General features: G+C 38.7%; 55 protein-coding genes, 1 pseudogene and 1 other annotated feature (1 of these 57 cut by a window edge). Of the genes and pseudogenes, 50 read left to right on the top strand and 6 right to left on the bottom strand.

The window, feature by feature from the left end; translation table 11 throughout:
• The 28 genes from HMPREF2731_RS07345 to HMPREF2731_RS07210 form a co-directional block, all read left to right on the top strand.
• A protein-coding gene (locus HMPREF2731_RS07345; RefSeq protein WP_002314022.1) for an acyltransferase family protein crosses the window boundary here: on the top strand, positions 1-175 show its 3' portion. Its footprint begins 911 nt before the window's first position; 175 of the gene's 1,086 nt are visible here — the last part of the coding sequence; its start codon lies off the left edge, out of view; the stop codon is at positions 173-175.
• Between the two features lie 21 nt (positions 176-196).
• Positions 197-1,066 carry a triphosphoribosyl-dephospho-CoA synthase MdcB gene (gene mdcB / locus HMPREF2731_RS07340; protein ID WP_002314023.1) on the top strand — a complete coding sequence of 290 codons (870 nt, stop codon included), beginning with the start codon at positions 197-199 and terminating at the stop codon, positions 1,064-1,066.
• Between the two features lie 111 nt (positions 1,067-1,177).
• On the top strand, positions 1,178-1,942 hold the full coding sequence (locus tag HMPREF2731_RS07335) for a TIM44-like domain-containing protein (protein ID WP_002310667.1): 765 nt from the start codon (positions 1,178-1,180) through the stop codon (positions 1,940-1,942).
• Positions 1,943-2,430: 488 nt separating this feature from the next.
• Complete coding sequence (locus HMPREF2731_RS07330) at positions 2,431-4,512, top strand: BglG family transcription antiterminator (RefSeq protein WP_070872660.1); 2,082 nt, start codon at positions 2,431-2,433, stop codon at positions 4,510-4,512.
• A gap of 35 nt (positions 4,513-4,547) precedes the next feature.
• Positions 4,548-4,850, top strand: coding sequence for a PTS sugar transporter subunit IIB (locus HMPREF2731_RS07325; protein ID WP_002292534.1), 303 nt, complete (start codon positions 4,548-4,550; stop codon positions 4,848-4,850).
• A gap of 25 nt (positions 4,851-4,875) precedes the next feature.
• On the top strand, positions 4,876-6,165 hold the full coding sequence (locus tag HMPREF2731_RS07320) for a PTS sugar transporter subunit IIC (protein ID WP_002312716.1): 1,290 nt from the start codon (positions 4,876-4,878) through the stop codon (positions 6,163-6,165).
• A gap of 18 nt (positions 6,166-6,183) precedes the next feature.
• The gene (locus tag HMPREF2731_RS07315) at positions 6,184-6,591 is read left to right on the top strand and encodes a hypothetical protein (protein WP_002330731.1); all 408 of its coding nucleotides are present in this window, start codon (positions 6,184-6,186) and stop codon (positions 6,589-6,591) included.
• Between the two features lie 22 nt (positions 6,592-6,613).
• On the top strand, positions 6,614-7,483 hold the full coding sequence (locus HMPREF2731_RS07310) for a class II fructose-bisphosphate aldolase (RefSeq protein ID WP_002310673.1): 870 nt from the start codon (positions 6,614-6,616) through the stop codon (positions 7,481-7,483).
• 1 nt (position 7,484) lies between these two features.
• The gene (locus HMPREF2731_RS07305) at positions 7,485-8,105 is read left to right on the top strand and encodes a P-loop nucleotide/nucleoside kinase family protein (protein WP_002312719.1); all 621 of its coding nucleotides are present in this window, start codon (positions 7,485-7,487) and stop codon (positions 8,103-8,105) included.
• A 328-nt stretch (positions 8,106-8,433) separates the two neighbouring features.
• A complete protein-coding gene (locus HMPREF2731_RS07300) occupies positions 8,434-9,039 on the top strand; it encodes an NUDIX hydrolase (protein ID WP_002316635.1) in 606 nt (201 codons plus the stop codon).
• A 134-nt stretch (positions 9,040-9,173) separates the two neighbouring features.
• The gene (locus HMPREF2731_RS07295; protein ID WP_002310676.1) at positions 9,174-9,626 is read left to right on the top strand and encodes a MarR family winged helix-turn-helix transcriptional regulator; all 453 of its coding nucleotides are present in this window, start codon (positions 9,174-9,176) and stop codon (positions 9,624-9,626) included.
• A 36-nt stretch (positions 9,627-9,662) separates the two neighbouring features.
• The gene (locus HMPREF2731_RS07290) at positions 9,663-10,160 is read left to right on the top strand and encodes a GNAT family N-acetyltransferase (protein ID WP_002316636.1); all 498 of its coding nucleotides are present in this window, start codon (positions 9,663-9,665) and stop codon (positions 10,158-10,160) included.
• Positions 10,161-10,177: 17 nt separating this feature from the next.
• Positions 10,178-10,888 carry a B3/B4 domain-containing protein gene (locus tag HMPREF2731_RS07285; RefSeq protein WP_002310678.1) on the top strand — a complete coding sequence of 237 codons (711 nt, stop codon included), beginning with the start codon at positions 10,178-10,180 and terminating at the stop codon, positions 10,886-10,888.
• Positions 10,889-11,028: 140 nt separating this feature from the next.
• Positions 11,029-11,451 carry a VOC family protein gene (locus HMPREF2731_RS07280; RefSeq protein ID WP_002316637.1) on the top strand — a complete coding sequence of 141 codons (423 nt, stop codon included), beginning with the start codon at positions 11,029-11,031 and terminating at the stop codon, positions 11,449-11,451.
• Between the two features lie 19 nt (positions 11,452-11,470).
• On the top strand, positions 11,471-11,695 hold the full coding sequence (locus HMPREF2731_RS07275) for a hypothetical protein (RefSeq protein WP_070872659.1): 225 nt from the start codon (positions 11,471-11,473) through the stop codon (positions 11,693-11,695).
• Positions 11,696-11,835: 140 nt separating this feature from the next.
• The gene (locus HMPREF2731_RS07270; RefSeq protein WP_002314028.1) at positions 11,836-13,389 is read left to right on the top strand and encodes a glycosyltransferase family protein; all 1,554 of its coding nucleotides are present in this window, start codon (positions 11,836-11,838) and stop codon (positions 13,387-13,389) included.
• A 293-nt stretch (positions 13,390-13,682) separates the two neighbouring features.
• Positions 13,683-14,996, top strand: a complete 1,314-nt coding sequence (locus HMPREF2731_RS07265) for an NCS2 family permease (protein WP_002292548.1) — start codon at positions 13,683-13,685, stop codon at positions 14,994-14,996.
• A gap of 328 nt (positions 14,997-15,324) precedes the next feature.
• Entirely contained in the window at positions 15,325-16,947 is a 1,623-nt protein-coding gene (locus tag HMPREF2731_RS07260; RefSeq protein WP_002314029.1) for a glycoside hydrolase family 13 protein, read from the top strand.
• 163 nt (positions 16,948-17,110) lie between these two features.
• Entirely contained in the window at positions 17,111-17,545 is a 435-nt protein-coding gene (locus HMPREF2731_RS07255) for a MarR family winged helix-turn-helix transcriptional regulator (RefSeq protein ID WP_002310682.1), read from the top strand.
• 102 nt (positions 17,546-17,647) lie between these two features.
• Complete coding sequence (locus tag HMPREF2731_RS07250) at positions 17,648-18,739, top strand: NADH-dependent flavin oxidoreductase (protein WP_002320708.1); 1,092 nt, start codon at positions 17,648-17,650, stop codon at positions 18,737-18,739.
• 29 nt (positions 18,740-18,768) lie between these two features.
• Positions 18,769-19,446, top strand: a complete 678-nt coding sequence (locus HMPREF2731_RS07245) for a type 1 glutamine amidotransferase domain-containing protein (protein WP_002310684.1) — start codon at positions 18,769-18,771, stop codon at positions 19,444-19,446.
• Between the two features lie 344 nt (positions 19,447-19,790).
• The gene (locus tag HMPREF2731_RS07240) at positions 19,791-21,086 is read left to right on the top strand and encodes an NAD(P)/FAD-dependent oxidoreductase (RefSeq protein WP_002310685.1); all 1,296 of its coding nucleotides are present in this window, start codon (positions 19,791-19,793) and stop codon (positions 21,084-21,086) included.
• Entirely contained in the window at positions 21,076-22,536 is a 1,461-nt protein-coding gene (locus HMPREF2731_RS07235; protein WP_070872657.1) for an AcpB/EbpR/MafR family transcriptional regulator, read from the top strand. Before HMPREF2731_RS07240 ends, HMPREF2731_RS07235 begins: the two co-directional genes overlap by 11 nt.
• A 136-nt stretch (positions 22,537-22,672) precedes the next feature.
• Complete coding sequence (gene glpK / locus HMPREF2731_RS07230; protein WP_002314031.1) at positions 22,673-24,169, top strand: glycerol kinase GlpK; 1,497 nt, start codon at positions 22,673-22,675, stop codon at positions 24,167-24,169.
• A gap of 13 nt (positions 24,170-24,182) precedes the next feature.
• Positions 24,183-26,006, top strand: coding sequence for a type 1 glycerol-3-phosphate oxidase (gene glpO / locus HMPREF2731_RS07225; protein WP_002314032.1), 1,824 nt, complete (start codon positions 24,183-24,185; stop codon positions 26,004-26,006).
• A complete protein-coding gene (locus HMPREF2731_RS07220; RefSeq protein WP_070872655.1) occupies positions 26,007-26,723 on the top strand; it encodes an MIP/aquaporin family protein in 717 nt (238 codons plus the stop codon).
• Positions 26,724-27,028: 305 nt separating this feature from the next.
• Complete coding sequence (locus HMPREF2731_RS07215) at positions 27,029-28,957, top strand: endonuclease MutS2 (RefSeq protein ID WP_070872653.1); 1,929 nt, start codon at positions 27,029-27,031, stop codon at positions 28,955-28,957.
• A 119-nt stretch (positions 28,958-29,076) separates the two neighbouring features.
• On the top strand, positions 29,077-29,631 hold the full coding sequence (locus HMPREF2731_RS07210; protein WP_070872651.1) for a CDP-alcohol phosphatidyltransferase family protein: 555 nt from the start codon (positions 29,077-29,079) through the stop codon (positions 29,629-29,631).
• Positions 29,632-29,790: 159 nt separating this feature from the next.
• On the opposite strand, the gene HMPREF2731_RS07205 is transcribed toward HMPREF2731_RS07210, so the two are convergent.
• Positions 29,791-30,105, bottom strand: coding sequence for a DsrE family protein (locus HMPREF2731_RS07205; protein WP_070872649.1), 315 nt, complete (start codon positions 30,103-30,105; stop codon positions 29,791-29,793).
• A gap of 13 nt (positions 30,106-30,118) precedes the next feature.
• Positions 30,119-30,379 (bottom strand): metal-sensitive transcriptional regulator, encoded by a 261-nt coding sequence (locus HMPREF2731_RS07200; protein ID WP_002292566.1) that lies wholly within the window; start codon positions 30,377-30,379, stop codon positions 30,119-30,121.
• Positions 30,380-30,546: 167 nt separating this feature from the next.
• Here HMPREF2731_RS07200 and HMPREF2731_RS07195 point away from each other — a divergent pair, with 167 nt between their 5' ends.
• The 6 genes from HMPREF2731_RS07195 to HMPREF2731_RS07170 all read left to right on the top strand — a co-directional run bounded on the left by HMPREF2731_RS07195 (position 30,547) and on the right by HMPREF2731_RS07170 (position 37,685).
• Positions 30,547-30,861: a rhodanese-like domain-containing protein gene (locus HMPREF2731_RS07195; protein WP_002316644.1), complete on the top strand. Its 315-nt coding sequence runs from the start codon at positions 30,547-30,549 to the stop codon at positions 30,859-30,861.
• 1 nt (position 30,862) lies between these two features.
• Positions 30,863-32,518 (top strand): FAD-dependent oxidoreductase, encoded by a 1,656-nt coding sequence (locus HMPREF2731_RS07190; protein WP_002310698.1) that lies wholly within the window; start codon positions 30,863-30,865, stop codon positions 32,516-32,518.
• Between the two features lie 82 nt (positions 32,519-32,600).
• Entirely contained in the window at positions 32,601-34,736 is a 2,136-nt protein-coding gene (locus HMPREF2731_RS07185) for a HelD family protein (RefSeq protein WP_070872647.1), read from the top strand.
• A gap of 174 nt (positions 34,737-34,910) precedes the next feature.
• Positions 34,911-35,420 (top strand): hypothetical protein, encoded by a 510-nt coding sequence (locus HMPREF2731_RS07180; RefSeq protein ID WP_002310700.1) that lies wholly within the window; start codon positions 34,911-34,913, stop codon positions 35,418-35,420.
• Complete coding sequence (locus HMPREF2731_RS07175) at positions 35,417-36,721, top strand: glycosyltransferase family 2 protein (protein WP_002310701.1); 1,305 nt, start codon at positions 35,417-35,419, stop codon at positions 36,719-36,721. Before HMPREF2731_RS07180 ends, HMPREF2731_RS07175 begins: the two co-directional genes overlap by 4 nt.
• A gap of 106 nt (positions 36,722-36,827) precedes the next feature.
• Complete coding sequence (locus HMPREF2731_RS07170; RefSeq protein WP_070872645.1) at positions 36,828-37,685, top strand: LPXTG cell wall anchor domain-containing protein; 858 nt, start codon at positions 36,828-36,830, stop codon at positions 37,683-37,685.
• A gap of 110 nt (positions 37,686-37,795) precedes the next feature.
• On the opposite strand, the gene HMPREF2731_RS07165 is transcribed toward HMPREF2731_RS07170, so the two are convergent.
• Positions 37,796-38,116 (bottom strand): putative heavy metal-binding protein, encoded by a 321-nt coding sequence (locus tag HMPREF2731_RS07165; protein WP_070872643.1) that lies wholly within the window; start codon positions 38,114-38,116, stop codon positions 37,796-37,798.
• 101 nt (positions 38,117-38,217) lie between these two features.
• On the opposite strand from HMPREF2731_RS07165, the gene dhaM reads away from it, so the two are divergent.
• The 10 genes from dhaM to HMPREF2731_RS07115 all read left to right on the top strand — a co-directional run bounded on the left by dhaM (position 38,218) and on the right by HMPREF2731_RS07115 (position 45,059).
• Positions 38,218-38,664: a dihydroxyacetone kinase phosphoryl donor subunit DhaM gene (dhaM, locus tag HMPREF2731_RS07160; RefSeq protein WP_176747853.1), complete on the top strand. Its 447-nt coding sequence runs from the start codon at positions 38,218-38,220 to the stop codon at positions 38,662-38,664.
• Positions 38,639-39,649 (top strand): dihydroxyacetone kinase subunit DhaK, encoded by a 1,011-nt coding sequence (gene dhaK, locus HMPREF2731_RS07155; RefSeq protein ID WP_002316647.1) that lies wholly within the window; start codon positions 38,639-38,641, stop codon positions 39,647-39,649. The genes dhaM and dhaK overlap by 26 nt, the downstream gene beginning before the upstream one ends.
• Positions 39,650-39,677: 28 nt before the next feature.
• Positions 39,678-40,283: a dihydroxyacetone kinase subunit DhaL gene (dhaL, locus tag HMPREF2731_RS07150; protein ID WP_002314035.1), complete on the top strand. Its 606-nt coding sequence runs from the start codon at positions 39,678-39,680 to the stop codon at positions 40,281-40,283.
• 125 nt (positions 40,284-40,408) lie between these two features.
• Positions 40,409-41,068: an HI_0552 family protein gene (locus tag HMPREF2731_RS07145; protein WP_002314036.1), complete on the top strand. Its 660-nt coding sequence runs from the start codon at positions 40,409-40,411 to the stop codon at positions 41,066-41,068.
• Between the two features lie 380 nt (positions 41,069-41,448).
• Positions 41,449-41,970: a hypothetical protein gene (locus HMPREF2731_RS07140; protein ID WP_002314037.1), complete on the top strand. Its 522-nt coding sequence runs from the start codon at positions 41,449-41,451 to the stop codon at positions 41,968-41,970.
• Entirely contained in the window at positions 41,970-43,331 is a 1,362-nt protein-coding gene (locus HMPREF2731_RS07135) for a Tle-like phospholipase domain-containing protein (RefSeq protein ID WP_070872639.1), read from the top strand. Before HMPREF2731_RS07140 ends, HMPREF2731_RS07135 begins: the two co-directional genes overlap by 1 nt.
• 16 nt (positions 43,332-43,347) lie before the next feature.
• Entirely contained in the window at positions 43,348-43,659 is a 312-nt protein-coding gene (locus tag HMPREF2731_RS15075) for a hypothetical protein (protein ID WP_002310709.1), read from the top strand.
• Between the two features lie 18 nt (positions 43,660-43,677).
• Positions 43,678-43,941, top strand: coding sequence for a hypothetical protein (locus HMPREF2731_RS07125; protein ID WP_002312757.1), 264 nt, complete (start codon positions 43,678-43,680; stop codon positions 43,939-43,941).
• Positions 43,942-44,167: 226 nt separating this feature from the next.
• Positions 44,168-44,365 carry a hypothetical protein gene (locus tag HMPREF2731_RS07120; RefSeq protein WP_002310711.1) on the top strand — a complete coding sequence of 66 codons (198 nt, stop codon included), beginning with the start codon at positions 44,168-44,170 and terminating at the stop codon, positions 44,363-44,365.
• A 34-nt stretch (positions 44,366-44,399) separates the two neighbouring features.
• Positions 44,400-45,059, top strand: a complete 660-nt coding sequence (locus HMPREF2731_RS07115) for a Crp/Fnr family transcriptional regulator (protein WP_002314039.1) — start codon at positions 44,400-44,402, stop codon at positions 45,057-45,059.
• 79 nt (positions 45,060-45,138) lie between these two features.
• Here HMPREF2731_RS07115 and HMPREF2731_RS07110 read toward each other — a convergent pair.
• Both HMPREF2731_RS07110 and HMPREF2731_RS07105 read right to left on the bottom strand, forming a co-directional pair.
• Positions 45,139-46,749 (bottom strand): annotated as a pseudogene (locus tag HMPREF2731_RS07110) (ABC transporter permease).
• A 12-nt stretch (positions 46,750-46,761) separates the two neighbouring features.
• Positions 46,762-47,643, bottom strand: a complete 882-nt coding sequence (locus HMPREF2731_RS07105; protein WP_002314041.1) for an ABC transporter ATP-binding protein — start codon at positions 47,641-47,643, stop codon at positions 46,762-46,764.
• A gap of 253 nt (positions 47,644-47,896) precedes the next feature.
• On the opposite strand from HMPREF2731_RS07105, the gene HMPREF2731_RS07100 reads away from it, so the two are divergent.
• Entirely contained in the window at positions 47,897-48,496 is a 600-nt protein-coding gene (locus HMPREF2731_RS07100; protein WP_002292597.1) for a TetR/AcrR family transcriptional regulator, read from the top strand.
• Between the two features lie 69 nt (positions 48,497-48,565).
• Here HMPREF2731_RS07100 and HMPREF2731_RS07095 read toward each other — a convergent pair whose 3' ends face one another.
• Positions 48,566-49,867 carry a polysaccharide deacetylase family protein gene (locus tag HMPREF2731_RS07095; RefSeq protein ID WP_002316650.1) on the bottom strand — a complete coding sequence of 434 codons (1,302 nt, stop codon included), beginning with the start codon at positions 49,865-49,867 and terminating at the stop codon, positions 48,566-48,568.
• Between the two features lie 262 nt (positions 49,868-50,129).
• Positions 50,130-50,335: a binding site (T-box leader), on the top strand.
• A gap of 105 nt (positions 50,336-50,440) precedes the next feature.
• Between HMPREF2731_RS07095 and tyrS the strand changes: the two genes are divergently transcribed.
• The 5 genes from tyrS to HMPREF2731_RS07070 all read left to right on the top strand — a co-directional run.
• Positions 50,441-51,697, top strand: a complete 1,257-nt coding sequence (gene tyrS, locus HMPREF2731_RS07090; protein WP_002310719.1) for a tyrosine--tRNA ligase — start codon at positions 50,441-50,443, stop codon at positions 51,695-51,697.
• Positions 51,698-51,988: 291 nt separating this feature from the next.
• Positions 51,989-53,866: a tyrosine decarboxylase gene (gene tdc / locus HMPREF2731_RS07085; protein WP_002286400.1), complete on the top strand. Its 1,878-nt coding sequence runs from the start codon at positions 51,989-51,991 to the stop codon at positions 53,864-53,866.
• Between the two features lie 266 nt (positions 53,867-54,132).
• The gene (tyrP, locus tag HMPREF2731_RS07080; protein ID WP_002316652.1) at positions 54,133-55,530 is read left to right on the top strand and encodes a tyrosine-tyramine antiporter; all 1,398 of its coding nucleotides are present in this window, start codon (positions 54,133-54,135) and stop codon (positions 55,528-55,530) included.
• Between the two features lie 108 nt (positions 55,531-55,638).
• Positions 55,639-57,006, top strand: coding sequence for a Na+/H+ antiporter NhaC (nhaC, locus tag HMPREF2731_RS07075; RefSeq protein ID WP_070872637.1), 1,368 nt, complete (start codon positions 55,639-55,641; stop codon positions 57,004-57,006).
• 242 nt (positions 57,007-57,248) lie between these two features.
• Positions 57,249-57,671: hypothetical protein (locus tag HMPREF2731_RS07070; RefSeq protein ID WP_256337591.1), on the top strand; the 423-nt coding region annotated here is incomplete at its 3' end.

The following is a 57,671-nucleotide window of genomic DNA, read 5'->3' as shown; positions in this document are numbered from 1 at the left end:
AGCAAATGTCTTTGTTTTCCAAGTACTGTTGTTATTATTTAAAGATAGTTGGCTGCAGTTACCTTCAGGATTCATGATTCTTGTAGCGTATCTAATGACGGCAAGTTGTGCATTTGCTTTAAGCTGGTTGCTTCACATCATTTGGGTAGCCATCAAAAAAGGGTTCAACAAGTAATAGAAAGAAGGAGTGAGTGTCATGATAAATGACGAACGAAAAAAAGCAGTGACTCAGCAACTCGCTGCGTTGGTAGAGGAAGCATTGATCGCAGAAGTAACATTAAGCCCAAAACCTGGATTAGTGGATGCACTGGATGCGGGTGCACATTCCGATATGGACTATGCTTTATTTCTTAAGTCTGCGAAGACGCTGACTCCTTTTTTTGAAGAAATGGCTCAAATAGCATGGCAACATGCTATCGATCAAGAGTTAAGAGAAAAGATTGCTGAGATTGGACGGAAAGCGGAAAAGGCAATGTTGATTGCTACAGATGGCATCAATACCCATAAAGGAGCGATTTGGGCAATGGGGCTATTGACCAGTGTGACTGCACAAAAAATCAGTATGGAACAGCCTTTTTCTTTATCCAAAATACTTGATGATGTCAGTAAACTTGCTGCTTTTCCTGATACAAAATATCGTCATAAAAAAAACACTCATGGGCATACGGTGAAGCAAAAATACGGCGTAAATGGTGCATATGAAGAAGCAGTGTTGGGTTATCCGCATATCAGGCTTGCAATCCAAGCTGCTAAGGAGATAGATAATGATTCTGATGTACAGAAACAAATGCATATGTTGTTAGTTTTGATGAGTTCCTTAGATGACACCTGTGTCTTGCATCGCAGTGATCAGAAAACGTTAGTGGAAATGCAGAAACTTGCTCATGCTGCTAGTCAAAGTGCTTTACCAAATCATCCATTTATAGCACTGTTGCACTTTTGTCAGGAAAACCAAATCTCTCCTGGAGGAAGCGCAGATCTTTTGTCTGCCAGCTTGTTCATGCTGAAGATAGAGGAAATATGGACTGCCAACACCTATGCCTGTCCGATGTCACTTAATGATTAAATTAAGACAAAACTGCTAAAAAAACAGTTTATGCATCTGGTTATTGACTCTTCCTTTTAGCAAGGCTATGATAACAATAGTTTTTTGTAATAAAAGATAACGAGGAAGGCAATGAAAAAAATCAATTATTTAGCAATCATTTTGTTAGTGGGCCTATGTTTGTTTGCTCTGCCGACCCAAGGATTCGCTATCGCGGGTGGTCATGGTGGAGGTACATCTAGCGGTCGAAGTTCGGGCAGAGGTTCATTTGGCGGTCGTTCATATGGGGGCAGTTATTTTAGCAGTCGTTCTTACGGCAGAGATTCTTATGGGTATTATGGTCCAAGTACAGGTCCTTCTAGTTATGAGCAAACGGGATTTCTTGCATTAGCTGTTTTGTCAGTAGGAGGGGTTTCTGCTTTTTCTATCGTCAAGAATAAAAGACAAAAGAAAAGGCTGAAAGCGGAGATATTGTCCCGCATGTCAGGAACGGCTAAAGAAAAGAAAGCACAGTTTCTGGAAATCCAAAAGATATTCATGAAGATCCAATCTGCTTGGGAAGAAGAAACTCCTGAAAAAGCCAGAAGCTGTTATACAGACAAGCTGTTTGCCGAACATCAGAAAGTTCTGCAAAAAAACAAAGCAGACGGTGTAAGAAATCATACTAAAAAAATAACTATTCAGGAAGTAGGGAATTATCGACAGATCCACGAAAATAGTTTTGCCATCCGAATTGATTTCAGATGCTGTGATTATTCAGTCGATCGAAAAGATGGGCGAGTGATCTCAGGAAGTAAGACACAACGACAGTATTTTTCTCAGATATGGTATTTTGATTTTTCTGAGAAAGAAAAAAGATGGCAAGCAGATTTTATCCAGCCGATTATGCTGGATTGACAGAAAATACTTATGAACGGAACTGTGACAAAAATTTTGTCGTAGCTCCTTTTTCTGAATAAACGGTGTTCCAGAGATAGCCTATCGGCAATAAGGCACGATTTTGTAAAATATGGGAAGCTATTTTTCAAAATCGCTTCTTGTCGCTCAAGGCTGAACATCTCTGTCACAACCTCTCCACTAAATGGTATTCAAAAGCTTGCATCTACGATAATAAGCCCAACCAAATGAAAAATAGGAAGTACTATTTTTGTTTGGCTGTTCTCATTACTTGATGCAGGACAGCTTTTTCATGACCTCTTTTTTGTATAGATGGGCAAAATTTTTGTAATAATAGGCGTATGTCTTTTTCGTTGAGAAGTTGAAAAAGCATACGGCTTATTTTTTGTTTGCTATGCTTACTTTCTTTCCACTTCAAGTGGCAGAAATATCTACTTTTTATTATGTAAGCGGAATCATATACTTGGAATCAGAAGGAGATCATTTCTATGAAAACAAGAACAATTGAAATACTTCACAGAATCATGACAGCCCAATATCCAGTAAAAGCGGAACATCTAGCAGCTGATTTCCATGTCAGTCAGCGGACGATCCGACAGGAAGTTCTTGAAGCGAATATCTGGTTGAGCAGTAAAAAGCTTCCGGAAATCAGAACAATTCGCAACAAAGGTTTTTTGTTGAAACTGGAGAATGACAAGCAAGTTCGATTAGAAACTGAAATAAAAGAGGTGAAAGACGGCTTTTTGAATCGGCGGGAACGTATTTTTGATTTAGTTTTAGCCATTGCTTACAGCCGAAACCCGATCCATCTAAACAAAAAAGAAGAAGAATTTCAAATCTCTAAAAGTACGTTAGATGAAGATATGCGACGATTACGAGCAACACTGGTCAGTTATGGAATCGAGATCGTCAGTTATGGAAAGCAGGGACTGGTTTATAAAGGTTCAGAACGATCTATCCGTACGATGATCTATGATTTTATCAATCAGAATCTGGGGATGACCGACTTCTTTATGAATCAAGACGCGCAACTAACACCGGCTCAAAAAATCTTTTTCCATTATTTTCCTTTGGTGGAAATCAAAAAAATAGAGGAGATCTATTCCAATAAGTTGTTAAAACAAGAGGATGATATTTATAAAAAGCAAATTCTGCTTTTTACATTGATCTGGATCCAGCGAATCAGGAAACATGAATTCATCTCCTCCATTAATTGGAAAAATACAGAAATAAAAGACAGCAGCTTCTCTGCATTTATCGACTACATGATCACGGAATTTCAGTTGAACAATGTCCCACAAGTAGAAAGAAATTATCTTCGTTTCACTATCGAGACGTTCAATGCTAGAGATATCTCCAATTCGATTGAGTGGGTACAAGCTCAACTACTAACGATCCAATTGATCCAATTTGTAGAGAACGAGACACACATACCTTTTCATCTAAAAGAAGAAGCTTTATTCGAAAATCTCTATAAACACATGGCTGCACTGATCATAAGAATCAAGCATGCTATCCAAGTCATGAATCCATTGAAAGAAAACATCCGAACAAATTATTTTCCAATCCACCGCGCAGTCACTCATTTTGTTCCTACGATCGAAGAAGTAATTGGCGGCAAGATACTGGAGGACGAGATAGCTTTTCTTGTCATCCACTTTTCGACGATTGCCAGTGTGATCAAGCGAGACCTGAATTATGTTTATCAATCAGTTGTTGTCTGTAATCACGGCATGGCTACCGGGAATCTGTTAGCAGAAAATCTGAAAGAAAAATTTCCTCAGATTGAGATTACTGCAGTTTTAAGTTCAAAAGAAATCGAATTAGTGGATAAACTGGATGTCGATTTGGTTTTCAGCACCTTTCAATTGAATTATCGAAACAAGCCGCTTTTAGTTGTCGATCCAATTCTGACTGAGACGAATATTTTAGTTATAGAAGATTTTTTGAAAAGAAATGAAGAACTGCAGCGGTTAAAACCTAACAGTCATGAATCGACGCAGTTATTCACTCAAATAATCGGTGTCATGGAAGAAAGTGGTGGCCGAGTGGACCGCATCATCTATGGCAAGTTGGAAAAATTATTCGAAACAAACAATTTAGAAATCAACAAAAGGGAGGTCCAGCCTATGTTAAAAGATATTTTGACGGACAGCAATATCATAATTAAAGAAAAAGCCGTTACTTGGGAGGAATCGATTGAACGAGCTGCTAAACCATTGGTCAAAGAAAACATTGTTGAAGAACGCTATGTCGAAGCGATGATTCGTGCAGTGAATGAATACGGGCCATATATCGTGATTGGTAAACACATGGCGCTAGCCCATGCTCGACCAGAAGATGGGGTCAATAAGTTAGGAGTCAGCGTAGCTACGATTGAGCAACCAATCGATTTCGGTAATCCTGAAATGGATCCAGTAAAGATCATTTTTTGTTTAGCAGCAGTAGATTCCTACTCGCATCTGAACATCATGAAAGAACTGATCGAACTGATCAACAACGAAGAGAAGTTGGATCGATTGATCGAATGCACCAATGTGGAAGATTTCAAACAACTGCTTTTTCAGTAGTTGAGAAATAATAAATGATACGGGGGAGAACAAAGATGAACAAATTGAACATTTTATTCGTATGCGGCGCAGGTTTAGGAAGTAGTTTTGCAGCACAGATGTCTGCTGAGGATGTTTTGAACAAATTAGGAGTAGAAGCCAAACTGGACCATTGTGATATTTCTTCTGCAGTGTCCATGAAACCAGATGTGATCATCACAGCAGAAAATTTTCGCTCGCAGTTCGAAAAATTCTCAGTCGATCCTAAAACAGCGATGATCTATTTGAAAAATATTGTCTCGAAAAATGAAATTGAAGAAAAAATCACCCCAGTTTTACAAGATAAGGGAGTTATCTAAATAAAAAAGAAAAGAGGATAAAAACATGGGCGTTATCAATTTTATCATCGAAAATATTTTGACTCAGGCATCGATCACCATTGCATTGATTGCTATGTTGGGTCTACTGCTGCAGAAGAAATCAGCAGGACAAGTCATTTCTGGCACGTTAAAGACACTCCTAGGATTCCAAGTGTTGAGTGCTGGTTCGAGTATCATCGTTGGGAGTTTAACTTATTTCGGGAAAATTTTTACTGAAGGATTCCATATGCAAGGGATCATCCCTTCGATTGAATCTATCAATGGTCAAGCAATGAATGATTTAGGTTTAGGCAGAGATATTGCGCTGACGTTCTTAGCCATTTTTGTATTCAATATTCTTTTAGCTCGGTTCACAAAATGGAAGTACATTTTTCTAACTGGTCAAGCCATTTTATGGATGGCGACGATGACGACAGTCTTTGGTTATTTCGCCGGTCTGCGAGGAATCGTATTGATCTTAGTCGGTGGTTTTATCGGAGCTTGTTTCGCCATTGCTATGCCGGCAGTAGCACAACCAATCATTCGTAAAATCACAGGATCAAATGATATTGCTTTAGGGCATTTTTGTACGATTGGGTACTTATTTGAAGCCGGTGTGGCTAAACTTTTTGGTGAGAAAGGCGAAAATAAAAAATCGATCGAAGATATCAAGCTGCCTACACATTTCGAGTTTTTGCAAGATACTTATCTGTCTGTCATGGTCGTGATGGTTCCACTATATATCATCACTGTTTTATTTGCAGGTGAACCATTCGCTTCTGAATTATCAGGAGATCAAAACTATATCATGTTTGCCTTTTTACAAGCCATCCAATTCGTAGTGGGTGTGTATGTATTGCTAGCTGGTGTACGTCTACTGTTAGGTGAAATCGTGCCGGCATTTCGAGGGATAGCTATGAAATTAGTTCCTGATGCGATTCCTGCCTTAGATTGTCCAGTTTTCTTTCCCTACAGCCCAAATGCTGTTATTTTAGGTTTCATTACGACAACGATCGGTACGATTATTGCCATGTTCACTTTGCCGATGTTCGGCTTAGCGATGATTTTACCAGGTATGCTAACGAATTTCTTTGCCGGAGGAACAGCGGGGATATTTGGTAACGCAGTTGGCGGACGTCGAGGAGCGATCATTGGCGGTATTGCTCATGGCTTCTTTATTACATTATTGCCTGCTTTGCTAGTAACGATCTTTAATTCGATGGGGTTCATCAATGCTACAGCAACCGATGTAGATACAGTAGCCGCCGCACTCTTATATGCCTGGATTTTAAGCCCAATTTTGAAAGCATTTTAATTGAAAGTAGGGAAAATGATGTTCGGATTTTTTAAGAAAAAAGAAAATGAACCAAAAAAAAGATCGATAAAAGAGGAAAAAATCCTCTCGCCAGAAGCGATCGAAAAGATTCAATCAGAGATTACACAATTAAATCAAGAGATTTCAACGACCCAAGAGAAGCACGAATTAGCGGAACTTTATGAACAAATTGGTCTTAAATTTTCTGAATTGTATGAGAACGATCAAGCCATCCAATATTTAGAAAAGAGCTTGGAAAATAAACAGACGATCGGAGATGGGTATAAAAAACTGATGAGCCTCTATAACCAGAAGCGTGCAGATGCTGCTCGTGCTGGGGATGATCAAGGAATCGATTACTACATGGGCAAAATGGATGAGATGCGACAAATTGCAAAACAAGTAACGATCAAAGGAAATAAATAAAAAGATAAGGTGGCAATAAAAGATGTATACAACATTGAAAGAAGTAACAAAAACAGCAGAAGAATTGAATTTTACAGTTGGAGCTTTTAATACACATAACCTAGAAATGCTTCCTGCCATGCTAGGCGCAGCAAAAGAAATGGGCTCGCCGATCATTATTCAAACAAGTGTCGACACCGCAAAATATATCGGCATGCATGTGTTAGTCAATGTAATGACAGCTATTGCAGAAGAAGAAATGGTTGATGCAGTCTTGCACTTAGACCACGCCCGAGACTTTGATGATATCAAAGAAGCAATCGATAGCGGATATACTTCTGTCATGTATGACGGGTCCCATCTGCCTTTCAAAGAAAATATCTTGAAAACGAAAGCAGTAGTAGAATATGCCCATGCACACGGTGTTTCCGTAGAAGGAGAACTTGGAACGATCGGCGGTACAGAAGAAGGAATCCATGTCGCTGAAAATGACAAGGTATATACAAGACCGGAAGATGCAGTGAAATTTGTAGAAGCTACAGGTGTGGATGCATTAGCTATTGCTATTGGTACGAATCATGGACAATTCAAATCAAAAACAGAAGTGAACATTCCCTTGCTGAAAGAAATCGATGCAGTAGTCGATGTCCCCCTCGTTATCCATGGCGGAACAGGTGTGAAAGAAGAAGATTATCCTGAATTGATTAATAACGGGATCCGCAAATTCAATGTTGGAACGGAGCTTTTAGTCAACTGGACAAAAGTGGCTAAAGGAACCTTTAGTGAAACAGAAATCAACAAGTCTCTTCGCCATAATGTGATTCCAGCAAATGAAGCAGTAAAAGAAATCGTCAAGCATAAGATTGGACTGTTTATGAACTTGGAAAGTCCAATTAACTTAGGAAACAAATGAGATGAAAAAGTATTTCATTCTTCTAGCTGGTAGTCCTGGTACAGGAAAAACATATCTTATGAATAAACTACGGGAACGATTTCCAGATATGTATGCCATCACGCTCGATGAAATCAAGGAATATTATGCAGAATCCATCGGTTTTAACAACTTGGAAGAACGGGCGGAACAAGAAAGGACGAAAGTTTATCCTTTCTATTACAAAGCACTTGATCTGTATATGGAAGCAGGAAAGAAAGTGATTGTGTCCGAGTATCCTTTTAGTGATAAGCAAAAAACTCGACTCCAAGAATTAGCAGAAAGATACGGATATCAGGTGATCACGATTCGCCTGACAGCAGATTTTGAAGTGTTATGGCAACGTCGGTACAAACGTGATCGTGAACCAGATCGTCATTTGAGCTATATCATGGATCATTATCACTATGGCGACATATTGGAAGATCGATCGAAAGGGACGAACCATATTACGAAAGAAGCATTCAAAAAGATCATCACTGACCGAAAATATGATGAATTCCAGTTAGGAACACTATATGAATTTGATGTAACAGACTATACTCAAGTGGATTACACTCCATTATTGGATAAATTAGAAAAAGAAATCAATGACAATAAGTAACGAAGAAATGGTTTGATAGTGACAGGTAATAAAGACAGGCGGCTCTTCTCTTGAGGTTGTGAAAAAGCTGTCCTGCATCAAGTAATAAGAACAGCCAAACAAAAATAGCTCCTCCTATTTTTCGTTTGGTTGGGCTTATTACCGCAGATGCAAGCTTTTGAACATCGGTTATTCACAGCACAGAGGAGTCGAATGTCTTTTTGTTCTAAAATGTTTTTTTAATATTCTTTTATTTATTGCCGATTTCCTTGTGTTTATTTGCCGTAATTAGGTCAGTCTTCTATACTTGATTACATAGTCATACATTCGATGAAAAGAAGGGAAGAGAATGAATAACAAGTTGGCTCAATACAAAAGACTACTCGCACTTTCTCAAGCTGGTCTGTATTATGGAAAAGATGTATTCGATAAAGAACGATTTGAGGAGATTCGGACGATCTCATTGGAATTGATCAGTGAAATAGGAAAAGAAGCTTTCGAAGAAATAAAAGCACTTACAGTTATTGAAGAAGGTCATCCCACACCAAAAGTTGATGTTCGTGCCTATATCAAAAAAGACGGCAAGATCCTACTAATCGAAGATAAACGGACGAAAGAATGGTCACTGCCAGGCGGATTTGCCGAAATAGGTTTATCTCCTGAAGAAAACGTGCGGAAAGAAGTCTATGAAGAAACGGGTTTAACAGTAGAATCTACACAGCTGCGAGCGGTTTTTGATACGAATAAACAAAAAGATATTCCGCAGCTTTTTCAGTATTATAAGCTTGTTTTTGCTTGTACGATCCACGATGAAGATGCAAAATTTATTGAGAACAACGAAACTTCCGACATGGGTTTTTTTAGCATAGAAGAGTTGCCAAAGCTATCAGAAAAACGAACAACAAAGAAGCAGTTGCTCATTTTAGAAAACAAAAACCAGCTTTATTGCGATTGAGTTTTTTCGTAAAAGAAGAAAGCTATTTACTCTGCGAGTTCTCTAAAAAGAACTCGTTCTTTTATTAAAAAATAGTTGCATTTGCAACAAAAAGAGGTAAACTAGTCTTACAAACAAAATAAAGGTGGGGTGAAATGGCTGAAATTCTTCGAGACATCGGAATGATTGCCCGAGCGCTGGATTCTATCAGCAATATCGAATTCAAAGAAGTTGATTTAACAAGAGGGCAGTATCTTTATTTAGTACGTATTTGCGAAAATCCAGGAATCATCCAAGAAAAACTAGCAGAAATGATCAAAGTAGATCGTACAACGACTGCACGAGCAATCAAGAAATTAGAATCCAATGGGATGATCGAACGTTTGGAAGATAAAGAAAATAAAAAAATCAAGAAACTCTATCCGACTAAAAAAGGAGCAGAAATCTATCCTTTCATCATCCGAGAAAACAACTACTCTAATGCAGTCGCATTAAATGGTCTGTCTGACGAGGAAGCGAAACAATTGGAATATCTTTTAAAGAAAGTATGCAAGAATATTAGCGAAGATTGGAATTTTGTCAAAAAAGGTAATAAAAGGATCTATTGAAAGGAAGAAGCCGTGAATAAATACGAAATTCGAAAAATGACGCCTTCAGATGTAGACTTACTACAACAAATCAGTATCGAAACATTTACAGATACATTTGGAAAAGATAATTCGCCGGAGCATCTAGCTGCTTACTTGAGACAAGCTTATGCGCCAGAAAAACTTACAGAAGAGCTAAAAGAGAAAGAAACTGATTTTTTACTAGTAAGTATCGATCAAGAGCCTGCGGGTTACCTGAAACTAAATATAGGAACGAGTCAATCTGAGGAAATGGATGATCATTTTTTAGAAATCGAGCGAATCTATGTACGAAAAAAATTTAAACATCAAGGTATTGGTACATTTTTACTAGATACAGCTATCAAAAAAGCAAAAGAAAAGCAAAAAACAGCCATTTGGCTCGGTGTGTGGGAACACAACGATGTTGCGCTCGCTTTCTATCGCAAAAGAGGATTTACCAAGTACAGTGAACATATTTTTTATATGGGAGATGATCCCCAAACAGACGATCTATTCATCAAGGAATTATTCTAATCAAGAGGTGTAAACATATGAAAAAAGTAATAGTGGATGCCAATTTTTGGGAAGTATTTCCTGAAGCAACCATCGAAATCTTATCCGCGAGTGGTATCGATAATCACGTAACAGAAGAAACTGAAGAAACGTATCATCAATTATTGAATAGCGCGGCAAAAGAAGCAAGAAATTACCTTACAGAAGAAACATTCAGCCAAAACGAAGTCATTGCTCAGTGGCGTCAGGCTTTTACCACATTCAAGACTAAAAAAGGTGCACGTTCTTCTATTGAAGCTTTACTGAAACGTGCAAATCAAGAACGGGAATTTTTCCCAATCAACCCGCTTGTAGATATTTATAATAGTATTTCCTTGTCTTTTGGCGTACCTTGTGGCGGAGAAGATATCGAAAAGATTTCAGGAAATCTGCATCTAGGAAAAGCCCAAGGTGGCGAATCATTCCTGCCTTTAGGTGCAGATTCCGATGCTCCGGCACTTCCGGAAGAAATCATCTACTATGATGAACAAGGAGCAATCTGTCGCTGTCTCAACTGGCGTGAAGCCCAAAGAACGATGCTGACGGAAGAAACGCAAGCAGCGGTGCTGGTCATTGAATCCATCAATGCTGAACAAGCAGCACGTGGCGCACAGGCAATCGAAGCGTTGAAGGAAAAAATCGATCAAACATTTGGCGTGTCTAGTGTCAGACACACACTAACCAAAGCTGAATCAGAAGCAGAATTATAAAAAAATCGAAAAAAGAAGAGCGGCATTTATTGCCGTTCTTTTTTTGTAAAAAAATTAATGGAGTACATCAAGTCTAGAAACTATTGCTTTATTTTTCTTGAATAGGATCAAACACAAGGTGTTCGCGCTTTCGTGATATAATGGAATCAGTTTATAGACAGGTAAGAAAATCAACTAGAAAGAAGGGTCAAACGATGATACAAAAAACACGTGTGATGCTTTATGTCAATGACGTAGAGATGATTTGCCGATTCTTTGTAGAAAAAATTGGTGCAGAAATTTCAGAAACGATCGAATTGCCAGAAGAATTTAAGAGTATTGTACTGAGTATCTCAAAAGAATTAGAATTAGGTGTATTTCCAAAAGTATTTGTGCAGAAGTTTTCACCAGAAGTATTGGGACCGCCACCTTCTTTAGTCTTTTTTACGGATGAATTTGAAACTATCTACGAGAACATGGACGAACCTGGAGAAATCACAGACAACAATGGCGTCTTGACTTTCAATTTTTCGGACCCTGAAGGCAATTATTTTGTTATAGGAAAAGCTGAGTCGTCTGTTTGAATAAAAAGGAGGAAAAACAGTGGATCTAATGGGAAGGCTAGAAGGTTATTTGAAGTATCGGCGAGCAAAACATAGTGAGAAGCTTCGAGCAAGGAATTTCAAATCAGGTAAAAAGAAGACAAAAGGTTGGGGAAAAATGGTCGATACAGGTTTTGGCGGACTAAATAACCTAAATCCTGTTGATACAAAAGAATTCATCAAAGAAGAGCAGAAACGGATGAATAAAGGGTACGCAAAAAAATGAACGGAAATTTTTGGATAGAAGCTTCATTTCTATCAACCGGATAAATAAAATAAACAACAATAAAGTACTGCTACTTGTTAGTAAGTTTTATTTTTTATAAAATAACTATATGGTTATTGTAGTTATGAAAGGAGTAGCAGATGGAAAAGGGTATCAAAGGGATATATAGATTATTTGCAGTACTAGTTATTTTTTTTATGATTTGGGCGATGGCATCAACTATTTTTTCGCCAAGGATAGGCGCGATATTCTCTTTATTCAGAGATAGTTATTCACCAAAAGTTACTATAGTTGTTAATATATTTTGTCTGTTTTTTGCATTTCTTCTATTTTTTATTTTGAAAAATTTATTAAAGAAAATAAAAATAGATTGGGATTTAAGTGACAAACTGCTCTTTTATATATTTGGGTTAGAGTTAGTTATTTACGCAGTCAGCTTATTTCTTTTTATTAGATTTATTGGTTTTCATCAACCAGTCGATGATACTGCTATTACATTAAAATTTTTAGAGCAATTGAAGGCTGGAGAAAATTGGGGATATAATTATATGTATTCCAATCCTCAAAACCTATTGCTGATGTATAGTTTTAGGGGAATACAATTTTTCTTTGGTACGAATTACTATCCGATCATTGCAGTATTTTGTGGCATTCATCTAATAACGATCATCTTTCTTTTTCTTTCTCTGAGAAATTTAAAAGTTAGTAATTTTGCAACATTGATTACTATTCAAATCATGTTATTTGCCTTCCAGATAACATTACATGTTCCTGTAGCCTATACTGATATACTTTCATTGTTTTTTGGCTCAGCCACATTCTTTTTTATAACTAAATATGTAAATAAGAAGAAACAGTATGTGAATAGAAACATTATTTATGTACTGCTTGCAACAGCAACTAGCACGATTGGTTTTATAAGTAAAGGGACGGGTCTTATCTTGATCTTAGCGATGATCTTATTCTTTGCTTTTTATCATACTGGGAAATGGCGGTTGCTAGCATTCCTTCCTTTAGTTTTTTTAGTTTTAGGAAATTTTGGGTGGAAACAATTTATCGATGCACAAAAACTCTATCCGAATAGTCACTATGGACAGCCCAATACACATTATTTGATGATGGGATTGAATAATACGCCTATTCCTGATAATTTATCTGGGGATGACAAGTATCGTTGGGTAGTGGGTGCTTATTCTAGCGCCGATCAAAGATTTACATGGGATATGTTCTTGGATAAAAAAATGCCTAAAAAAGAAGTGGAAGAAAAGCACCTATCTATCATAAAAGAACGATTGAATGCGATGGATTTTAAGCAATTCTTAGCTGCAATCAATAATAAGGTTGCAGTTACTTGGAGCTCAGGTGATCTAAAATCATCATTTGAAATATTTTTGGGTACAGGAAAAAATGAAAAGAATATGTGGGTATTCAGAAGTAAAACAAGTGGATTAATTTTATACGCTGTAATGATGGTGATTCAATACTTGGTTTATCTTGGAATTATTTTTACCAGTATAAAATTTTTCAAGAATATAAATCCACTAGTTTTTTTGAGTAACATATATATTTCTGGTTATTTTGCATTCTTATTGATCTGGGAATCTAGTCCTAGATACGCTATGGGGATTTTTGTACCTGCGATAATAATGATAGGACTGTTGATTGAAAAAGAGAAGACAAAAAGAATCTCTTAGTTTGTAGTCATTCACTAAATGATGTAATGTAGATAAAAGAAGACAAGTCTAATAAATAAGTTAGATTTGTCTTCTTTATTTACAATAAAGAAATGTTTCTCTCTATAAAGAAGAATCTCAAATAGTGGAAATATGGATTTTTTAATCAAATAGAACGTTCGGATTTTGCTTGAAATCCGAATTTTTTGTTTACTTATGTTTTGTTTTAGTATATGATAAAACACGTTGTTTTATTAATAAATCGAAATTTTAACGGACTTTATTTATAATGTTCGGATTTAGGGGGATGGAAGATGAAGGAAAAAATACTTTCCTACTTCGAAATAGAAAAATTGAACACCACGGTAAAACGTGAGGTACTGGCAGGATTTACGACATTTATTTCAATGGCCTATATCTTATTTGTAAATCCAACTGTATTAGGCGCTTCTGGAATGGATGAAGGAGCGGTGTTCACTGCGACTGCATTAGCCAGTGCGATTGGCTGTATTTTGATGGGGGTATTAGCCCGTTATCCAATTGGAACGGCACCTGCTCTTGGGATCAATGCTTTCTTTGCTTATTCTGTTTGTTTAGGGATGGGGATCCCATGGGAAACAGCATTGTCCGGCGTATTCGTTGCTTCTTTGATCTTTATCTTGATTACAATCTTCAAACTGCGGGAAATGATCATTGATGCGATCCCAGCAGATTTGAAATATGCGATTTCTGGTGGTATCGGTCTATTTATTGCTTTCCTTGGTCTGAGCGAAGGTGGCATCATCGTTTCGAATGAATCTACATTAGTAGGATTAGGATCACTCAACGTTGGTTCTACTTGGTTGACGATTTTTGGATTAGTCGTCACGGCTATCTTGCTTGTTCGACGTGTACCAGGTGGCATTTTCATCGGGATGGCAGCTACAACGATTTTAGGTCTGGTCACAGGTTTGATTCCAATGCCTTCTGAAATTGTTGCCGCAGCACCAAGTTTGAAACCAACATTTTTAGTTGCGTTAAAACATGTAGGGGACATCAATTCTCTTCAAATGTGGGTCGTAGTACTAACATTCTTGCTTGTGACTTTCTTTGATACAGCAGGAACTTTAGTTGGATTAGCAAATCAAGCAGGCTTTATGAAAGACAACAAGATGCCTCGTGTAGGGAAAGCTTTAGCTTCTGATTCAACAGCTATGCTTGCGGGCTCCTTATTAGGTACTTCTCCTGTTGGTGCATTCGTAGAATCGTCAGCTGGAATCGCTGTTGGAGGACGCTCAGGAATCACAGCAATTACTACAGGAATCTTTTTCTTGTTAGGTTTGTTCTTTTCTCCATTACTATCAGTTGTTACTTCACAAGTAACTGCACCAGCATTGATCATGGTAGGTGTTTTGATGGCTCAATCATTACGTCAAATCGAATGGGGAAAATTAGAGATTGCGATCCCTTCCTTCTTGATCTTGATCGGCATGCCTTTAACTTATAGTATTTCAGATGGGATTGCATTAGGTTTTATTTTCTATCCAATTACGATGTTAGCGGCTAAAAGAGGAAAAGAAGTATCTCCAATCATGTATGGTCTGTTCTTTGTATTCGTGGGATTCATGTGGATATTGAATGTGAAATAAAGAGGTTGTGAAATCAGTGTTCTGGCCTGAGTATTAGCTCAAAAAAACGAAAAAATAGTTCCTCCTATTTTGCCGTTTTTTGAGCTAATACCGAGGGACAGCTGAGTGAACACCGTTTATAAAGAGGTTGTGAAATCAGCGTTCTTCCCTACATCAATCAATCCTTTCAAAAAACAGTTGAGGAAATTTCCTCAGCTGTTTTTTTGTTTTATTCTGTTACCGATAACAAGGTGCAATGACTGTTTGAAAGCGTTACAATTTTTGGTGGAAGAAACTAAACTAGATGATTAAGTGAAAAATAGAAACATCCATTTATAGGAGGGAAATCATGGAACGAAAATGGTGGCACCATTCAGTTGTTTATCAAATCTATCCAAGAAGTTTTCAAGATTCAAATCAAGATGGGATTGGAGACTTGCAAGGGATTATTTCTAGATTGGATTATCTGGCATATTTGGGCATTGATGTGATTTGGCTTTCGCCAGTGTACGAGTCTCCAAATGATGACAATGGCTATGATATCAGTGATTATCAAGCAATCATGGCAGAATTCGGTACGATGGAAGAATTGGAGGAACTGATTGAAGAAGCAAAGAAAAGAAGTATCCGTATCGTTATGGATCTGGTGGTGAATCATACTTCGGATGAACACCCGTGGTTCATTGAGGCACGTAAAAATAAAGAAAATCCTTATCGTGACTACTATATTTGGCGTGATCCAGTCAATGGAGAGGAACCTAATGGATTGCGCTCGATATTCAGTGGACCTGCTTGGCAGTTGGATGAGCAAACAGGGCAATATTTTCTGCACTTGTATAGCAAGCGTCAACCTGATTTGAATTGGAAAAACAAACAGGTTCGCCAAGCGATTTATCAAATGATGAATTTCTGGATCGACAAAGGTATTGGTGGCTTTCGTATGGACGTGATCGATATGATTGGCAAAGAACCGGATAAAGAAATCACAAGTAATGGACCTAAACTGCATGAGTATCTTCAGGAAATGAATCAAGCAACTTTTGGCGACAAAAATCTGATGACCGTTGGCGAAACATGGGGAGCAACTACCGAGATTGCTAAACTTTATTCCAATCCTAAAAGAAAGGAATTATCCATGATCTTCCAATTCGAACACATAGGATTAGATCAGCAAGAAGGCAAAGACAAATGGGATTTGAAACCTTTAAGTATCTCTGAACTGAAAAAAGTATTATCGAAATGGCAAACTTCTTTGGGGGATGAAGGATGGAATAGTTTATTTTGGAATAATCATGATCTCCCGCGAATTGTTTCTCGTTGGGGAAATGACGATATGTATCGAAAAGAAAGTGCCAAGATGTTTGCTATCTTGCTTCATATGATGAAAGGCACTCCTTATATCTATCAAGGAGAAGAATTAGGCATGACGAATTGCCCAATTGATGATATCGCGGAAGCAAAAGATATTGAGACAATCAATATGTATAACGAAAGGATTTCTTCTGGATTTACAAAAGAGGAAATCTTGGAATCAATCAATGCGAAAGGAAGAGACAATGCTAGGACGCCTATGCAATGGAACGCCAGTGAACATGCTGGGTTTACTATGGGAATTCCATGGCTTCGAGTCAACCCAAATTATAAAGAAATCAATGCAGAAGAAGCGTTAGCAGATCAAAAATCTGTTTTTTATATGTACAAAAAATTGATCGATTTGCGTAGAAAACACGACATCATCGTCTGGGGTGACTATGAATTAGTAGAAGAGACGCCAGAGCATATCTTTGCCTATTCTCGCACATATGAAGACCAGCGATGGCTCGTTGTTTGCAATATGTCCAGTGAAAAACAGGTGTTCACTGTTCCACGTGAAGCTTTAAGGGTTATTGTATCAAATTATCCTCTGAAACAGTTACCAGACGGCAAAGTTGAGTTACGACCATATGAAGCATTTGTGGTGGAAGTAAAATAAAGAAAAGCTTATTTGATTGAAACGTATTACCGAGAAGTTGTGACATATTTTTTGTCACAACTTCTTTTTCTCAAAACTAAACAGAGGAGGCGGTCATTACTCCGTGTTTTTTGACAAAAAATAAAAATCATACTATGATATGTACGCCAATGGAGGGGATGAAATGGAAAAGCCAATTGAAAAAGCGTTGGATGAATGTCTTTTCTTTAGTGTGAAAAAGCTTGATCGCATGTTGAATAAATTAGCTGATGAAGCATTTAGAAAAACAGGCCTGGCACCAACATATGGATTTATTTTATTGATATTAAAAGAAAAAGATGGTATACCGCAAAAAGATATTGCGCAAATGCTCTATTCTGCGCCTTCAACAATCGCTCGTTTTGTTGAAAAATTAGAATATAAAGGATACGTCAAAACAGTTAGCGAAGGACGCTTGTCATTGGTTTATCTTACAGAACAAGGACGCCAATTTACTAAGGAAGTCGATGGTAGCTGGGAAGAACTCCATCAGTCGTACAAAGCAGTCTTGGGAAATGAAGCAAGTAAAGAATTAGCCGAGATAATGAATGAAGCAACAGATAAGTTACAAAAAAAATAAAAATTTTTTTAAGCAAAATAGTTGCATGTACAACTAATCGAGTGGTTTAATGATAGATGATTCTCGATAGGTTAATTAGAGCAATTCATGGGAGGAATAACAATGTCACAATTTGATCAATCAATTACTTTACCTTCAGGAGTTCAATTGAAGAATCGATTGATGCTGTCGCCTATGACGACACAACTCAGCTTCTTCAATGGTGTGATCACCGAAGATGAGATTACTTATTATAAACAACGTTCTAAAGGACTTGGTGCTGTTATTACTGGTGCTGCAAATGTCCAAGATATCGGAAAAGGTTGGCCAGGTGAACTGAGCATCGCTCATGATGAAATGATTCCTCGGTTAAGTGAACTAGCTAAAGCAATCCAAGGAGACGGTGCAAAAGCGATTGTTCAGATTTTCCACGGTGGACGAATGACTAGTCGAGCTACTCTATCCGGAGAACAGCCTGTATCTGCAAGTGCAGTTGCAGCGGAACGACCTGATGCAGAAACACCGCGAGCATTAAGTGAAAATGAAATCAAAGAAACAATCCAAGCATTTGGCGAAGCCACACGCAGAGCGATTGAATCAGGATTTGATGGTATCGAGTTGCATGGAGCAAATACGTATTTGATTCAACAATTTTTCTCTCCACATTCGAATAGACGAGAGGATCAATGGGGCGGTAGCTTAGAAAATCGCTATCGTTTTATTGACGAATTATTAACAACGGTTTTCTCAACGGTTGAAAAATATGCAAAAAAACCATTCATCGTAGGGTATCGTTTCTCACCAGAAGAATATGAAACACCAGGTATTCGTTTTGAAGACACGATCTGGCTTCTTGAACGATTACGTGAGACAAAACTAGATTATCTGCATGTTTCATTAAATGCGTATGATCGAAGAGCCCGTTCTGATAAATACAGCGATCAGTCGATTCTTGAAGCTGTCCACGACACGATCCAAGGAAAGATCCCTTTAATTGGTGTTGGAGGCATCCGTACTCGCAAAGATGTAGAGCAAGTACTGAAATATGCAGAACTTGCAGCAATTGGACAGCAAATGATCGTCGATCCTGACTGGGCAGAGAAGTTATTGGAAAACCGTGAGGATGAATTTGTAACGAAACCTTTTGAAGAAGCATATAAAGAGCTTTATTTGCCAAGTCCATTATATAATTTCTTGAAAGCACGTTATCAATAACTCAATTTTTATAGAAAGAGGATGGAAAAATGAAAGTATTGATCGTATTAACAAATGTAGAAAAGTACGAAAAGATCGAGCGTCCTACAGGTTTGTGGTTAAGTGAACTAACTCATTTTTATGATGTATTAGTAAAAAATGGAATCGATGCAGATTTTGTCAGTCCTAAAGGTGGATATGTACCTTTAGAACCGCAAAGCGTTTTGAATATGGATGAAATCGATTGGGCCTATTATAAAGATGAAGATTTCAGAAATCGGGCCTTGGGAAATACCTTACGTCCTGATGATGTGGATGCAAAAGATTATGCAGCAGTTTATTATGCTGGTGGCCACGGAACAATGTGGGATTTTCCAGAAGCAACAGATCTTGGGAAAGTTGCTTCACAAATCTATCGAAATGAAGGACTGGTCTCAGCTGTTTGTCACGGTGTTGTCGGATTGTTGCCAGTTACAGATGAATCTGGAAAGTCTATTTTAGCTGGACGCACAGTGACTGGATTCAGTAATGAAGAAGAGGAAGCCAATGGTACAACGAATGAAGTACCATTCTTAGCAGAAGATGCTTTGAAAGAAAAAGGAGCTGACTATCAGTCAGGTCCAGCTTTTTCAGAAGTCGTTCAAATCGATGGACGTCTTCTTACAGGGCAAAACCCTCAATCTGCTCATCAATTGGGCGAAGTAGTGGTTGAAGCATTAAAGCATTAAAAATTGTCAACATAAAAATGATAGGTCTATTCTAACTATTACATTACACACGCTAAAACTCGTCTTTTCGTTCTTTTCTGTTTCCTATTTGGACAGAGGTACGCAAAAGGCGAGTTTTTTGCCTTTCTAAGAGTACATTTTTTGAAACATCTCTTCAGAAATGATACTCTTCAATTAGGTCAACTAATTTATTACTGAGAAGCAGACCTAGTCACACGGTAGGATGGAGAGAGTGTGTTCTGCTACGCTGCTATGGATCATAGGAATGAGTAAACATGGTTTAAGAACATTGTGATTTCAGCCCATGTTGGCAGTCGCACACTTAATAAGAAAGAGGAATGTAGATGAACATTGTAATTGTCGGCGGGTCGTTTGCAGGGATTCATGCGGCTATTTATCTTCGCCAATTGATACCAACAAGTGAAATATATTTGATTGAAAAGCAATCGAAGTTAGGGTGGATTCCCAGCGGATTCAATCTGATAGTAAAAGGAAAGGTCACCAGTGAAAAACAACTTTCTTGGATCACCAAAGAAGAGCTGATTGACCGCTATCGTATCCATGTTTACACAGAAAAGACGGTAATAGGATTGGAAGAAAAGAAAGTCATTTTAGCAGGCGGAGACAAACTGGATTTTGACCGTTTGATTTTGGCGACTGGTTCAAATCAAAATTTTCGAAATGTTACTGCAGAAGCAAGATTCATTCACTCAGTTAAAAAGATACAAAACATAGCTTCTCTTCAGCAAAAGATCATGGATGCAAAAAAAATTGCCATCATTGGAGCAGGTCAAGCAGGGATCGAAATAGCTGAAGGGTTAGCATCAGGAAAAACACAAATCCATCTTTATGAAAGTCGAAAGTCGATTCTTTTTCGTTACCTAGACCCTGAAATGACGGAACCGTTAGTAAAGGAAATGAAAAATCAAGGGATATCGCTTTTCTTAGAAGAGCAAGTCGTATCTTTATCCGAAAATGAAACCGCTGTAGTAGAGACGGAAAGAAGAAGGGAAAACTATGATCTTGTTTTGCTGGCTAACCATTCTCGCCCCGACAATCAGATGTGGGAAGAACAATTAACATTGAATGATGATGGAACGATCTGGGTAGATGACTATTTGCAAACGTCTCAAAAAGACGTCTATGCAATTGGCGATGCAATCCAAGTCACTTTTCGCCCAACAAATGAAAAAATGTACGTTTCTCTAGTAAACAACGCTGTCCGTACAGCGCGAAATGTCAGCAAGACAATTAGCGGCTCCGCGACAAAGGATCAGGGAACCTACCGACCAGTCGGCAATCAGTGGTTTGGCTATTTCTTAGGAAGCGTAGGTATGACAGAAGAAGAAAGCATTTTTTATCCCCAAAAAATTGAAACAGGGTACGCGGAATACAAGCTTGCAGCAATAAACCAAAGCAAAGTCAAAATCAAATTCCTATTTGATTCTGAAAAAAAGATTCTTGGAGCACAGCTCCAAAGCAGAAAAGAAATGTTCCATCTTCTTGACCAACTGACAATCGCAGTAGAAGAAGGCTGGACGTTCGAACAGTTAGAAGAACATGAGCTGTTTTTCCAGCCAGAATATCGTGTGCCTGATATGGTGTGGTCAAAGGTGGCGAATACTGCCTATGAAGATTGAAGCATTATTAGAAAGAAAAGAGCAATTACAGATCCTGATTTTGCGAAACCTTGTTCTGCAAGGGGGAACAGCCTCTATCAATGGATTGAGAGAGCATGTCCAACTGTCAAAAACTTCTTTTGATCAATATTTGGAAGATATTGAATTGATTGGCCGGATGATGGGAAAAAAAGTAGAAGTACAGCGAAACGAGTATCAGTCGCTGCTTGTGTTGGACGAAGATGTCAGTTTGGAAAAAATTCTTTTGTTTTTATTACAGGAAAGCTTGAAGTTTAAAATGCTTGTCTATTTATTAGAACACCAGCAAGTATCGATCGTTCGATTAGCGACAGCGTTTAATATCAGTGAGTCTTCTGTTTTTCGAAAAATCAAAGAATTGAACCAGCTCTTAGAGGAATTTGGATTACAAATCAAAAACGGTCAATTATACGGAGAAGAGCTACAGATCCGATATTTTTATTATGAATTATTCCAATATATCCCGGAAGACCAACGACCGTTTTTTTTGCAAAATACACCAGAAAAAAGACCATTCATTCTAGGATTGGGTCGCGTATTAGAAACGACGTTTACGGCATCAGCAGAAGCACAGATTGCTTGCTGGCTCGGGATCACGAAAAAAAGACTATTGAATGAAAAAAGTACGTACGCAACTTTGGAAGAAAAGAAATTACTCTATCAGTCGGATCGGCTTTATCAAGCAATCGATCCAATCATCGTGATGCATCTTAGTCGAACAGCAGCAGAACTGAATGTATACGAAACAATGATGTTTTACAGCTTTTTTGTTTCTTTTTCGATAGTAGACGAAGAAATATTTTATCAATATGATTTGACACGGAGCAAAAAGTTACCCACAGCTGTTTTGGATACTTATATTCGGGAAACGATGCTATGGCATTATCGTCCTCGTCGTTTGAAAATCAAAGAGGAAAAAGCAGTAGGCTACCAAATTTCACAAATCAACAATGAATGGTTTTTCTTTGTTGGAAAGATCGAAGTCTACGAGCGTGATCGGCTTTTGGAGCAGCAGCAAAAAATGCTTGGGCATTCCTTAACACAGTTATTGGAGAAACTGCAGGAAACAGCGATGCAGCAATTGCCAAGGAAAAGCGCCGAAGACAGTGCACTTAGTTATCTGATGATCCAGTATGCCAATGTTCTTTTGATGATCGATTTTTATATTGCGAAACCAGTAGTGATAGGGATCGATTTAGAAAGTTTGCCTATTTATCGTATTGCTTTCCAACAGTATCTGATCAGAGAACTGAGAGGAGTCAGCGGTATTGAGATTGAAAGTTATGAAGAAGGAAAAAACTATGATTTGGTCATAACGTTTTGTCAGAGAAACAAGCAACAGAGTGAATATTATCTATCAGAATTTGCGTCGCCTTATGACATTATCCGATTGAAAAGAAGAATAGAAATGTTGAAAAAAGAAAAGAATTAATCAAAAACTAGCATCATAATGAAAAACTGTCAAAAAAAAGAAAAAACGAATAAAATTTTGACAGTTTCTTTTTTTAAATGAGTAGTATGATAAAAGTAGTTAAAGAAAGCGTTTGCAGATAATGGAGGGAATCACAATGACAGAACCAACGTATATCATGGCGATTGACCAAGGTACAACTAGCTCACGAGCAATTATCTTTGACAAGAAAGGAAGACATATCGGCAGTTCTCAAAAAGAGTTCACGCAATATTTCCCGCAAGAAAGCTGGGTTGAACATGATGCAAATGAAATCTGGAATTCTGTACAGTCAGTTATTGCCGGAGCTTTCATCGAATCAGGGATCAAACCAAACCAGATTGCTGGGATTGGCATAACGAACCAGCGTGAAACAACAGTAATCTGGGAAAAAGATACAGGACGTCCAATCTATCATGCAGTTGTTTGGCAATCCAGACAATCAGCTGGAATTGCAGATAACTTAAAAAATGAAGGATATCAAGAATTTTTCCACGAAAAAACAGGACTAGTGATCGATGCCTATTTCTCAGCAACGAAGATTCGCTGGATTCTTGATCATGTAGAAGGTGCGCAAGAACGCGCTGAAAAAGGCGAGTTAATGTTTGGAACGATTGATTCGTGGTTAGTATGGAAACTGACCGATGGACAAGCACATGTTACTGATTACTCGAATGCCAGTCGGACGATGTTGTTCAATATCCATCAGCTAGATTGGGATCAGGAAATTTTGGATTTATTGAATATTCCTCGAGTGATGTTACCAAAAGTTACTTCTAACTCAGAAGTTTATGGTTATACGCAAGGTTATCATTTTTATGGAAGCGAAGCACCAATTTCAGGGATGGCAGGAGACCAGCAAGCTGCATTATTCGGACAAATGGCATTCGAACCAGGGATGGTCAAGAATACTTATGGTACAGGTTCATTTATTGTCATGAATACCGGTGAAAAACCGCAATTATCCAAAAATAATTTATTGACGACAATTGGTTACGGCATAAATGGAAAGGTGTACTATGCTTTAGAAGGAAGTATTTTTGTGGCTGGTTCTTCGATTCAATGGCTGAGAGATGGACTTCAAATGTTGCAAAAAGCTAGTGATTCGGAAGACGCGGCAAAACGCTCCACAAACGAAGATGAGGTCTATGTTGTTCCTGCATTTGTTGGACTGGGGGCTCCTTATTGGGATCAGTCAGCGCGAGGGGCTATGTTTGGTTTGACACGTGGAACGACAAAAGAGGATATCATTAAAGCTACTTTGCAGTCGATTGCCTATCAAGTGAGAGATATCATCGATACGATGCAAGATGACACTGGAATCAATATTCCTGTATTGAAAGTGGATGGCGGTGCAGCAAATAATGAATATCTGATGCAATTCCAAACAGATATCTTGAATGTACCGATCCAACGAGCAGAAAATTTGGAAACAACAGCACTAGGGGCAGCATTTTTAGCAGGATTAGCTGTCGGTTATTGGAAAGATACAGATGAGATCCGCGAATTTTATGAAGCTGGTAAGTTATTTGAAGTTCAAATGGAGGAAGAGCGCCGAGAAAAACTTTACAATGGCTGGAAAAAAGCAGTAAAAGCTACCCAAGCATTTGAATAAGGAGGAAATCCATATGTTTTCAAACAAGACAAGACAAGATAGCATTCAAAAAATGAAGCAAGAAGAATTGGATCTGTTGATCATCGGTGGCGGAATCACTGGTGCCGGTGTGGCAGTCCAAGCAGCAGCATCAGGAATCAAAACAGGATTGATCGAAATGCAAGATTTTGCAGAAGGGACGTCCTCTCGCTCGACCAAACTTGTGCATGGCGGTATTCGTTATCTGAAAACATTTGATGTGGAAGTAGTAGCTGACACAGTTGGTGAACGTGCAGTCGTACAAGGTATTGCCCCACACATCCCAAAACCAGATCCAATGCTTTTACCAATCTATGAAGATGAAGGAGCAACAACCTTCAATATGTTCTCCGTCAAAGTAGCAATGGACCTTTACGACAAACTGGCAAATGTGACAGGAACTAAATATGAGAACTATACCCTGACACCAGAAGAAGTATTGGAAAGAGAACCATTTTTGAAAAAAGAAGGACTAAAAGGTGCAGGTGTTTACCTTGATTTCCGCAACAATGATGCCCGTTTAGTGATCGATAATATCAAAAAAGCTGCAGAAGATGGGGCTTATCTAGTAAGTAAAATGAAAGCGGTTGGCTTCTTATATGAGGGCGATCAAATCGTTGGCGTCAAAGCTCGTGATCTGCTGACAGATGAAGTGATCGAGATCAAAGCAAAATTAGTGATCAATACGAGTGGTCCTTGGGTAGATAAAGTACGGAACTTGAATTTTACGCGTCCAGTCTCTCCTAAAATGCGTCCAACCAAAGGGATCCATTTAGTCGTAGATGCGAAAAAACTGCCTGTACCACAACCCACATACTTCGATACAGGAAAACAAGATGGGCGGATGGTCTTTGCTATCCCAAGAGAAAACAAGACTTACTTTGGCACAACAGATACGGATTACCAAGGAGACTTTACGGATCCGAAAGTCACACAAGAAGATGTGGATTATCTATTGGACGTAATCAACCATCGCTATCCAGAAGCAAATATCACATTGGCAGATATCGAAGCAAGCTGGGCAGGACTTCGTCCACTATTGATTGGTAATTCTGGTTCTGATTATAATGGTGGAGATAATGGATCGATTTCAGATAAGAGCTTCAATAAAGTAGTTGATACAGTGAGTGAATATAAGGAAAATAAAGTTTCACGTGCTGAAGTAGAAGATGTGTTGAACCATTTGGAAAACAGCCGTGATGAAAAAGCACCTTCTACGATTTCCAGAGGTAGTTCTTTAGAAAGAGAACCAGATGGATTGCTGACTTTATCAGGTGGGAAAATCACCGATTACCGTAAGATGGCAGAAGGAGCTTTACGATTGATTCGTCAGCTGTTAAAAGAAGAATACGGAATAGAGACGAAAGAAATCGACTCTAAAAAATATCAGATTTCAGGTGGAAATTTCGATCCAACGAAATTAGAAGAAACAGTGAAGGAATTAGCAAAAGAAGGAGTAGCAGCCGGTTTAGAGGAAGAAGATGCTACTTATATCGCTGATTTTTACGGGACTAATGCTCGACGTATCTTTGAATTAGCAAAAGAAATGGCACCTTATCCTGGTTTGAGTCTCGCTGAGTCAGCTCGGTTACGTTATGGCTTAGAAGAAGAAATGGTTTTGGCTCCAGGTGATTATCTCATTCGTCGGACGAATCATCTGTTGTTTGAACGAGATCAGCTGGATGAGATCAAGCAACCTGTGATCGATGCAATTGCTGGGTATTTTGGGTGGACAGAAGAAGAGAAAGCGCAACAGACTAAACGTTTAGAAGCATTGATCGCAGAATCAGATCTGCGGGAACTAAAGGGGGAGAAATAAATGAACAGTGATATGACTCAAATCATGGGGGAGTTTATTGGGACATTGATCCTAGTCTTGCTTGGAGATGGTGTGTGTGCAGCTGTGAATCTAAACAAAAGTAAAGCACAAGCTTCTGGATGGATTGTCATCGCATTTGGTTGGGGACTTGCTGTAACAATGGCTGTCTATATTTCTGGATTCATGGGCCCAGCTCATTTGAATCCTGCAGTCTCTCTAGCTATGGCGATGACAGGGGCAATTAGTTGGAATCTTGTCGTTCCTTTCATCATTGCGCAAGTTTTAGGAGCTTTTGCAGGGGCCATTCTTGTTTGGCTTTCTTATTTGCCACATTGGAATGCAACGAAAGATGAAAGTGCGATTTTAGGTACGTTTGCAACAGGTCCTGCTATACGGAATTATCCAGCAAATGTAATCACAGAATTAATTGGTACATTTGTATTAGTTCTTGGGTTGCTAGCTTTTGGACAAAACGAATTTGCACCTGGAACGAACGTATTCGCTGTAGGTGGATTGATCTTAGCTATCGGTCTTTCATTAGGAGGACCAACAGGATACGCAATCAACCCTGCTCGGGACTTTGGTCCTCGATTAGCACATGCGGTATTGCCAATAGCTAATAAAGGAACTTCAGATTGGGCATATTCATGGGTACCAATTGCAGGCCCAATGATTGGAGCAATTATCGCGGTAGGTATCTATTCGTTAATGGTGTAAGTCTATAAAACATACTAAGGTTTGACAATCAAAAGGCGTCTTGCTATAGTTAAGTGGAAAATAAATAAGACCTAGAAGAATGGGGAATGTTTTGTGAGTGTAGCTGGTATCTAATCAGTAAGTCGAATAGCCAATAAACAAGGTTTATTTGGTGTGCTTATGAAACGGTACCTGTCAGGAAAACAATATCTTTGTATTCTAATGAGGATAGGACATGACTTTTTTAAGCTGTGTTCTATCCTTTTATTTATCTCTAGGCCCTTATTTATTTTGGGACAGGTATCTCTTCAAGAAAAGGAGAGAGTATGAACAACGAAATGATTAGTCAATTACAATTTGATCGGATCAAAAAGGAAATCCAAGCAAGAGCAATCGGAAACTATAGCAAAAAACGAATCAGCAATATGACGGCCTCGACAAACCTACAAACCGTCTTAGATCGTCAAGAAGAAACAAGTGAAGCACGCTTGATCTTAGAAAGTAGTCAGCATGTTCCATTTATGGGATTGCCGAGGATCGATACACTGACAGAACAAGTCAAAAAAGGGTTGGTTCTGTCGCCCGCTGATTTGATCGAATATGCGGATTTTCTAAGAAGCAGTCGGATGATCACAAAGTTTTTTGATAAGAATCAATACCAGGCACCTTTGTTGTTTGCTTATAGCAAGCATCTTCCTGATTTGATAAATGTAGAAGAGTTGATTGACCAAAAAATAAAAAATAATAAAGTCAGTGACGATGCTTCACGTAATCTGCGTAAAGTACGCAAACAATTACAAATAATCGAAAAAGAAATCCAGTCAAAATTGCTGAAATTCTTACGTCATCCGAAAAACAAAGAAATGATCCAAGAAGCAATGATCGTTCAAAAAGGTGAATATTATACGATTCCTATCAAAGTCAGCTATAAAAATAAAGTAGATGGGACAATCATCGATGAATCGAACAAAGGAACGACGGTTTTTATTGAACCGACTGTGGTTTCTAAACTGAATGAACACTATCAATTGTTAAAAGCTGAAGAAATCAGTGAAGAATATCAAGTTCTGGCTGCATTGACTGGTGCTATTGCAGAAAATGAAGAAGCAATCGATTTATTGATCGAAACGATGACGGTATTAGATATCATTTTTGCTCGGGCAAAACTCAGTCGAGAAATCAATGGGATCACGCCTAAAATCAATAAATCAGAACATATCGTCATCAAACAAGGCAGACATCCATTTTTACCTGATCATGCGGTACCATTGGATATTGAAATCGGTAAAGACTATCGAGGCTTGATTATCACTGGAGCAAATGCCGGCGGTAAAACAGTCGTGTTGAAGACGGTCGGTTTATTGACTTTGATGGCGATGTTCGGCATGCAAGTTCCGGCAAAAGAAGGGACAGAGCTTGCTGTCTTTGATGAGGTTTTCGTCGATGTCGGTGACCACCAAAATTTAGAAAATGCGTTGAGCACATTTTCTGGTCATATGCAAAACATCGCTGCTATTTTGAAAAAGATAAAAAGGAATACATTGGTACTTCTGGATGAGATTGGCAGTGGAACAGAGCCAAATGAAGGGGCTGCATTAGCGATTGCAATCATGGAATCTATGTATGAGCAGGGGGCATTGATCATTGCCACGACCCATTATGGAGAAATTAAGAAATTTGCCAGGGATCATGAAGATTTTGTGCCGGCTGCTATGGCTTTCGATCGGGAAGCACTTCGTCCTAAATATCAATTGCGTGTTGGAGAAACAGGAGAAAGCCAAGCTTTATGGATTGCACATAAAATGGCTATGTCTATGAAATTGATCCAGCAAGCAGAGCGTTACCTGGAGGAAAAAGCCTACCGGACACAGAAAAAAGAATTTCCTCCTAAGACAGCAGTTATAACTAGGAAGGACAATAAAAAAGAACGCCAGCTCTTTGCAAAAGGCGATCGAATATTTGTGAATGAATACCAAAAAGAAGCATTAGTTTATGAGGATATAGGTGAAGATACGATTGCCGTATATTTAGAAAAAGAAATGATCCGTGTGCCTCGTCAGCGTGTTCGTCTGGTGCGTTCAGCAGAAAATCTGTACCCGACAGGTTACGATTTAGACAGTCTGTTTATCGATTTTAAAACACGGAAACAGCAGCGTGACCTAGAGCGAGGATCAAAAAAAGCCCATAAAGCGTTAGTAAAAGAAATGCGTAAACGACAGGAAGAAAGAAGAGCAAAAGATGAAAAAAGCAAGTGATTATTTCAGACCAACTCATATGATCAGTGATTGCAAAAAAATAACAGCAGTAAAATCATTGGTTTTATTCTCTATGTAAGCTAAAATAAAAAAGAGTGCTGAGGAGGTGGGTCGGTCAAATGAAAATAAGCACAAACTGGCGTAAAGAAATCCAAACGATTCCGAATCTTTTATCGATATTCCGTATTCTCTTGCTGCCGATTTATCTTTATTTTGTGCTGAGACAGTCGTTTTATGTAGCAGGCACGATAATTGTTGTCTCAGGATTGTCTGATTATTTAGATGGGGTCATTGCTCGGAGATATAATCAGGTAACAGACTTAGGGAAGGTACTTGATCCGTTTGCAGATAAATTGACACAACTTTTCCTGATTTTGTCTATGGCATGGTATCGACCGTGGCTTTGGCTATTGTTTGGTCTATTCTTGATAAAAGAAGGCTTTATGTTTGTAGCTGGATTAATCGGGCTATCTAAAAATATCAAATTAAGTGGTGCGAAGTGGTATGGCAAAGTAGCGACTGCTGTCATCTATGTTGGCATGATCCTTTTGTTGCTTTTCCCAGAATTACCAACGCTGTGGGTGAGAGTCATTTTTGCCGTCATCACTTACGGTCTTTTACAATCTTTTATCTTGTATGCTGTCAAGTACCGAAAGATGTTTCAAAGAAAATAAAGAAGGGGTGTGACCTATGTCGCACTCCTTTTTTTGATAAATAGACTTCCAATAGCTACTTCTCGATAATAAGCCAACCAAACCAAAAACATGAAAAGTTGTTTTTAATATTATTTCTTGTAACTCGGAGTTAAATGGTAGGATCACAACCTCTACTGACTAGGGCTTGATATAAGCATAACCTTGGGATTGCAGTTCAACTAAATCAAGTACACCTGCTGGTACAACGATTACTTGTTCAGGTAAAGAACTTTCTGAAACAAGATTAGCACGCATAGCATTCGCACAAGCGTGAAAAACGACTTCTTTCAAATTTAAGAATTCTGCATTGGCAGAGTCTAGATAACCGGTAATCGCGATGCCGTTGACGGAAACGACGATCGTCGTTTCAGGAGAAGCTTTTATCAGGTTTTTTACGTTTTTCCCTGTTTCTGACCATTTTTCTAATTCATCAATATGGAAAACGACTTTCATTGAAATCATTCCTTTACTTTTTAATAATCATCTTGATTGCTTGCTCTAATTTAGCTGCTTGTTCTTCTGGATTACTATCAGGATTTTCAAAGCAATTTTTCAGATTATCTGCAACGATCATTCCCATTACGCGATCAATGCTAGAACGAACAGCGCTTAATTGAGTGATGACATCCATACATTCTTTTTCATCTTCGATCATTTTTTGGATACCACGAATTTGTCCCTCTGTACGTTTCAAACGGTTCAGGATATTTTTATTCTCAATCTCCATAGCACATTCTCCTCCATTTTTATAACTCGATAATACCCCTAATCGGTATTTTATGCAAATATAAAAAGCAGTAAAAAAATGAAGAGTCATTCTGGTTGACAGAATAAGAAAGCTCTTGTTTAATATACCCCATAAGGTATTTATAAAATATAAATGAGGTGCAGAAAATGAGTTTGTTATTTCAACCCATAAAATCGATAACAGTCCCAGAATTAAAGGAAAAGCTTTTAGAAAAGCCAGTATTACTTGATGTTAGAACACCTGTAGAATACCGGGGTGGGCATATAAAAGGAGCTAAAAATATTCCATTACAAGGCATAAACAGATATGATGGAGACAAAGAAAAGACCGTTTATGTGATTTGTCAATCAGGGATGAGGAGTAAACAAGCAGCAAAAGAATTAAAGAAATCTGGTTATGATGTGGTGAATGTACGTGGCGGTATGAATCAATGGTTTGATCGAACAGTAGGAGGGAAATAAGATGAAAATCGTTATTGTCGGAGGTGTAGCGGGTGGGATGTCTGCTGCTACACGGCTTCGCCGTTTAATGGAAGATGCAGAAATCATTGTTTTTGAAAAAGGACCGTATGTTTCTTTTGCAAATTGCGGCTTGCCTTATTATCTTTCGGGTGAAATCAGTGACCGGGAAAATCTTCTGGTCCAAACGCCAGAATCATTAGCTGCTCGTTTTTGTTTAGATGTGCGTCCAAACCATGAAGTGACAGCTATCTTTCCTGAAAACAAAACAGTAGAAGTCGTACATGGAGGTCAAAAACACCTGGAACAGTACGATGTATTGGTTTTATCTCCTGGCGCAAAACCAGTTGTTCCGTCAATTCCAGGGATAACAGAAGCCGACAATGTTTTTTCTATTAGAAATGTACCAGACATCGATAAAGTGATGCATGCGTTAGAAAAACAGCCAAACCGTGCCGTGATCGTTGGTGCAGGATTCATCGGATTGGAAATGGCAGAAAACCTAAAAAAAAGAGGTTTAGAAGTCATGGTGATCGAACAAGCGCCGCATATTCTTCCGACACTGGATGAAGAAATGGCAGCTTTTATAGAAAAAGAATTGTCTCATCAAGGAGTAGAAGTGATTACTTCTCATGCTGTCGCTAGATTTGAAGACCACGGGAAACGATTGCGACTGGATGACGGGCGTACCATCCCTGCTGATTTAGTTATTTTATCCATTGGTGTTCGTCCTGATAACCAGTTAGCAGTGACCGCTGGAATCGAATTAGGTATACGCGGGGGTATCCTAGTAGACGAACGATATCAAACGAATATTCCTGATATTTATGCGGTGGGGGATGCTATCGTTGTAAAACAGCTAATCACTGGAAAAGATGCACTTATTTCTCTTGCTTCACCAGCCAATCGTCAAGGTAGACAAGTTGCAGACACGATTTCCGGAATTTCTCGAAGAAATCAAGGCAGTATTGGAACAGCAATTATACGAACATTTGGAATGACCGCCGCATCCACCGGATTAAGTGAAAGAACAGCCAAAGAAAACGAGCTGTCTTTTGAAGTCGTTCATGTGTCAGGAAAAGATCATGCAAGCTATTATCCAGAAGCAACAGATATTTTACTGAAGTTGATCTTCCATCCAGAGACTGGCGAGATTTATGGTGCACAAGGTGTTGGGGCAAAAGGTGTGGATAAACGGATCGATATTTTAGCAACAGCAATCAAAGGGCATTTGACGATCTTCGATTTGCCGGAGTTAGAATTGACGTATGCACCGCCATTTGGCTCAGCCAAAGATCCAGTAAACATGCTAGGATATGCAGCAATGAACATTGCAGAAGGGCTTAGTGAAACCGTACAATGGCATGAATTGCCAACAGAATTAGCCAAAGGAAAAATTTTATTAGATGTGCGAACAGCAGAAGAATTGGAAAAAGGCAAATTCAAGGAAGCCAAACATATCCCTTTGAATGAACTTCGGGACCGATTAAATGAATTAGACAGTCAACAAGAATATATCGTCAGCTGTCATAGCGGCTTACGTAGCTATCTAGCAGAAAGAATCTTGAAGCAGTCTGGCTACCACGTAAAAAACCTTGATGGAGCATTTTCTTTATATCAAACTGTCCGACCTGAAGAACTGATATATCCTAACAAATGATACTCGTTAAAAAGCTTGCATTCGACTCTTAAAAGAGGTAAACTAATCGGTTCCACCACTTTAAAAAAAGAGGAGAATGTGTATGGTCAACACACAAAAGCAGTTAGAAGAAGCATATCTGAAGAATGTGTATCAAAAGCTAATCGATAAAAGAAACGAACTGCGTGAATCGATGGATACGGCAAAAATAGAAGGAAACCAGTCGCTGAAAGAAATGGCTGGCGAGCTTCGATTGAATTTTGACAGTTACTTAGATAACCTGGATACTTTTTCGATGATTGAAATGAAAAATAGAGAAATCGATCAGATGAATATCAAACAGAAAAACGCAGAAAATCAGCTGGCAAAGATCGAACGTTTATTGAAAAGTCCCTATTTTGGAAAAGTCATTGTAGACTTTCTGGATAATGAGCCAAAAGAATCCTTTTATATCGGTACAGCAAATTTCACAGATGATGTAGATGAAAATCTTGTTTATGATTGGCGTTCACCAATTGCCGAACTTTTTTACAATAACGTGATTGGTCCGTCTTCTTATACGGTTCGTCAAAATAAAATCGATACGGTTATCAAAGAAAGACGACAATTTATTTTGGAAAGAGATCGTTTGGTCAAGTTTTTTGATATGTCTGTAGCTATCCAAGACGATGTGTTATTAGAAGTGTTAGGTCAAGATGAAACCAATGAAATGAAGGCTATCACTGCTACGATCCAATCGGAACAAAACACAATCATTCGGGATGTGAAAAGTCAAAATATCTTGGTAAATGGCGTAGCAGGAAGTGGTAAAACCTCTGCTATCATGCAGCGTATTGCGTATCTGCTCTATTTATATCGAGATACGATGACATCTGATGACTTGCTGATTCTATCGCCTAATCATCGGTTCATCGACTATATCTCGAATGTCCTACCATCATTAGGCGAAAGAAATCCACTGAATCTAACCATCTTGCAGCTGGTTTCACAGCTTTCAGCAGAGGAAATAGAAGGTGAAGAAGCTTATTTCAAACGTATCACGAAAGAAAATGTATCAGAGCAAGCAGAACATTTGCGTAGTAAAGAGTATATCGATGATCTAAAACGATCAGATCCTTTGTTTCTAGATCATCCTGATTTTATCCGTGGACTTACTAAAAATGGAAAAACAGTTCTTTCTAAAAAAACGATCGAAAAAATATATGAGAAAGTTCCTGCTCATCCTAAATTGATCGATAGGTTTCAAGCAACGAAAAAGGCACTGATGAGCGAATGGAAGAACCATCTTTTGAAACAAGCAAAAAGTCCTGCAGTGCAGAATCAGGTACTCTCGTTGACAGAAGATAGGCAGTTGAAATTATTCGGTGAATTGATTTCTGATGATCCGGAACAAAGTATCGCAACTTATGCAAGGAAACTTTTACAAAAAAACTATCGAAAAATAACCAGACAAATCGAAGAAATGGCGTGGGTGGATGAGCATCGATTGTTTGAAAGAATTTATGAAAAACGATATGGCTCAGCTTATGTTTGGCAACACACACGTACTGTTGATGAAGCAGTCATTTTATTAGCTATTCATCATTTGCTTGTTGAAAAGGTAAATGTACCAGTGTTTCGCTATTTATTGATTGATGAAGTACAAGATTATACCCTGGCACAATTAGGTCTATTGATTGAATTATTTCCAAAAACTCACTTTACTTTAGTAGGTGACGAGAATCAAGCAATCTTTAATTCTTCCACTACTTTTGCTGATATTATGCGTTGTTTCGATGACTTCCATCTGCCGATCCATCGATATGATCTTAGAAATAGTTACCGTTCTAGCGGAGCAATCACAGAGCTTTTCAAAACCTATGCTGTGGATCAAGAGAAGATCGACATCGTATCGATCCGACCGCAAGGAAAAGAACCCGAATACCGCTCTTTTCAATCCTCTGAAGAATTGTTGGAAATACTAGCTGAGATTTTGGCTTCTCTAAAAGGAGAAAAAGCGGCAATTATCACCCAAACAGAAGAGAAGACCCAAACGCTACAAGAATCGATTAAAAAAAGTTCATATGGATTAGAAAACTGCCAGATCATTCCTTTGAGTCTAGCAAAAGGACTAGAATTTGATCATGTAATCTTGTATCCATTTGAAAACAATAGAGATGAGCAAAGAAGACGCAGACAAATGTACACGGCGATATCTAGAGGAATGAAAAGCATTGTCGTATTGGAAAGAGAAACATAATTAAGAGATAAAAAAATAAAAAGAACAACTGATAAAAAGAACAAAATATTTTTCATTTGCCGATGAGAAATGTTTTGTTCTTTTTCTTAGGAAAAATTTAGGAACACTTTATGTGAAAAGAAATGAAAAGTATGGTAAACTCCTACGTCGTAACAAAAAATGTGAGGTGAGGATATGAAAAAAGTAACAAGAGAAGAAGTTGCATCGATTTTGGTGAAAGATAAGTATTTTTCGAAAGGTAATTATTGGTTGAAAATTTGGCAAACGCTAGTGGCTCTTTTCGGTTGGATGATCGTTGTTCTTCCTTTTATATGGGTGTTTTTTCCATTGACGAGACCAGAAAGAGCCAAAGATTTTTACTTGTACGCTTTTTTATTGGAAAAGAAAATGCTGTATTTCTTCATCGGCTTTTTTGCATTGATCTTTTTCAGCTTCCTGATTATCTCATTTGTGTTGACTAGATGGAACAATCGAAATTTGTATAGAAAAGTAAATAAGTCTTTTGAATATGAAGATGAAGAATTGAAAAAAAGACAAGAATTACTTGAAGAAATGTATACGGAACGTTTTGGAACAAAGGAAGAGAGAGAAACGGTCCGTTTTTATTCTGTCTCCGAAGAGAAAAATCTAGATACGACACTCATTGCAGATTTGTATAAAGAAAATGGGATGGAACTGAAATGACCTCAATCACTCATACAGGTAATCAATTCCTAGATACTTGTTTGTCTATCATGTATTTTTTTCTCGTTTCTTACCCGATTTTAGGCGGATTTGCATGGTTTATTGGTGTCTGGTGTTATGTTTTTTTATACAAACATAAACAAAAAGAATGGGTAGATGTTCCATCAGGTGTCGAACCGTTCATTACGATCATGGTACCAGCCCATAATGAAGAGATTGTGATCGAAGATACGATCGAGTATTTGATGACGAAATTGAATTATCACAACTATGAAGTATTAGTGACAGATGATGGTTCAACGGACCAAACACCAGAAATATTAGCCAGACTGATGAAAAAATACGCTAATCTTCGTGTGGTTCGGATCGAAAAAAATAAAGGAAAAGCCCATGCGTTTAATATCGGACTTGCCTTTGCAAAAGGGAAATTGATTTTAAGCAATGATGCAGATACGGTACCGGAGCCAGATGCACTGAACAGGTATGTGAATTATTTTATTCGCCCTGGTGCAAGACATATTGCTGCGGTCACTGCAAATATGGATGTCCAAAATCGTACAAAGTTGATTGCAAAATCGCAAACGGTTGAATTCTCAAGTATCGTTGGTATTATCAAACGAACACAGTCAGCTGTTTTCGGTGGCCTTTATGCGTACAGTGGGGCAAATACGATGTATCGAAAAGAAGCCTTGATCGATGTGGGCGGATTCAGACAAGATCGAGCGACAGAAGACATCAGTATTGCTTGGGATCATCAGTTGAATGATTGGGTATCTGTTTTTGCTCCTGGGATCATCTTTTTCATGGAAGTACCTGTGACGTTGAAGATGCTATATCGACAAAGAAAACGTTGGGCAAAAGGTGGAACAGAAGTCTGGCTGACGAATTTCAAAAAAGCGATGCTCCATCCTTTTGAACATATCGGAAGAACGATCATCTTCATTGATCAAACATTGAGTATTGTCTGGTCAATATTCTTTTGTATTTCCGTGATTCTTTTTATTGGATTGATTGGGCATTATGTGTACCAAGGAAACTATGAACAGATCTATGTCACTTTTACATTCAGTTTTGTGTTCATCTGCTTTGAAATGGTCGCAGGATTTTTCCAGTTGTTAGCTTCGCTGATTGTAGATGATCGACGAAGAAAATTGAAATACCTTCTTTTCGCACCCCTATATATGCTTTTGTTCTGGATAGTGAACGCGATAACGATCGTGACGACTTTCATTCCAGCGGTCAAAACGATTTTAGGTTATGGAAGCGGGACATGGAAAAGTCCGGAACGTACAAAAAAATAAAAGATGCACCGTTTTTTAGACAAACAGCCTATTGTGTTTATGGTTCTTCCAGACATTTTTGCTTATAATAAGAAATTAGTTAAAAAGTAGTAAGGATGGGAAAGTGATGAAAAAAAGAATGAAGCCGTTGATCTGGCCGATTGCTGTTTTCGGTATTTTCTTCTTCGGACAAACAGCTTTTGCAGAAACTTCTGAACCTGCTCAAACAGAGCCTTCAACAACTATAAGCTCTTCTGATGGTGAAAAAGGAACCTCAGAAACAGAAATGACTTCCAATGTACCGACAGATAACTCAGGAGAAACGATTTCGTCTTCAGAAGATACATCAACGAATAGTTCTACCTCTTCTGACCAAATCGATCATTTGCAAGACTTGGAAAATAAAAGAAAAGAACTCGAAGAAGCATTAGAAGCTGCAAAAAAAAAATTGAAAGAAGACCAAGCAGCAATCGATCAAGATTTAGCTGATCTTAAAAATAAAGCGGGAAATGACCGTGCACAACTTGAGAAAAAGCTTGCTGAAGCGAAAGCAAAAGCGGAAGCTGTCCAAACAGATCTTGACGGGAAGATCCAACAAGCAAAAGAATTCAATCAACAATTAGATCAGGTTGCTCAAACAGCTTCTGGAAAGCTAAGTCAAACTCAAGCGGATATCACAGCGGCCAGTCAAGCGATCCATGGAAAGATCAGCGAAGCGCAAACAGTTGCTAATGATTTTGAAGCAAAAAAAGCAGACTTAGCAGCTAGTTTCCAACGAATAAAAGATATTTTGCATTCGGCAGGAGAAAAATCAGTGGCCTCTGGAACCACGACAGAAACAGTTCATCAAACGACAGAGCCATCCGAATCAACAAGTCAGACTTTACCAAAAACAAATGAAAAAACAGCTTCTGTCAATTATTCCTTCGTAGGCACAGGTGTGCTAGTTGCAGCAGTTTACGGAATCATTCGCAAAAAGAAATAAAAAAGAGAGAATGGGAAGGTAGTGAACCTCGAAGTTAGACTGAAAAATCTAACTCTTGGGTCCCACTACATGTCCCATCTCTTTTTATTTATTAAGACAGCTATTCCTACTTATCTTGTGGAGACAGCTGTTCCACTACATGTGACCATCAGCATACCATTGTCGCTACCTAATACTTCGTAGTCCATTTTTACGCCAACGATTGCATCAGCTCCTAATGCTTTTGCACGTTCGGCCATTTCCGCAAGTGCTTCTTCTCTTGCGCCCATTAGTTCATTTTCATAACTTTTTGAACGACCGCCAAAGACGTTTCGCAAACCAGCCCCAAAATCTTTCAATACATTGATCCCAGTAATAACTTCACCAAAAACGATTCCTTTATAAGCTACTACGGTTTTTCCTTCCACACTATTCGTGGTTGTTGTAATCATTCAATCACTCCTCTCTTTAACGAAAGTATAACAAAGTTCAAGATGCGCAACACATATTTTCCCAAAATTAGGAATTTATTATATACTTGAATTGTTCATTAATGAAAGCGAAACCAATCGTTAGCAACTATGTAAAAGAAAGGAAGATTCTTGTGAAAAAGAGTATTTTGCTTATTTCTCATAGTCAAAAAGTAACAGATGGTATTAAAGAAATGATTGAGCAGATGCAAAAATCCCAAGAGGTGCAGATCTTTTCTCTCGGCGGAATAAATGGCGAGATCGGATCAGACCCGATGAAAATCGTAGAAGCTGTCAATGAATCAAGTGATGCAGCTAGTTATTTTGTTTTTGCGGATATCGGCAGCGCGCTATTGAATTCGGAACTGGCAAAAGACATGTTGGAAGAAGAACAGCAGCAACGTTATCATCTGGTGGATGCGCCTTTAGTGGAAGGAGCTTTTGCAGCAGCCATCACTGCCGGTATAACGGATGATACTCAGCAAATCTTAACAGAAGCACAAAATGCCGGAAAGAAAGGATGGGAATAAATTGAAAAAAATCATGAATGATCCAAGCAATATTGTCGAAGAAATGCTGGAAGGATTAGTAAAAAGCTATCCAGAACTTGTTCATCGTGTAGAATCTTCCCGTGTTGTAGCCAAGAATCAGAAATCGGAACAAGTTGGTTTGGTTTCTGGTGGAGGAAGCGGACATGAACCATCCCATGCCGGGTTTGTAGGGGAAGGAATGTTAAGTGCAGCGGTGCTCGGTGATGTATTTACTTCTCCAACTCCAGATCAGATTCAAACGGCTATCAAGGAAGCGGATAGTGGCAAAGGAGTTTTACTAATCGTTAAGAATTATACAGGGGATGCATTGAACTTCGATATGGCAAAGGAACTAGCTGCTATGGACGATATTGAAGTAGAAAGTGTAATCGTAGATGATGATATCGCCGTTGAAAATAGTACGTATACTGCTGGAAAACGCGGAGTCGCAGGTACTGTCCTTGTACACAAAATCGTGGGCGATGCAGCAAGAAACGGTGCTTCCCTAGCAGAGTTGAAAGAATTGGGAGAAAAGGTCGTACAGGCAACTAAAACAATCGGTGTAGCGCTTCGAGCAGCAACTGTACCAGAAGTAGGGAAACCAGGATTCGAACTAGGAGAAGATGAAATCGAGTACGGTGTTGGTATCCACGGTGAGCCAGGCTATCGTCGAGAAAAGATGCAGCCTTCTAAAGTACTGGCAAAGGAACTTGTTACTAAGATTTTAGATGATTACTCGAATTTGCCAAAAGAAGCAGGTGTATTCGTCAACGGAATGGGCGGGACGCCTTTGATGGAACAGTTCGTATTCATGAATGATGTTTTAGCTCTGCTGGAAGAAAGAGGCGTCAATGTAGTTTTCCGAAAAGTCGGTAATTTTATGACCTCACTAGATATGCAAGGCCTTTCTCTTACGCTGATCGACTTGACGGAGACACAATGGAAAGATTCTTTAGAAAGCAATGTACAGACGATTTCATGGTAAGACAATCTCAAGATAAAAGGGTGATAATATGAAACTAACCGTTCAAGAAATCCAAGAATGGCTCTCACAATTTGCAGAGGCAATCAATCAGAACAAACAATATCTCAGTGATCTAGATACCCCGATTGGCGATGGAGACCACGGAAATAATATGGGAAGAGGGGTTTCAGCTTATGAAGAAGCTTTTCAAACCGATCATCCTGGAACAATTAGTGATACATTCAAAGTATTCTCTATGGCGATGATATCGAAAGTCGGTGGGGCTTCTGGTCCGTTATACGGATCTGCATTCATGAACATGATGAAAGCGACAAAAGGGGTCGATTCTATTGATTCTCAAGAAAAATTAGGAGAAGTGATCGAGCAGGGAACAGCGGGTATTCAAAGCCGAGGAAAGGCAGAAGCTGACGATAAAACGATGTTAGATGTTTGGCTACCAGTTACAGAGGCGTTGAAAGCAGGGAATCTAACAAAAGAAATTATTGACCAGGCAAAAGAACACACCAAAGACTTGGTAGCTAAAAAAGGACGAGCTTCCTATCTAGGAGAGCGTGCAATCGGACATATCGACCCGGGAGCTGCTTCCAGTGCCATTTTATTTACGTCACTACTCAATGTGATCAAAACTTCATGACCATTCCTGTAAATGGAAACAGAGGCTGAACTCGAAAAGCAATCAGTTGCTTTTTCGATTCAGCTTTTTTACAGTTGTTTCTTTTAAATAACATAGTTAAAATAAAAAAGAAAAGAGGGAACAAAATGGATTTAATGAAAGAAGACTATCAGTTATTTGACAGAGACAATTATGCATTCAAACAACTCAAAGAAATACATACACCAGATGAAGTCGAACTAATCAAACAAGAATACAAAGCACACTGGCAAAAATGGAAAGAGATCCAGCTCCAGACAGCTGCACTTTTGCCTGATACATATGGCATGAGCAAACCTAAAATCGAAAGCTGGACGAATGGCTGGAATTTACGCAGTCATTTTTGGAGTGCTTATCGACGTGAAGATCGGCAAAACGAGAATGCCTGTCTAGCAGTTTTGTTGAATCAAAAACAATACCAAATCTATTTGATGTATCAGCACTATAAAAGTGACACGAGAGAAGGAAGCGTTGAAGGATACAATCAATTGCTATCTTTACTGCAGGAATGGAGTACCCAGGTAGCGATTGAAGATTATTATATCTGGCCTCAGCCTGAAAATGAGCTGGAAGATCATTTGCCTTTATCCGTTTATTTATCAGATAAGAGCAAGCAAGAAGAGCTGCGAGAGACAATGGGCGATCGAACCTTCCAACTTGGCAAACTGTTTTTTTCTCCAAATGAATACACAAACATCGAAGAGAAAACTGCTGAGGCACTCAAAGAACTAGCGCCATTGTATCACGCGATAAAAAAGAAGTTATGAAAAAGCTGATTTGCGTTGCGTACTAAATAGATGGCATATCATCGAATCCACTGCTCTCATGATGCAACATAAACAGACACCTGCGAAAAATCATTTTTTTGCAGGTGTCTGTTTGGTTTTTCCATCAGTCAAATCAGAATAAAAATTTAAACAAATCTAAAAACATAACAGTTAACAATCTCTAAAAAACGACGATTGCTTGCGTCTCGCTCATTCTTTTGTATATGTGTTTCGAATTACATAACAGAAAAAATGAAAAAATATTCATTTCGTTATCAAACAAGGAAAAGTAAGAACAAGGCTTCTTTTTTCACTGATAAGCCTATGGTAAAATCCATTTAAAGCGTTTTCTTTACGAAGAGAAGTAAGAGGGAGCAAGTATGAAAAAAATCATTTTCAGAGGACTCATAGTTGTCATTGCACTGAGTATAGGAGGGAAAATATTGATGGATAGAAGAGAAAAAGACAACGAAGAACTGCGTACCATCCAAACCGATCTGGCAAATTATTTGTATAATCATTATGAGATTTATACAAAAGATAAGGACAAAATCGATGAAGCAGATAAGAAATACAATGGTGGTAATGGAACAATAACAGATGACGAATACTTAGAGAGTTTAAAAAATGCTAGGCAATATTTCAACATCGAAAAAATAGAATTTACAGGTTTTTCTGTAACCCCTATGAAATCTTTAGAGGTACACTTCGAAATCAATGACCTGCTTTCCCACACTGCGACATTAGGAGTAAAGTCTGCAGAAACAGGTCAGTGGATCTATAGGATTGATAGTGGTATAGAAAAACCGGGGCAAGATCATTATCTCAGTAGAAAAGACCAAGAGACCAATAGGAGCATACCCATGAATATCGTCACATTCTATGATGGGGGGATCGACTGATGGATCAGAATCGAGTTTTTTCAGAAACAGTTTATCAAGTAGAAGTAGGAAAAATTAAAAATGGTGATAGAACGGGGAAACGCAATGAATATTTAATTCTTGATACGGTAAACACCGACAAACATACGATCGGAAAAGAAAAAACACCAAAGCAAAACGGAATGCAGGCCATGGTCGTGGCTGAAATCAAGGATAAATACAAAGGCTATGATAAAGATGATTTGAAAAAGCAAGCCGACTACCCCAAATCCGTCATCAAAAAAGACCTGACTATCGCCTACGCAGGTACCAAAAGTTGGCAGGACTGGAAAACGAACATCCGAGAAGTCGGCTTCGAGGACAAACACGACAACGGCGCCTTCCAGTCGGCTTTAGCGTATGCCGATGCAATCGAAAAGACCTATTCTGTCAAAGACGGCTACACCATTTCCACGACCGGTCATTCTTTAGGTGGAGCGCAGGCAATCTATGTCGCTGTTTTAAAAGGTTATCACGGATTTACATATGCAGCGGCAGGCCCAGGCTTGAGTGAGAAGCAGCTCATGAATTATGAAGGGCAGATCATCAATCTGTATGACACTTCAGACATCGTGACTAGTGGCTGGCTGACTGGCGGGAAAGGCCAACTGCCATTTCACAGTTTCGGAATCGACAACGCCGGCTGGAAAAACTATGGACACGATCTAAATCAGTTCAATCTCGACAAAAACGGGAATTACATCGATAAATATGGCGATATCATCATCTATTCCGACCAACATGGAGGGGTCGCCCTCGAACAGACCTTACTCGCCCAGCAAATCATCAAAAACAAAGCTATGATCCGTCAAATGGAGACATATGGCGAAAAAAATCAATGGGAGAAAGATCGGATCAGTCAACTGAAAGAAGAAAACAAGTGGCTCCAGCTACAAATCAGTGCTTTCTCCAAGCTAGTGACTTGGCGGAAAAGATTCACAGCTAGCAGCGGCGGTCTGTCGACCAATGAACAGATCTATTTAGACGACCAGCAGGCGCTGATGATCATGAAACATGCGGCTTCCGTCTTCGATCAAGCGATGGAACAAGTGCTAGTCATTTACCAGCGTGGAATTCGTGATTTGGAACAGCTGTGGGCAGATGGTCTTGCGATGGTCCGCAGACAGACACCGCTTTTGTCTCAGAACGAAATGCTCGATGCTCTGCGAGAAGTCGGTTGTACAAAGCAGACGATCGTTGATGAACCTACGCAGGAATTCAGGGAAAAAATCTTCAAAATCAAGCAGCTTTCAGCAGAATTCTCTACCTTGGCAAAAGAGATCGAAGCGAAAATCAATGAGCTGGTCCAACGTGATCGAGACTTGGCACGACAATTATTTTAAAACAAGGAGTAGTGAGATGGAAAAAGAAAACCAGATTCATGAAACATACCGAAAAGAACGACTGCAGCTAGAAAATCAGGAAGATCAGCTCAGACAGATGCAAAAGAACATGCAGCAGCTGGCAGAAACGACTTATTCCAATATACGTTTTTCGGTGTGTTCCTTTGAATGCCCGAAGGATTCTTTGTATTTTGCACAAAAAGAACTCAGACGTTTAGAAGAGAGGTTCTCTCATGAATTGATGCAGAAACGAAAAAAAATCTATGATCAGCAAGATGAAGTCGAACGCCGTTATCGTGCTGATCTGCAACGATTAAACAAAAAGTAACAGGAAAGGAGATAATAAGTGATCATTCTAGAGGAAAAAATTTGGGAAGATTACCAGAAAGAGATACAAAAAATCTCAGCAAGAGCTTTAGGGATTGCGATGACTCAAGACAAAGTCACGAAATGCAAAAAGGCGAAACAAGCCGCAGAGGTGGAAGCAAGTACGGCAAAAAAAGCGGTATCCTCTGCAACGACTGGATTGGAAAAAGCAGTAAAGGGTCGTTTCGGCAAACAAGTAACAGCGGCATTTAGTAAAAAAAGCCGAATGTTAGTAAGTTTTTGAACACTGTGAATCTCGGAGGTTGTGAACTTGCCGTTTAACCCTGAGTCACAAGGAACAATTTCAAAAAATAGCTTCTCATGTTTGATGAATATCGTGACTTGTATCCGAGAAGTTGACAGGAGAACACCATTTATTCAAAAAATAGGAGTTGCGACAAGGCGTTTGTCACAGCTCCTATTTGACATAAGAGGCAATTTTCGATTTTACTTATAGATAGTATCAAAAAATGATTTTAAGGCATAAAACACTCACCGCCATTATTACCGAGAGTCTGATCCTAGTGGCCGAGGTGGCAAACGGTATGCTTTTCCATGAAATGAGTATTCTGATCGTGGTCATAAACGGCATGTGTCTGCTTACTTATCGCACAAAAAGAAAAATCTTGATACAACAATTACCCAAGTTAAACGAACAAGTAGAATAACAAACAAGGAAGAAATCCAAAGGAGGAATCTGCTATGAGACATGAAGGATTGTGTGTTTCACTCGTTCCATTATTCAATCATCTCGAGATAGAAGATCAGCAAAAAATCCACTCGTTAGTGACACACAGAAAAGTGGAAAAAGGAGAACAGCTTCTTGCGCCGAATGGAGAGTCTCAATTAGTAATCGTGGCTTCTGGAAGTATGAAAGTGTATCAATTATCTGCTAGCGGAAAGGAACAGCTTTTACGAGTAGTAGAGCCGGGCGGATATGAGGGAGAGAGCCAGTTGTTAGGCGTTCCAAATGAATCTTTATTTGGCGAAGCACTAGAAAAAACGGAAATTTGCGTATTGAGACAAAAAGATTTCTCGGAACTTTTACTGCATTATCCCGCCCTTAGTCTGAAACTTTTAGCAATCAACGCTGAGAAATTAACAAAAGTACAGCAGCAGACAACTTTTTTGATGATGGAAAAAGTAGAAGAACGAGTCGCTGTCTATCTGCTTGACTTAGCTAAAGCGACAGGGAAGGATCACTTTTTCCTACCAATGAAAATGAAAGAACTTGCTGCATTTATCGGTACGACCCCCGAAACTTTATCTAGAAAATTTAAATTATTAGAGGAGAATGGTTATGTAAAAAGAGAGAATCGGGAAGTCTGGATCATTGATAAAGAACAGTTAGAAGACATGTAAATACAAAAATGACCTCCAAATGTTGGATTTTTGATCCCAATTTGGAGGCTAGCATGAAATTGAACATGCTCTTTTTTTGTTATCCTTCCACTAAATCTCTTCTCCTATAACCGATAGCACCAAGGACGATCAGTGCAAGGCTGATACAGGATAACGTAAGGAATACGGAAAGATCGAAAGAATCGTTTGGCATCCGTGGTACCCAGCTAGGGACCGCTGTTTTGGAGAACCATTCTGGTAAATCCAAAATCCCGCCAAAGTAATTGAGCGCAAAGGAGTAAGCTAAGTAGATATAAGCAAATTTACCCATTCGAGGAAGCCATCCGAATAGAAAGCCACTCATTCCGATAAACACTAAAACAGCAGGCAGAAAGTTGAATCCGGCTTTAAGAAACAGCAATAGATCCATATCTTTCGCATCCTTCATTGATGCCAAAGCAGAAAGTCCTAGCGCACCAGAACTAATCAGAATCGACAATATAGAAAACAGGATCGCTAGTAACAGATTTGTCCAATAAAGTTGGTTCCTAGAAATTTTTGTTGCGAACAGCTGATTCATACGTCCGTGGGTTTCTTCTGTAAATAAACGATTGATGCTAGCAATTGGTAAAATAGCAGCTAGACAAATCAAGACGACCATAATCGTGCTTGTAAAGTTTTTTTCAATTGAGACGCCAGATTGGATAAACATCTGTTTCATTAAGTCGTCACTTTCTAAAAACTGTTGCATATTCCCGTAGATAGAGCCGTATGCCGCCCCCATCAAACCAAAAGTGATAAGCCAACTGATGGTCATTCCTTTATTTAGATAGAATAATAAACCACGCAAGGATAGAAGAGAACGTTTACCATACGGTTTTCCTTCACGTTCGGGGATATAGCCGGTGTTCAAGTCTCGATGTTCCTCTAAAACAAATGAACTGATTATCAAGATGAGACTGAACAAAAACAAATAAAGCAAAGGAATCCAGTTATTAGTTGTAAATGGATAGGACAAATAAGACCAGCCTAAAGGATTCCACATCGAAAGAGAGGAATCAGCTACATCTGTTATTGCTCTTAGAAGGTAAAGTCCACCTAAAAACGCTAGAGACAGACCATTCGAACTGGCTGCACTTGGCATCAGTTGTGAAGCAAACAGTGCAACAGCACTCCCCAAAATCCCCGTACTACCTACAGATAGCCCAAAAAGCCAAGCACCTTCTGCAGTGATCGAATCTGCTTGAAAAAAAATCATCGTACAGCTGATCGATATTGCTAAAAGCAAATTAATCAGAATACTTTCAGCGATGACAGCTAAAGAGTTTGCTTGACGTCCGACTCGAAAGGAACGAATAAGTTCAATCAGACCAAGCTCCTCTTTTTTTCTCGTTTGGCTCACCACATGCAAAACAGAGATCACAGCAGCAAACAAACTGCAAAAAAGCAACATTTCATTTGCATACATCGCTCCTAAAGTATACTCAGCAGCATTCGAAGCGGGAGTTGGTCCGACCATTGCTATCATTGCCGGGTTTTACATTGTTTCGTATAATCCAGCTAACCCTTGTCCTGAAGTCAATTCTTCAAACGCAGGGACAAAACCACCAGAAAAAGCAGTGACACCGACTAGCCATATCAAGATCTTTTTCCAGTCACGGCTAAGGTTTTGAGAAAAAAGGGTGGACCAGCGTGAAAATTTATCAGTCATTTCGTTTCCTCCTCATCCTTCATAGTGCCTCATGAATAAATCTTCAAGAGTCGGTGGAATAGATTCAAATTTTTTCACACCTAATTTGGAAGTTTCAGCTAAAATCTCATCGAAAGCTTCGTTGTCAGCAGCAAATTGAGCAAGGTGGCCTTTTTGCACAAAATCATGGACACCGTTCAATTGTGCTAAGTGGCTGTTATCTGCTTCTGTTTCTATAGTAATGGTCGAGCGGGTCAAATGACGCAATTCATCGAGTGTTCCTTCTTCTACGACTGTTCCCTCGCGGATGATCACGACTTTATCTGCCAGCCGTTCGACTTCACTGAGAATATGAGAAGAAAGCAGGATGGATTTGCCCTGTTCTTTCAGTTTTTCAACTTCTTCTTGAAAAATGGTTTCCATCAAGGGATCTAAACCAGAAGTAGGCTCATCAAATAAATAGAGATCCGAATCAACAGCTAAAGCAGCAATCAAGCCCACTTTTTGACGATTTCCTTTTGAATAGTTTTTTGCTTTTTTCTTAGGATCAAGAGAGAAACGTTGAATCAGTTCGTCCTTTTTTTGAGCGTTCCCTTTTCCATGAAGCTTCATGAAGAGATCGATGATCGCTCCTCCAGTCAAATTTCCCCATAAAGAGATGTCACCTGGAACATAAGAAAGACGTTCATGGATAGATAAACTATCTTCCCATACATCTTGACCAAAAATCGTTGCCGTTCCGCCGTCTTTTTTTATAATCCCTAAAAGTGTCCGAATCGTCGTGGATTTTCCAGAACCATTTGGTCCGATAAATCCAACGACTTCACCTGAATGTACGGTGAAAGAGACATCTTTTAAAGCTTCGAAACGACCAAAGCTCTTTTTCAAATGTGTGACTTTGACGATTTCTGCCATAAAAACCCCACTCCTTTTTCTTAAAATATATACTAAAAAAGATTAATCAGTTTAATAAAATGGTTTTATACCTTTTTATAAAACTTTTTTTTATATTTTAGTACATAATATTCTTTTTATAAATTTCTGTCAATGAATTCATAAACAAGGAATTGCTAGCTTGATACTTTCTCAATAGATAGTTATAATAAACCTCAGAATAAATTTGAACTATATATATTATAAAAGTTTAAAATTACGGGAGGCTCTATAAATGAACGGTTTTGAAAAGAGAGCACAAGAGAAAAAGAAAGAGATTTTACAAGCAGCTTTTGACTTGATGAACACAGACATAGGAACCGCTGGAGTGACGATGGATAAGGTAGCTGAGAGCGCTCAGGTAAGTAAAGCGACGATTTTTAAATATTTTGGCAGCAAGGAAGGGCTGATTTATGAAGTATTTTTCACATTTATGAATGATTTAGGGCAAGAAGCGAAAGCGTTGATTGCGGAAAATCTTCCATTTGAAGAAACGCTGATTGCTATGAGTGAAAATAAAATCCGCTATCTCAATCGAGTGAACAAACAATTTTATATCGATTTGATGACATACTATACAAAAAAAGAAAAAAAAGAATTTTCTGACGCGATGGATGCGTATACGCAAGAAAGTTTCAGTATCATGCTTGATCTTTTCCACCGAGGACGTAAAGAAGGAAAAGTGGATTTGAAATATTCGGATGAGTTTTTGATCCTCTATTTTCAAGCAATGGTAGAAGGAATTTCTAAGCCGGAGATATACGCAAAACTGCTTCCATATACAGCAGAATGGACAGAAGTCCTGATCAAAGGTATCGCGCCGAAGAAGAAATAAAGCATAAAAAAAGCCGAAACTGACGATAAAATGTCAGTTCGGCTTTTTTTGTTTATAAATGATGTAAAATCAAGCGGATTCGCGTGCTTCTTTGTCGTAGACCTCATGAACATTGATGAATGGATCAAGAATAGGGTTTTGTCCGTCTAAATCTGATTGGAACCGAATGCCATCAATATTGATTCGAGCATTTCGATAGAAATCCGTACCTAATTGTCCCCAAGCGGGAGTAGAAGCATCTACATTGCAGAAAATATCGAAACCTTGACTCTTCAAGTAAGCAAATTTTTGATTTTCTGCTGAATAAGGCTGCCAGTCGCTAATATCTGCACCAAATGGATAAATCAGGATATTTGTTTTTCCTAGGATAGGTGCAACTTCTTGCTGCCATAATTCATTGTCTTTTTTGACATCCTCTAATGAAGCTTGAGTCATATTCAAGTGTCCCCAGGTATGGGAAGCAAAGCTCCAACCATCTTTCTTCAACTGATCAGCCACTTTTTTAGCTTCTTCGCTCTCTTTTTTTGTTTTTTCGTTATCTCCGTATTGAGACTTGGATGTTCGATAACCTAAAACACCGTTGTAACCTGTCAGGGCCAAGGTGCCTTTTGCGCCTCGATAAGAAAAATCAGGATGTTTCTTGACAAAAGCATCGATCAGAGGAACCATGTCAAAGTCCCCAATTTCTTCCTTATCATTCTCTTTATAAACATTTTTGATTTCATTGTTATTTGATACGACTAATCGGCTAGGAAAACCGGAATTATCCATATATTCATAATAGCTGACATCATCTTGTGAAAGAATTAATGGTTTTTTTCCTTCAGGTAGCGCAAGCCCGTTAAAGGAAAGATTCCCTTGTTCGTCTTTTTGGATCAAATCATTCAAATTGACTAAAACAAAATCGTTTTGATAGAGTTGTTCGATTGAACGGTTGAATTCTTCAACAGTTACCATATAGTCTTTGTATCCTTGAGCCTGTTGAGAGTGGAAGGCTTTTTGTGGGTCCACGATCAAGCTGTGAAAAAAGACGTGAGAGATCTGAGTAGGATCAGACCAGTCAATTAGTTGTTCTTTCTCCTTTTTCAGTGTTTGAAGAAGCTGCTGTGTTTCCGCAGATCCGTTTTTACTGTTTTTCTCCAATAAAGCAATCGCTTGGTCATAATCATAGCTTTGTGCCAGATTTTTTGCTTGAGTCACTAGCTGTTGCTTATCATCCATTGGCTCTTTTGTCTTTTCTGTTATTTTTTTTTCATGAATAATCGGTTCTTTTTTTGTGTATGCTCGGATGACAAAAAAAAGACTTAAAATTAAAATAACGACAGTTAAAGCAGAAGTGGCTCCTAAAATAATTTTTTGCTTTTTTTCCATATACCTCGTCCCTTACTTTTTCATTTTTTTACTCGTCCCGTTCTTCATTGTAACGAAGAAAGAATAAGAGGAAAAGTAAAGTGACTTCTCGATAAATTGCAGAAAAAATACAGAAAAAATAGTTTCTTTTAACAATAGTTGAAAATAAAATGTTCGGGATTAGAGCGGATTCAAAAAAGAAAAAATGAGGAATTTAAAAAAAATATCTTTTTTCTGTTGACAAAGAAAAAGTTGCGCTCTATGATAGACACATATTAATAATAATAAGACGAAGATTGAAACGAAGTAGTTGTTAAAGCCAATGTTTCAGAAAGCTGGTGGTTGCTGCAAACCAGTACATGCTTTAAAGCGAATTACATTTCAGGAGTCTCTGGCAGTGATTGCCACGCGACAGCGTTAAATGTTCGAGAGGTATGTTGGATATCTAGACATACAAATTGGGTGGTACCGCGAGATTTCGTCCCTTGGCTATATGCCAAGGGACTTTTTTTATTTTCCATCCCGAAGAAATACTTAATGACGCATGCTAGCAGGTTCCTGCTTTCATAAAAAAACTACACGGAGGTCAGTAAAATGAATATTATTGATGAATTAACTTGGCGCGACGCCATTAATCAGCAAACAAACGAAGAAAGACTTCGCGAGCTCGTTGAAGAAAAGAGCATTTCACTTTATTGCGGCGTTGATCCAACTGGTGATTCGATGCATATCGGACATTTGATCCCATTTATGATGATGAAAAGATTCCAATTGGCAGGCCATCATCCATATATTCTGATTGGCGGCGGAACAGGAACAATCGGCGACCCAAGCGGCCGTAAAACAGAACGTGTGTTGCAAACGATGGAACAAGTACAACATAACGTGGATGCACTTTCCAATCAAATGAGAAAATTGTTTGGTAAAGACGCAAATATCACATTTGTGAACAACTACGACTGGTTATCAAAAATCTCTTTACTTGAATTTTTGAGAGACTACGGTAAAAACTTCAACATCAACACGATGTTAGCAAAAGATATCGTTGCCAGCCGTTTGGAAGTAGGGATCTCATTCACAGAATTCACTTACCAAATCCTGCAATCCATCGACTTTTTACATCTGCATAAAACATATGATGTACAACTACAAATCGGTGGAGCAGACCAATGGGGAAATATCACAGCTGGTTTAGACCTGATCCGAAAATTAGAAGGACCAGAAGCAGAAGCGTTCGGTTTAACGATTCCATTGATGTTGAAAGCGGACGGAACGAAATTCGGAAAAACCGCAGGCGGTGCCATTTGGCTTGATCCTAAGAAAACTTCACCATTTGAATTCTACCAATTCTGGTTGAATCAAGATGATCGTGATGTAGTGAAATACTTGAAATTCTTTACGTTCTTATCTCAAGAAGAAATTGAAGAATTAGCGAAAAAAGTAGAGACAGAACCTGAGAAACGTGAAGCACAACGCCGTTTGGCAGAAGAAGTTACAAGATTTGTGCATAGTGAAGAAGACTTGAAAGAAGCGCAAAAAATAACGCAAGCATTGTTCTCTGGAAATATTAAAGAACTAAATGCGGAAGAAATCGCGCAAGGATTCGGTAAAATGCCGAACGTTGAAATTTCAAGCACACCTGAAAATATCGTGGAGCTACTTGTTTCCACAAAAATTGAACCATCTAAACGTCAGGCACGGGAAGATGTTTCAAACGGAGCTATAAGTATTAACGGTGACCGCGTTACCGATTTAAATTTTGTCATAAATCCATCCGATGAATTCGATGGTAAGTTTGTGGTTATTCGAAAAGGTAAGAAAAATTACTTTTTGGCCAAAGTAATTGATTAGAATTTAGTAAGTTTTTGCCTTGAAAAAGGGGAATACTATTACAACATTCCAATTTTGAAACCCATCCTAAAATAGAACGCTGGTTGTCGTTAATACAATCTTTGCGAGGGAGTTTACTTTTGTAAATTCCCTCGTTTTTTTTAATTATTTCAAAAGTGCGAACAATTCGAATAATTGATACATATTAAAATACGATTAAAAAACGGTCGAAAGCTTAGTTTACAGAATAGGAGAACAGGTGTAATGTAGGGCTCGACAAAATTTAAATATTTTTTTTAGGAGGGTTTCACTATGAGTGAATCATTGTCGAAAGATCTAAACCTAAATGCCCTATTCATTGGGGACAAAGCTGAGAACGGCCAAATCTATAAAGCTTTGTTGAATGAATTGGTGGACGAACATTTAGGCTGGCGTCAAAACTACATGCCTCAAGACATGCCTATCATTACGCCAGAAGAAAAAAGCAGTGCTAGTTTTGAACACACTGTGAATAAAACAAAAGATGTTCTATCAGAAATTTCAGCGCGGATGCGTACCCATTCCGTTCCTTGGCATAATGCCGGACGCTACTGGGGTCATATGAACTCTGAAACATTGATGCCATCTTTACTAGCGTACAATTTTGCTATGCTATGGAATGGTAATAACGTTGCTTACGAATCTTCTCCTGCAACAAGCCAAATGGAAGAAGAAGTAGGCATGGAATTTGCAAAATTAATGAGCTATAAAGATGGCTGGGGACACATCGTTGCTGATGGTTCTTTAGCAAACTTAGAAGGACTTTGGTATGCCCGCAACATCAAATCATTGCCACTTGCTATGAAAGAAGTGACACCTGAACTAGTTGCTGGAAAAAGCGATTGGGAATTGATGAACTTGTCAACAGAAGAAATCATGAACTTGTTAGACAGTGTTCCAGAAAAAATCGACGAAATCAAAGCTCACTCAGCACGTAGCGGAAAACATTTAGAAAAATTAGGAAAATGGTTGGTTCCACAAACAAAACACTATTCATGGCTAAAAGCTGCCGACATCATCGGTATCGGTTTAGACCAAGTAATTCCAGTGCCAGTTGACCATAACTACCGCATGGACATCAACGAACTTGAAAAAATCGTTCGTGGTCTAGCAGCTGAAAAAACACCAATCTTAGGTGTAGTCGGTGTTGTAGGATCAACAGAAGAAGGAGCAATCGACGGTATCGATAAAATCGTTGCATTGCGTCGCGTATTAGAAAAAGACGGTATTTACTTCTACTTGCATGTAGATGCTGCTTATGGCGGATACGGCCGTGCGATTTTCTTAGACGAAGACAACAACTTCATTCCATTCGAAGATTTAAAAGATGTTCATTACAAATACAACGTCTTTACAGAAAACAAAGATTATATCTTAGAAGAAGTACACAGTGCATATAAAGCAATCGAAGAAGCAGAATCTGTAACGATCGACCCACATAAAATGGGCTATGTTCCATATTCTGCCGGTGGTATCGTCATCAAAGATATCCGCATGAGAGACGTTATCTCTTACTTCGCAACATATGTATTTGAAAAAGGTGCAGATATCCCAGCATTACTTGGAGCGTATATCTTGGAAGGTTCAAAAGCAGGGGCAACAGCAGCCAGTGTTTGGGCAGCACACCATGTCTTACCTTTGAATGTCACAGGATACGGTAAATTGATGGGTGCATCAATCGAAGGGGCACACCGTTTCTACAACTTCTTGAATGACTTGTCATTCAAAGTAGGTGACAAAGAAATCGAAGTTCATCCATTAACTTATCCAGATTTCAACATGGTAGACTACGTATTCAAAGAAAAAGGCAACGACGATTTAGTTGCGATGAATAAATTGAACCATGACGTATATGATTATTCTTCATACGTGAAAGGAAGCATTTACGGTAATGAATTCTTAACTTCACATACTGACTTTGCTATCCCAGACTATGGCAACAGCCCATTGCAATTCGTGAACCAACTAGGATTCTCAGATGAAGAATGGAACCGTGCCGGAAAAGTAACTGTATTGCGTGCCAGCGTAATGACACCATACATGAACAAAGAAGAACACTTTGAAGAATATGCTGAAAAAATCAAAGCAGCTCTTCAAGAAAAATTGGAAAAAATCTACGCAGACCAATTATTGGCAAGCGAAGCAAAATAAGCAAGGTAATCATGTTAGAAAACAGCTTGAATGCTAACTGTTTCTGACGCATGTTTGGATCTGAAGAGCAAGGGGTGACCTAAGCTCTTCGATCCCTTTGTTTTGAGGTTGTCTTTGAAGAACTCCTTCAAGCAATAGACTCAAAGAATCCCCTCAAATATTCGCTGAATTGTTTCGTTTATTGCTGAAACTACTTCAAAGACACCGTTATTTTATCCAAAAAATCAAGGAGAGTGTCAACGGTGAGTAAATCTGAAGTAAGTAAAATGGGTCTTGGGACCTTTATCGGTCTGACAATGGCACTGTGTGCAACGGTTCGGAGTATTCCTACGTTAGCCGCAGTCGGTTGGACATTGATTTTTTATTCAATTTTTGCAGTTTTGTTTTTTGCCGGTCCGATATCAATGGTTTCCGGTGAACTTTCAACGATGCTTCCTCAAGAAGGCGGTCCTCAGTTATGGGTAAAAACAGCACTGGGCAGCAAATGGGGATTTGTCGTTGCATGGCTATTATGGGTGCAAATGTTCCCAGGTATGGTAATGGTCGCTTCTACTTTAGGACCATTGTTAGGAAACACATTTGGTAATGTAGAACTTGGCAATAATCATTGGTTCGTTTTAGGTTGTATTTTAGTTATTTACTGGATCATCACGATCTTGAACTTGAAATTCGATATGGCAAAAGTCGGCGGGAACATCGGTGTATGGCTAGGGGTATATATCCCAGTAGTCATCATGTTCGTTTTAGGTGTTTTGGCAGCCTTCAAAGTCGGACTAGTCTCAAACGGCTATCTAGGTGACTTTTCATGGTCAAAAGCTTTCCCTGACTTGGAACATATTGATTCATTGAAATACTTAGCTGGTATCACATTTATTTTTGTTGGGATCGAAATGAGTTCTGTTTACATGCCTCGTTTGAAAGACGCAACAAAAAATTATACAAAAGGCGTATTTATCGCTTTGATCGGATTAGTTTTATTGAATGTCATCAATGCGATGCTTGTTGCCAATGTCGTACCAGATGGAAAAATGGAATTAGCAAATATCACGCAGCCAATCTTGATTGATTGCCAAATCCTAGGCTTACCAGAAGTGATCGGAAATATCTTCAGCTTCATGGTATTTATTGGTGTGCTTTTACAATTATCAGCTTGGGTTACTGGACCATCAAAAACAATCATCCAAGTAGCTCGTGAAGGATTCCTTCCACCAAAATTCGGATTCCATAAAGAAAACAAATACGGCGTATCTAGAAATGTCGTTCTAACACAATCAATCGTTATTTCATTATTTGCTTTGCTTTATGGTGTAATGGATGACGTAAGTGCTGTATTCTTGACACTTACAAATGCTACAACTGTTATTTATTGTATCGTGTACATTTTGATTGCTGTTTCATTGCTTAAAATGCGTAAGAAACATCCAGAATTCGAACGCCCTTACCGAATTGGTAAAAACGGAAACGGCTTAGCTTGGGTAGTCAGCTGCATGCTGATCTTCTCTATCATCGTTGTCGTATTTGCTACATTAGGTACAGCGACATTGAGTGATGCATTATTAGTAGCAGCTATCACAGTGGTCATGTTCGTTATTCCATTGATCATCAATCACTTCAAGAAAGATTCTTGGGGGATTGAGGTAGAAAAAAGTTTAGAAGAAAAATAAAAAAATAAGTCTTTCAGCCGACGATCTGTCGCTGATTTAGTAGGAGGTCCTGCCAAGTGAATAGTTTTTTCATGGCAGGGCCTTTTCATTTGAAATAGGAGATCGACGATGAATAAAAATATTTCTTTAAAAGAAAGTATCGCTGTATTGATCGTGTTGTTGGCACTCCTAGGAGTACTGATCATCGGATTCCAACTCTCGCCACATATCCCGATCCTTGCAGCTTTCATGTGCTTGTTGTTTTATGGCAGATTTAAAAAGTTCTCATGGGATGAGATCCATGACGGGATCGTCAAAGGAATCACTCCGGGGATCATCCCAATCCTGATTTTTCTTTTGATTGGCGTCTTGGTTGCCTCTTGGATTCTATCTGGAACCATCCCTACGATCATGGTTTATGGTTTCAAACTTGTCTCTGTACGTTTCTTTTTGCCGACAGCATTTCTTGTTTGTGCAATTGTCGGAGTGACAGTCGGCAGTTCATTTACAACGATTTCGACGATTGGGATTGCTTTTTTGGGAATCGGACATTTGCTTGGATTCAACGATGCAATGACTACAGGTGCGGTCGTTTCTGGTGCATTTTTAGGGAATAACTGCTCGCCTTTATCGGATACGACGAACTTGGCAGCTGGTATCGGTGGAGTCAATCTATTCGAACATATCGCTGGTATGCGTTATACGGATTTTCCGGCATTCGTCCTTTCGTTGCTTTTTTATACGATATTAGGACAGAACAGTCATTCAGCCGACCTAGCCAGTATCAATGAAATGATCCAAAATATGAAAGCAAGCTTTTGGATCTCTCCTTGGACATTGATTCCGTTAGTTATTTTATTTGGCGGGTCAATCAAAAAAATTCCAGCTATCCCTACATTATTAGCAGGATCGACAGCCGCCCTCGTTCTTTCCTTTATCCATGAGAAAAGTTTGACAATTGGAAAAGCAGCAGACATCTTGATGAATGGTTATGTCGCGCATACACCTGATCCTAAGCTAGATGAACTGCTTTCTCGAGGCGGTATCATGAGTATGTTGGGCTCAGCCAGTTTGATTTTACTGGCATTGGCATTAGGTGGTTTATTGATCAAATATTTGATTGTTGAGACCATCGTGCAAGAATTAAAAGAAAAGATGGATCGACCTTCTCGTTTAGTCGGGTTTACTGCCTTGAGTTGTATCGGAGTCAATCTGATCGTTGGAGAGCAGTACTTGTCCATCATTCTTCCAGGAGAAACATTCAAACGCTCCTTTGATGAGGTTGGCTTATCAAAAAACTATTTGACACGGACGCTAGCAGATTCAGGAGCAACCGTCAATTCTCTTGTACCGTGGGGAGTTAGCGGCACATTCATTATGGGGACGATGAAAGTTAGCGCGTTGCATTACTTGCCATTCGCTTTTTTCTCGATCCTTGCTCCTGTCTTTACAATAATAGGCGGTTTTTTATTGAATCGCCGACATGTGAAAAATTGAAGAAAAGATCAAAAGGTTGTGACTATTTTTGTCACAGCCTTTTTTGCGAAACTAGCGATTTATACGATTGAAAACTATCTTTTCTTCAAAAAGAAATAATAGGAATAGAAGCTTTGATAGTTGCGATAAAATAAAAATGGATAGATAAAATTCGAGAGAAACATGTATTGACGTAGCAGATGAAAGGGGTAGATTTGTTAGTGTATCAGGAGTGCCGTTAGAAGAACAAAAGGAGAGAGAAGATGGAACTATTAGAAAAAGAAAGTATTGATTTTTATTTGGAACGTAATCGAATCCCATTCACTTATGCTTTTTTCAAGGAAGAAGAATATGACGGGCTAAATAGTCATCAGGAGGCAGTTTTAGAATTTCTTAATTGCTCAAGTAGACTACAAGCTTGCTGGTTATGGCGAATCGGTGATTCTATTGAAAAAGGAACGATGGTTTCTAAAAAAACATACGCACAAAAATTTTATGAATTCAGAGAAGAAAAAATCAACTATACGGATATCCGTTTTTTTGACAAGATGAAAGAGTATCCTATTTATGTGAATAAAGAAATGATGAAGGCGAAAAGAGTCACCCCTAAAGCATTATGGGATGAGGATGGTATCTATCGGACTTCTTTTCTTAATGCGCCTCAAGGAGCGGCAGGAACGGAAGAA

The sequence above is a fragment of the Enterococcus sp. HMSC072F02 genome, from assembly GCF_001837725.1.
Taxonomy (GTDB): domain Bacteria; phylum Bacillota; class Bacilli; order Lactobacillales; family Enterococcaceae; genus Enterococcus_B; species Enterococcus_B lactis.
This window is presented reverse-complemented; position numbering and strand designations above follow the sequence as displayed.

Excerpts from the sequence above, each read along its gene's own strand:
- mdcB (WP_002314023.1), top strand. The coding sequence starts at position 197 with ATGATAAATGACGAACGAAAAAAAGCAGTGACTCAGCAACTCGCTGCG.
- HMPREF2731_RS07335 (WP_002310667.1), top strand. The coding sequence starts at position 1,178 with ATGAAAAAAATCAATTATTTAGCAATCATTTTGTTAGTGGGCCTATGT.
- HMPREF2731_RS07330 (WP_070872660.1), top strand. The coding sequence starts at position 2,431 with ATGAAAACAAGAACAATTGAAATACTTCACAGAATCATGACAGCCCAA.
- HMPREF2731_RS07325 (WP_002292534.1), top strand. The coding sequence starts at position 4,548 with ATGAACAAATTGAACATTTTATTCGTATGCGGCGCAGGTTTAGGAAGT.
- HMPREF2731_RS07320 (WP_002312716.1), top strand. The coding sequence starts at position 4,876 with ATGGGCGTTATCAATTTTATCATCGAAAATATTTTGACTCAGGCATCG.
- HMPREF2731_RS07315 (WP_002330731.1), top strand. The coding sequence starts at position 6,184 with ATGTTCGGATTTTTTAAGAAAAAAGAAAATGAACCAAAAAAAAGATCG.
- HMPREF2731_RS07310 (WP_002310673.1), top strand. The coding sequence starts at position 6,614 with ATGTATACAACATTGAAAGAAGTAACAAAAACAGCAGAAGAATTGAAT.
- HMPREF2731_RS07305 (WP_002312719.1), top strand. The coding sequence starts at position 7,485 with ATGAAAAAGTATTTCATTCTTCTAGCTGGTAGTCCTGGTACAGGAAAA.
- HMPREF2731_RS07300 (WP_002316635.1), top strand. The coding sequence starts at position 8,434 with ATGAATAACAAGTTGGCTCAATACAAAAGACTACTCGCACTTTCTCAA.
- HMPREF2731_RS07295 (WP_002310676.1), top strand. The coding sequence starts at position 9,174 with ATGGCTGAAATTCTTCGAGACATCGGAATGATTGCCCGAGCGCTGGAT.
- HMPREF2731_RS07290 (WP_002316636.1), top strand. The coding sequence starts at position 9,663 with ATGACGCCTTCAGATGTAGACTTACTACAACAAATCAGTATCGAAACA.
- HMPREF2731_RS07285 (WP_002310678.1), top strand. The coding sequence starts at position 10,178 with ATGAAAAAAGTAATAGTGGATGCCAATTTTTGGGAAGTATTTCCTGAA.
- HMPREF2731_RS07280 (WP_002316637.1), top strand. The coding sequence starts at position 11,029 with ATGGAATCAGTTTATAGACAGGTAAGAAAATCAACTAGAAAGAAGGGT.
- HMPREF2731_RS07270 (WP_002314028.1), top strand. The coding sequence starts at position 11,836 with ATGGAAAAGGGTATCAAAGGGATATATAGATTATTTGCAGTACTAGTT.
- HMPREF2731_RS07265 (WP_002292548.1), top strand. The coding sequence starts at position 13,683 with ATGAAGGAAAAAATACTTTCCTACTTCGAAATAGAAAAATTGAACACC.
- HMPREF2731_RS07260 (WP_002314029.1), top strand. The coding sequence starts at position 15,325 with ATGGAACGAAAATGGTGGCACCATTCAGTTGTTTATCAAATCTATCCA.
- HMPREF2731_RS07255 (WP_002310682.1), top strand. The coding sequence starts at position 17,111 with ATGGAAAAGCCAATTGAAAAAGCGTTGGATGAATGTCTTTTCTTTAGT.
- HMPREF2731_RS07250 (WP_002320708.1), top strand. The coding sequence starts at position 17,648 with ATGTCACAATTTGATCAATCAATTACTTTACCTTCAGGAGTTCAATTG.
- HMPREF2731_RS07245 (WP_002310684.1), top strand. The coding sequence starts at position 18,769 with ATGAAAGTATTGATCGTATTAACAAATGTAGAAAAGTACGAAAAGATC.
- HMPREF2731_RS07240 (WP_002310685.1), top strand. The coding sequence starts at position 19,791 with ATGAACATTGTAATTGTCGGCGGGTCGTTTGCAGGGATTCATGCGGCT.
- HMPREF2731_RS07235 (WP_070872657.1), top strand. The coding sequence starts at position 21,076 with ATGAAGATTGAAGCATTATTAGAAAGAAAAGAGCAATTACAGATCCTG.
- glpK (WP_002314031.1), top strand. The coding sequence starts at position 22,673 with ATGACAGAACCAACGTATATCATGGCGATTGACCAAGGTACAACTAGC.
- glpO (WP_002314032.1), top strand. The coding sequence starts at position 24,183 with ATGTTTTCAAACAAGACAAGACAAGATAGCATTCAAAAAATGAAGCAA.
- HMPREF2731_RS07220 (WP_070872655.1), top strand. The coding sequence starts at position 26,007 with ATGAACAGTGATATGACTCAAATCATGGGGGAGTTTATTGGGACATTG.
- HMPREF2731_RS07215 (WP_070872653.1), top strand. The coding sequence starts at position 27,029 with ATGAACAACGAAATGATTAGTCAATTACAATTTGATCGGATCAAAAAG.
- HMPREF2731_RS07210 (WP_070872651.1), top strand. The coding sequence starts at position 29,077 with ATGAAAATAAGCACAAACTGGCGTAAAGAAATCCAAACGATTCCGAAT.
- HMPREF2731_RS07205 (WP_070872649.1), bottom strand. The coding sequence starts at position 30,105 with ATGAAAGTCGTTTTCCATATTGATGAATTAGAAAAATGGTCAGAAACA.
- HMPREF2731_RS07200 (WP_002292566.1), bottom strand. The coding sequence starts at position 30,379 with ATGGAGATTGAGAATAAAAATATCCTGAACCGTTTGAAACGTACAGAG.
- HMPREF2731_RS07195 (WP_002316644.1), top strand. The coding sequence starts at position 30,547 with ATGAGTTTGTTATTTCAACCCATAAAATCGATAACAGTCCCAGAATTA.
- HMPREF2731_RS07190 (WP_002310698.1), top strand. The coding sequence starts at position 30,863 with ATGAAAATCGTTATTGTCGGAGGTGTAGCGGGTGGGATGTCTGCTGCT.
- HMPREF2731_RS07185 (WP_070872647.1), top strand. The coding sequence starts at position 32,601 with ATGGTCAACACACAAAAGCAGTTAGAAGAAGCATATCTGAAGAATGTG.
- HMPREF2731_RS07180 (WP_002310700.1), top strand. The coding sequence starts at position 34,911 with ATGAAAAAAGTAACAAGAGAAGAAGTTGCATCGATTTTGGTGAAAGAT.
- HMPREF2731_RS07175 (WP_002310701.1), top strand. The coding sequence starts at position 35,417 with ATGACCTCAATCACTCATACAGGTAATCAATTCCTAGATACTTGTTTG.
- HMPREF2731_RS07170 (WP_070872645.1), top strand. The coding sequence starts at position 36,828 with ATGAAAAAAAGAATGAAGCCGTTGATCTGGCCGATTGCTGTTTTCGGT.
- HMPREF2731_RS07165 (WP_070872643.1), bottom strand. The coding sequence starts at position 38,116 with ATGATTACAACAACCACGAATAGTGTGGAAGGAAAAACCGTAGTAGCT.
- dhaM (WP_176747853.1), top strand. The coding sequence starts at position 38,218 with ATGAAAGCGAAACCAATCGTTAGCAACTATGTAAAAGAAAGGAAGATT.
- dhaK (WP_002316647.1), top strand. The coding sequence starts at position 38,639 with ATGCCGGAAAGAAAGGATGGGAATAAATTGAAAAAAATCATGAATGAT.
- dhaL (WP_002314035.1), top strand. The coding sequence starts at position 39,678 with ATGAAACTAACCGTTCAAGAAATCCAAGAATGGCTCTCACAATTTGCA.
- HMPREF2731_RS07145 (WP_002314036.1), top strand. The coding sequence starts at position 40,409 with ATGGATTTAATGAAAGAAGACTATCAGTTATTTGACAGAGACAATTAT.
- HMPREF2731_RS07140 (WP_002314037.1), top strand. The coding sequence starts at position 41,449 with ATGAAAAAAATCATTTTCAGAGGACTCATAGTTGTCATTGCACTGAGT.
- HMPREF2731_RS07135 (WP_070872639.1), top strand. The coding sequence starts at position 41,970 with ATGGATCAGAATCGAGTTTTTTCAGAAACAGTTTATCAAGTAGAAGTA.
- HMPREF2731_RS15075 (WP_002310709.1), top strand. The coding sequence starts at position 43,348 with ATGGAAAAAGAAAACCAGATTCATGAAACATACCGAAAAGAACGACTG.
- HMPREF2731_RS07120 (WP_002310711.1), top strand. The coding sequence starts at position 44,168 with ATGATTTTAAGGCATAAAACACTCACCGCCATTATTACCGAGAGTCTG.
- HMPREF2731_RS07115 (WP_002314039.1), top strand. The coding sequence starts at position 44,400 with ATGAGACATGAAGGATTGTGTGTTTCACTCGTTCCATTATTCAATCAT.
- HMPREF2731_RS07105 (WP_002314041.1), bottom strand. The coding sequence starts at position 47,643 with ATGGCAGAAATCGTCAAAGTCACACATTTGAAAAAGAGCTTTGGTCGT.
- HMPREF2731_RS07100 (WP_002292597.1), top strand. The coding sequence starts at position 47,897 with ATGAACGGTTTTGAAAAGAGAGCACAAGAGAAAAAGAAAGAGATTTTA.
- HMPREF2731_RS07095 (WP_002316650.1), bottom strand. The coding sequence starts at position 49,867 with ATGGAAAAAAAGCAAAAAATTATTTTAGGAGCCACTTCTGCTTTAACT.
- tyrS (WP_002310719.1), top strand. The coding sequence starts at position 50,441 with ATGAATATTATTGATGAATTAACTTGGCGCGACGCCATTAATCAGCAA.
- tdc (WP_002286400.1), top strand. The coding sequence starts at position 51,989 with ATGAGTGAATCATTGTCGAAAGATCTAAACCTAAATGCCCTATTCATT.
- tyrP (WP_002316652.1), top strand. The coding sequence starts at position 54,133 with ATGGGTCTTGGGACCTTTATCGGTCTGACAATGGCACTGTGTGCAACG.
- nhaC (WP_070872637.1), top strand. The coding sequence starts at position 55,639 with ATGAATAAAAATATTTCTTTAAAAGAAAGTATCGCTGTATTGATCGTG.